General features: G+C 45.4%; 51 protein-coding genes and 10 tRNA genes (1 of these 61 running past the window's edge). 12 read left to right on the top strand and 49 right to left on the bottom strand.

Features of this window, described 5'->3' with window-relative positions:
• Positions 1-318 precede the first annotated feature (318 nt).
• Positions 319-870: a 1,6-anhydro-N-acetylmuramyl-L-alanine amidase AmpD gene (ampD, locus tag LIX84_RS08895; protein ID WP_046875077.1), complete on the bottom strand. Its 552-nt coding sequence runs from the start codon at positions 868-870 to the stop codon at positions 319-321.
• 92 nt (positions 871-962) lie between these two features.
• Between ampD and nadC the strand changes: the two genes are divergently transcribed.
• From nadC to yacG, 8 genes are all read left to right on the top strand, one after another.
• Complete coding sequence (nadC, locus tag LIX84_RS08900) at positions 963-1,850, top strand: carboxylating nicotinate-nucleotide diphosphorylase (RefSeq protein WP_226421115.1); 888 nt, start codon at positions 963-965, stop codon at positions 1,848-1,850.
• A gap of 262 nt (positions 1,851-2,112) precedes the next feature.
• Positions 2,113-2,547: a type IV pilin protein gene (locus tag LIX84_RS08910; RefSeq protein ID WP_329958991.1), complete on the top strand. Its 435-nt coding sequence runs from the start codon at positions 2,113-2,115 to the stop codon at positions 2,545-2,547.
• Positions 2,547-4,232 (top strand): type IV-A pilus assembly ATPase PilB, encoded by a 1,686-nt coding sequence (gene pilB, locus LIX84_RS08915; protein WP_226421116.1) that lies wholly within the window; start codon positions 2,547-2,549, stop codon positions 4,230-4,232. The genes LIX84_RS08910 and pilB overlap by 1 nt, the downstream gene beginning before the upstream one ends.
• A gap of 23 nt (positions 4,233-4,255) precedes the next feature.
• Entirely contained in the window at positions 4,256-5,479 is a 1,224-nt protein-coding gene (locus tag LIX84_RS08920; RefSeq protein WP_017635918.1) for a type II secretion system F family protein, read from the top strand.
• 64 nt (positions 5,480-5,543) lie between these two features.
• On the top strand, positions 5,544-6,413 hold the full coding sequence (locus LIX84_RS08925; RefSeq protein WP_226421117.1) for a prepilin peptidase: 870 nt from the start codon (positions 5,544-5,546) through the stop codon (positions 6,411-6,413).
• Complete coding sequence (gene coaE, locus LIX84_RS08930; RefSeq protein ID WP_047008979.1) at positions 6,414-7,028, top strand: dephospho-CoA kinase; 615 nt, start codon at positions 6,414-6,416, stop codon at positions 7,026-7,028.
• Positions 7,029-7,055: 27 nt separating this feature from the next.
• On the top strand, positions 7,056-7,796 hold the full coding sequence (zapD, locus tag LIX84_RS08935) for a cell division protein ZapD (protein ID WP_012841416.1): 741 nt from the start codon (positions 7,056-7,058) through the stop codon (positions 7,794-7,796).
• A 156-nt stretch (positions 7,797-7,952) separates the two neighbouring features.
• Positions 7,953-8,147, top strand: coding sequence for a DNA gyrase inhibitor YacG (yacG, locus tag LIX84_RS08940; RefSeq protein ID WP_005396692.1), 195 nt, complete (start codon positions 7,953-7,955; stop codon positions 8,145-8,147).
• A gap of 661 nt (positions 8,148-8,808) precedes the next feature.
• On the opposite strand, the gene rplS is transcribed toward yacG, so the two are convergent.
• The 5 genes from rplS to ffh form a co-directional block, all read right to left on the bottom strand.
• Positions 8,809-9,162: a 50S ribosomal protein L19 gene (rplS, locus tag LIX84_RS08945; protein ID WP_005379971.1), complete on the bottom strand. Its 354-nt coding sequence runs from the start codon at positions 9,160-9,162 to the stop codon at positions 8,809-8,811.
• 41 nt (positions 9,163-9,203) lie between these two features.
• Complete coding sequence (trmD, locus tag LIX84_RS08950; RefSeq protein ID WP_005425529.1) at positions 9,204-9,947, bottom strand: tRNA (guanosine(37)-N1)-methyltransferase TrmD; 744 nt, start codon at positions 9,945-9,947, stop codon at positions 9,204-9,206.
• 27 nt (positions 9,948-9,974) lie between these two features.
• Positions 9,975-10,523: a ribosome maturation factor RimM gene (gene rimM, locus LIX84_RS08955; RefSeq protein ID WP_005379964.1), complete on the bottom strand. Its 549-nt coding sequence runs from the start codon at positions 10,521-10,523 to the stop codon at positions 9,975-9,977.
• 29 nt (positions 10,524-10,552) lie between these two features.
• On the bottom strand, positions 10,553-10,801 hold the full coding sequence (gene rpsP, locus LIX84_RS08960; RefSeq protein WP_005379962.1) for a 30S ribosomal protein S16: 249 nt from the start codon (positions 10,799-10,801) through the stop codon (positions 10,553-10,555).
• Between the two features lie 209 nt (positions 10,802-11,010).
• Entirely contained in the window at positions 11,011-12,393 is a 1,383-nt protein-coding gene (gene ffh, locus LIX84_RS08965; RefSeq protein WP_005385423.1) for a signal recognition particle protein, read from the bottom strand.
• A 224-nt stretch (positions 12,394-12,617) separates the two neighbouring features.
• Between ffh and LIX84_RS08970 the strand changes: the two genes are divergently transcribed.
• On the top strand, positions 12,618-13,412 hold the full coding sequence (locus LIX84_RS08970; protein ID WP_167426247.1) for a cytochrome C assembly family protein: 795 nt from the start codon (positions 12,618-12,620) through the stop codon (positions 13,410-13,412).
• Positions 13,413-13,536: 124 nt separating this feature from the next.
• Positions 13,537-14,805, top strand: coding sequence for an HlyC/CorC family transporter (locus LIX84_RS08975; RefSeq protein ID WP_005396696.1), 1,269 nt, complete (start codon positions 13,537-13,539; stop codon positions 14,803-14,805).
• A gap of 114 nt (positions 14,806-14,919) precedes the next feature.
• Here LIX84_RS08975 and luxS read toward each other — a convergent pair whose 3' ends face one another.
• From luxS to pncC, 25 genes are all read right to left on the bottom strand, one after another.
• Positions 14,920-15,438: an S-ribosylhomocysteine lyase gene (luxS, locus tag LIX84_RS08980; protein WP_005396698.1), complete on the bottom strand. Its 519-nt coding sequence runs from the start codon at positions 15,436-15,438 to the stop codon at positions 14,920-14,922.
• Positions 15,439-15,522: 84 nt separating this feature from the next.
• Positions 15,523-16,128, bottom strand: a complete 606-nt coding sequence (locus LIX84_RS08985; RefSeq protein WP_198528463.1) for a transglycosylase SLT domain-containing protein — start codon at positions 16,126-16,128, stop codon at positions 15,523-15,525.
• 24 nt (positions 16,129-16,152) lie between these two features.
• Complete coding sequence (gene gshA / locus LIX84_RS08990) at positions 16,153-17,721, bottom strand: glutamate--cysteine ligase (protein WP_046875082.1); 1,569 nt, start codon at positions 17,719-17,721, stop codon at positions 16,153-16,155.
• A gap of 156 nt (positions 17,722-17,877) precedes the next feature.
• On the bottom strand, positions 17,878-20,721 hold the full coding sequence (locus LIX84_RS08995) for a M16 family metallopeptidase (protein WP_226421118.1): 2,844 nt from the start codon (positions 20,719-20,721) through the stop codon (positions 17,878-17,880).
• A gap of 9 nt (positions 20,722-20,730) precedes the next feature.
• Positions 20,731-21,192, bottom strand: coding sequence for a YqaA family protein (locus LIX84_RS09000; protein ID WP_005396704.1), 462 nt, complete (start codon positions 21,190-21,192; stop codon positions 20,731-20,733).
• Entirely contained in the window at positions 21,186-22,136 is a 951-nt protein-coding gene (locus LIX84_RS09005) for an NADP-dependent oxidoreductase (RefSeq protein WP_005396705.1), read from the bottom strand. Before LIX84_RS09005 ends, LIX84_RS09000 begins: the two co-directional genes overlap by 7 nt.
• Positions 22,137-22,259: 123 nt before the next feature.
• Positions 22,260-23,390, bottom strand: a complete 1,131-nt coding sequence (locus tag LIX84_RS09010; protein WP_005396706.1) for a sodium ion-translocating decarboxylase subunit beta — start codon at positions 23,388-23,390, stop codon at positions 22,260-22,262.
• A gap of 9 nt (positions 23,391-23,399) precedes the next feature.
• Positions 23,400-25,184: a sodium-extruding oxaloacetate decarboxylase subunit alpha gene (gene oadA / locus LIX84_RS09015; RefSeq protein WP_226421119.1), complete on the bottom strand. Its 1,785-nt coding sequence runs from the start codon at positions 25,182-25,184 to the stop codon at positions 23,400-23,402.
• Positions 25,185-25,215: 31 nt separating this feature from the next.
• Complete coding sequence (locus LIX84_RS09020; RefSeq protein WP_005379932.1) at positions 25,216-25,473, bottom strand: oxaloacetate decarboxylase subunit gamma; 258 nt, start codon at positions 25,471-25,473, stop codon at positions 25,216-25,218.
• Positions 25,474-26,030: 557 nt separating this feature from the next.
• Positions 26,031-26,107 (bottom strand) — tRNA-Arg (locus LIX84_RS09025).
• A 52-nt stretch (positions 26,108-26,159) separates the two neighbouring features.
• A tRNA-Arg gene (locus LIX84_RS09030) sits at positions 26,160-26,236 on the bottom strand.
• Positions 26,237-26,288: 52 nt separating this feature from the next.
• Positions 26,289-26,365, bottom strand: a tRNA-Arg gene (locus LIX84_RS09035).
• A 52-nt stretch (positions 26,366-26,417) separates the two neighbouring features.
• Positions 26,418-26,494 (bottom strand) — tRNA-Arg (locus LIX84_RS09040).
• A 52-nt stretch (positions 26,495-26,546) separates the two neighbouring features.
• A tRNA-Arg gene (locus LIX84_RS09045) sits at positions 26,547-26,623 on the bottom strand.
• 52 nt (positions 26,624-26,675) lie between these two features.
• A tRNA-Arg gene (locus tag LIX84_RS09050) sits at positions 26,676-26,752 on the bottom strand.
• 55 nt (positions 26,753-26,807) lie between these two features.
• A tRNA-Arg gene (locus tag LIX84_RS09055) sits at positions 26,808-26,884 on the bottom strand.
• Between the two features lie 85 nt (positions 26,885-26,969).
• Positions 26,970-27,061: transfer RNA gene (locus LIX84_RS09060), tRNA-Ser, on the bottom strand.
• A gap of 29 nt (positions 27,062-27,090) precedes the next feature.
• Positions 27,091-27,167: transfer RNA gene (locus LIX84_RS09065), tRNA-Arg, on the bottom strand.
• Between the two features lie 32 nt (positions 27,168-27,199).
• Positions 27,200-27,291: transfer RNA gene (locus LIX84_RS09070), tRNA-Ser, on the bottom strand.
• 334 nt (positions 27,292-27,625) lie between these two features.
• Complete coding sequence (csrA, locus tag LIX84_RS09075) at positions 27,626-27,823, bottom strand: carbon storage regulator CsrA (RefSeq protein WP_004415691.1); 198 nt, start codon at positions 27,821-27,823, stop codon at positions 27,626-27,628.
• A gap of 92 nt (positions 27,824-27,915) precedes the next feature.
• Positions 27,916-29,103, bottom strand: coding sequence for an aspartate kinase (locus tag LIX84_RS09080; protein ID WP_005393869.1), 1,188 nt, complete (start codon positions 29,101-29,103; stop codon positions 27,916-27,918).
• A gap of 212 nt (positions 29,104-29,315) precedes the next feature.
• Complete coding sequence (gene alaS / locus LIX84_RS09085; RefSeq protein WP_226421120.1) at positions 29,316-31,898, bottom strand: alanine--tRNA ligase; 2,583 nt, start codon at positions 31,896-31,898, stop codon at positions 29,316-29,318.
• 142 nt (positions 31,899-32,040) lie between these two features.
• Positions 32,041-32,508 carry a recombination regulator RecX gene (recX, locus tag LIX84_RS09090; protein ID WP_226421121.1) on the bottom strand — a complete coding sequence of 156 codons (468 nt, stop codon included), beginning with the start codon at positions 32,506-32,508 and terminating at the stop codon, positions 32,041-32,043.
• A 128-nt stretch (positions 32,509-32,636) separates the two neighbouring features.
• The gene (gene recA / locus LIX84_RS09095; protein WP_005393872.1) at positions 32,637-33,680 is read right to left on the bottom strand and encodes a recombinase RecA; all 1,044 of its coding nucleotides are present in this window, start codon (positions 33,678-33,680) and stop codon (positions 32,637-32,639) included.
• Between the two features lie 200 nt (positions 33,681-33,880).
• Positions 33,881-34,363, bottom strand: a complete 483-nt coding sequence (pncC, locus tag LIX84_RS09100) for a nicotinamide-nucleotide amidase (RefSeq protein WP_104970950.1) — start codon at positions 34,361-34,363, stop codon at positions 33,881-33,883.
• An 84-nt stretch (positions 34,364-34,447) separates the two neighbouring features.
• On the opposite strand from pncC, the gene mutS reads away from it, so the two are divergent.
• Positions 34,448-37,009: a DNA mismatch repair protein MutS gene (mutS, locus tag LIX84_RS09105; RefSeq protein ID WP_226421122.1), complete on the top strand. Its 2,562-nt coding sequence runs from the start codon at positions 34,448-34,450 to the stop codon at positions 37,007-37,009.
• Positions 37,010-37,091: 82 nt separating this feature from the next.
• Here mutS and rpoS read toward each other — a convergent pair whose 3' ends face one another.
• The 13 genes from rpoS to rlmD all read right to left on the bottom strand — a co-directional run bounded on the left by rpoS (position 37,092) and on the right by rlmD (position 51,437).
• Positions 37,092-38,078 (bottom strand): RNA polymerase sigma factor RpoS, encoded by a 987-nt coding sequence (rpoS, locus tag LIX84_RS09110; protein WP_226421123.1) that lies wholly within the window; start codon positions 38,076-38,078, stop codon positions 37,092-37,094.
• A gap of 80 nt (positions 38,079-38,158) precedes the next feature.
• Positions 38,159-39,082 (bottom strand): peptidoglycan DD-metalloendopeptidase family protein, encoded by a 924-nt coding sequence (locus LIX84_RS09115; protein WP_114323632.1) that lies wholly within the window; start codon positions 39,080-39,082, stop codon positions 38,159-38,161.
• 13 nt (positions 39,083-39,095) lie between these two features.
• A complete protein-coding gene (locus LIX84_RS09120; protein ID WP_046875091.1) occupies positions 39,096-39,722 on the bottom strand; it encodes a protein-L-isoaspartate(D-aspartate) O-methyltransferase in 627 nt (208 codons plus the stop codon).
• A complete protein-coding gene (gene surE / locus LIX84_RS09125; protein WP_046875092.1) occupies positions 39,722-40,498 on the bottom strand; it encodes a 5'/3'-nucleotidase SurE in 777 nt (258 codons plus the stop codon). Before surE ends, LIX84_RS09120 begins: the two co-directional genes overlap by 1 nt.
• Positions 40,498-41,541, bottom strand: coding sequence for a tRNA pseudouridine(13) synthase TruD (truD, locus tag LIX84_RS09130; RefSeq protein ID WP_226421124.1), 1,044 nt, complete (start codon positions 41,539-41,541; stop codon positions 40,498-40,500). The genes surE and truD overlap by 1 nt, the downstream gene beginning before the upstream one ends.
• A gap of 46 nt (positions 41,542-41,587) precedes the next feature.
• Entirely contained in the window at positions 41,588-42,064 is a 477-nt protein-coding gene (ispF, locus tag LIX84_RS09135) for a 2-C-methyl-D-erythritol 2,4-cyclodiphosphate synthase (protein WP_226421125.1), read from the bottom strand.
• A gap of 17 nt (positions 42,065-42,081) precedes the next feature.
• Positions 42,082-42,786: a 2-C-methyl-D-erythritol 4-phosphate cytidylyltransferase gene (gene ispD / locus LIX84_RS09140; protein WP_226421126.1), complete on the bottom strand. Its 705-nt coding sequence runs from the start codon at positions 42,784-42,786 to the stop codon at positions 42,082-42,084.
• 1 nt (position 42,787) lies between these two features.
• Positions 42,788-43,069, bottom strand: a complete 282-nt coding sequence (ftsB, locus tag LIX84_RS09145; protein ID WP_005380907.1) for a cell division protein FtsB — start codon at positions 43,067-43,069, stop codon at positions 42,788-42,790.
• Positions 43,070-43,535: 466 nt separating this feature from the next.
• On the bottom strand, positions 43,536-44,837 hold the full coding sequence (gene eno, locus LIX84_RS09150; protein ID WP_005383785.1) for a phosphopyruvate hydratase: 1,302 nt from the start codon (positions 44,835-44,837) through the stop codon (positions 43,536-43,538).
• Positions 44,838-44,915: 78 nt separating this feature from the next.
• Positions 44,916-46,556: a CTP synthase gene (locus tag LIX84_RS09155; RefSeq protein WP_005393892.1), complete on the bottom strand. Its 1,641-nt coding sequence runs from the start codon at positions 46,554-46,556 to the stop codon at positions 44,916-44,918.
• 211 nt (positions 46,557-46,767) lie between these two features.
• Positions 46,768-47,565: a nucleoside triphosphate pyrophosphohydrolase gene (gene mazG, locus LIX84_RS09160; RefSeq protein WP_226421127.1), complete on the bottom strand. Its 798-nt coding sequence runs from the start codon at positions 47,563-47,565 to the stop codon at positions 46,768-46,770.
• Positions 47,566-47,774: 209 nt separating this feature from the next.
• Positions 47,775-49,994 carry a GTP diphosphokinase gene (relA, locus tag LIX84_RS09165; protein ID WP_005393896.1) on the bottom strand — a complete coding sequence of 740 codons (2,220 nt, stop codon included), beginning with the start codon at positions 49,992-49,994 and terminating at the stop codon, positions 47,775-47,777.
• A gap of 123 nt (positions 49,995-50,117) precedes the next feature.
• Entirely contained in the window at positions 50,118-51,437 is a 1,320-nt protein-coding gene (gene rlmD / locus LIX84_RS09170; protein WP_226421128.1) for a 23S rRNA (uracil(1939)-C(5))-methyltransferase RlmD, read from the bottom strand.
• Positions 51,438-51,629: 192 nt separating this feature from the next.
• On the opposite strand from rlmD, the gene barA reads away from it, so the two are divergent.
• Positions 51,630-54,428 (top strand): two-component sensor histidine kinase BarA, encoded by a 2,799-nt coding sequence (barA, locus tag LIX84_RS09175; RefSeq protein WP_048625987.1) that lies wholly within the window; start codon positions 51,630-51,632, stop codon positions 54,426-54,428.
• 69 nt (positions 54,429-54,497) lie between these two features.
• Here the strand turns inward: barA and acpS are convergent, their stop codons facing one another.
• The 5 genes from acpS to rnc all read right to left on the bottom strand — a co-directional run.
• Entirely contained in the window at positions 54,498-54,878 is a 381-nt protein-coding gene (gene acpS, locus LIX84_RS09180; RefSeq protein ID WP_012841407.1) for a holo-ACP synthase, read from the bottom strand.
• Between the two features lie 13 nt (positions 54,879-54,891).
• Positions 54,892-55,623: a pyridoxine 5'-phosphate synthase gene (gene pdxJ, locus LIX84_RS09185; protein WP_226421129.1), complete on the bottom strand. Its 732-nt coding sequence runs from the start codon at positions 55,621-55,623 to the stop codon at positions 54,892-54,894.
• A complete protein-coding gene (recO, locus tag LIX84_RS09190; RefSeq protein ID WP_005384578.1) occupies positions 55,620-56,351 on the bottom strand; it encodes a DNA repair protein RecO in 732 nt (243 codons plus the stop codon). Before recO ends, pdxJ begins: the two co-directional genes overlap by 4 nt.
• A 115-nt stretch (positions 56,352-56,466) precedes the next feature.
• On the bottom strand, positions 56,467-57,429 hold the full coding sequence (gene era, locus LIX84_RS09195; protein ID WP_006743309.1) for a GTPase Era: 963 nt from the start codon (positions 57,427-57,429) through the stop codon (positions 56,467-56,469).
• Positions 57,422-57,671: the 3' portion of a ribonuclease III gene (gene rnc / locus LIX84_RS09200; RefSeq protein WP_005393907.1), read on the bottom strand. Its footprint extends 428 nt past the window's final position; 250 of the gene's 678 nt are visible here — the last part of the coding sequence; the start codon falls outside the window, past its right edge; the stop codon is at positions 57,422-57,424. Before rnc ends, era begins: the two co-directional genes overlap by 8 nt.

Raw genomic sequence — 57,671 nt, forward strand, 5'->3', positions numbered from 1 at the left:
CAGCCGAAAATTGACCTAAATCATAGAACGAGCTTACTTCCAACACTCTGATAACAATCGACTGTTAAAACAGCAATAGAATTGGTATGACCAATTACATAAAGCATACAAATGGGAAGTCGACGTGCTAGCAATTTTGGAAAAGAAATACAGAAAATGACAAAATTATCAGTCTATTTCTTCACCAAAATGGCGTATACGAGCGTAAAAATGTAGTTAACTTTTAACAATCATTAATATTTCTGGTATCAAAAAAAGGCATACCTGATCGTATGCCTTATTTATTTCGCTTTTTTGAATTTACACTTTCGCTACAAATCAACGCTGTATAAGCTGTCTATATTTCACCCAATCAAAGCTTAGACCAGGATCGCTTTTTCTCAAGGGCGCAATATATTGATGACCGGTAATTCGTGGCAGGGTGATGTGGGGATAAGACTGCATAATTACCTCAGTGATCTCTGCAAGTGATTGATATTGCGCTTCTGTGTAGGCAGTAAATTCTGTCCCTTCAAGCTCGATACCAATGGAATAGTCATTACAACGCTCCCTGCCCGCGAAACTGGATTGACCGGCATGCCATGCTCTATCGAGAAAAGAAACAAATTGAACAACCTCGCCGTTTCTCTTAATCAAGCAATGTGCAGAAACGCCCATTTTGTGAATAACTTCAAAAAATGGATGTGCGTTTGGGTCTAGCTTGCCAGTGAAGAAGTCCTCTATATATGGTCCACCAAACTGCCCAGGAGGCAAACTGATGTTGTGTACCACCAGCAGAGAGATGTCGTTTATATCAGAGCGGGCATCAAAAAATGGTGACGGAACATGCTTTGCCTGTGTCAGCCAGCCATTCTCGATAATTGGGCGCATATCAACCTCTCTTCTTTGCAAATTAACTGCTGAAATTATTGACACCGGAGAGTATCATCCGTTGCCATCTCCCTTTCAAGACAAGATTTGCGATGAAGAACACACACAACATTCAAGAACGCCTAGAATACCTTAAACAACAACTCCCTTTAGAGATCACTCGCTCTGTCGCTGATACCTTAAAAGAAGATCTAGGTGGCAGTGTCGACGCAGATAACGACATTACTGCATCTTTGATCCCTGCCGAGGTGGTTAATACCGCAACGATTATTACTCGTGAGCATGGTGTGTTCTGTGGTCAAGCATGGGCTGATGAAGTTTTTAAACAGCTCGGTGGTAAGGTCAGCATTGAATGGCACGTAAAGGACGGCGATAAAGTCGAACCTAACCAAACCCTTTGTACGCTGACAGGCCCTGCTCGTGACTTGTTAACTGGTGAGCGTAACGCAATGAACTTCATCCAAACGCTGTCTGGCTGCGCAACAGTTACCGCAGAGTACGCTGAAAAAATCGCGCATACTGAGTGTCGTCTACTAGACACACGCAAAACCATTCCTGGTCTGCGTAGCGCACTAAAATACGCCGTGACATGCGGTGGTGGCTTTAACCATCGCATCGGCGTGTTCGATGCTTACCTCATTAAAGAAAACCACATTATTGCTTGTGGTGGCATCACTCAAGCCATCCAAAAAGCGAAAGAGCTCAACCCAGGCAAACCGGTAGAAGTAGAAACGGAAAGCTTAGAAGAGTTGAAACAAGCGATAAACGCTGGTGCCGACATCATCATGCTAGATAACTTCACAAAAGAAATGATGCGTGAAGCCGTAGCGATTAACGCAGGTCGTGCCGCTTTAGAAAACTCCGGCAACATTACGCTAGAGACCATCGCAGAATACGCAGAAACCGGTGTCGATTACATTTCGGTAGGCGCGTTGACTAAGCATCTAAAAGCGATGGATCTTTCGATGCGCTTCAAATAATAAAAGCGACACAATCTAAATTACTTCAACTAACTCAGTGAGTTGTGAGTGATTCATCATTAAAAAGGGCCAATAGGCCCTTTCTTTTTATCCACTAAAAAAATAGTGCTACTCGCAAAACTCTGCATACGATATGCAACTTTTCACCAAAGAGTTTTATCTCACTCGAGAGCCCATCTCTTCCCCATTTTCAACCCACCTTAACTCTCCATAATCTTTCGCTAATGCAAGAGCATTATTAATTTTTAGGAAAGGGTTAAAAATGAAAAACAGTAAACAGAAAAAACAGCAAGGTTTTACGTTAATTGAATTGATGATTGTGGTAGCAATTATTGGGGTGTTATCAGCAGTCGCAATCCCTGCATATAAAGACTATGTCGCAAAGTCAGCTGTAACCTCTGCTGTGGGTACTTTAAAGTCATTACTTACTAATGCTGATTTATATACTCAGAACAACACCACAGTTACTTCCGACTTAGGAGACATCGGTGGGAACGCTACTATGAACGCCCTTGGCAATATTACCGCATCAATTGAAGGTGCTGGAGCAGCCTCAAACGCAAAATCTACACTCAAATTTGTATTTAATACTGGCAATGCTGCAGCAGGTGACATCGAATATGCTAGGACACCAAACACACCCTGGGGCTGTACAAATAATACTAACCCAAAAGTATCTATTGATAGCTGCCCATAATGCAAACCAACCTCTCCACGATTCTTCGTCAAAAAGGACTATTGGCTTTTTCCCAAGAAGAATCGTTGCTTGAGCAAGTCAAAGCTTCTGGCATTTCGATGCCGGAAGCTTTGCTCAGTTCAGGGTTATTTACATCACGCGAACTCACTGAACATTTAAATTCTATTTTTGGATTAAATCAGCCCGAGTTATCTCAGTACGAGTACGCCTCGCTTTGTCAGCAACTTGGCCTTAGGGAATTAATCACACGGCATAACGCACTCCCACTCCACCGTACGACTTCAATGTTATTACTCGCCGTTGCCGACCCCACGAACCAACAAGCAGAAGACGATTTCCGCTTTGCCACTGGTTTACAGATTGAATTGGTGTTGGCGGATTTTCATCAACTCAGCGCGGCAATTCGACGCTTATATGGTCGTTCATTGAGTCATGAGAAGTCCGGGTTAAAAGAGATCAACCAAGAAGAGTTAGCCAATCTGGTTGACGTGGGCGCAGATGAAATCGACAATATTGAAGACTTGAGCCAAGATGAGTCCCCTGTTAGCCGTTACATAAACCAAATTCTGTTGGACGCTGTGCGCAAAGGCGCATCCGATATCCACTTTGAGCCTTATGAAAAGATGTACCGCGTTCGCTTACGCTGTGATGGCATCTTAATTGAAACACAGCAGCCACCAAGCCACTTAAGTCGCCGCTTATCCGCTCGTATCAAAATCCTCTCTAAGCTTGATATTGCAGAGCGACGTTTACCACAAGATGGGCGTATTAAGCTCAAGTTGAATCAAGACACCGCGATTGATATGCGTGTATCCACGCTACCGACTCTATTCGGAGAGAAAATTGTACTACGACTGCTCGACAGCAGCTCTGCGTCATTGGATATCGACAAGCTTGGTTATAGCGAACAACAAAAACAATTGTACTTGGATGCGCTGCGTCGCCCACAAGGCATGATTCTGATGACAGGCCCAACCGGGAGCGGAAAAACCGTTTCTCTGTACACTGGGCTGAGTATTCTCAATAAGCCAGAGATCAACATTTCCACGGCAGAAGACCCAGTAGAGATTAACTTATCGGGCATTAACCAAGTACAAGTACAGCCCAAGATCGGCTTTGGCTTCGCAGAGGCGTTACGCTCTTTTCTTCGTCAAGACCCCGATGTAGTAATGGTCGGTGAGATTCGTGACTTAGACACTGCGGAAATCGCTATAAAAGCATCGCAAACTGGTCACTTAGTACTTTCAACCTTGCATACCAACTCTGCGGCTGAAACGGTTATTCGTTTATCAAACATGGGTGTAGAAAGCTTTAACTTGGCCTCATCTCTTAGTTTGATTATTGCCCAGCGCTTGGCCCGTAAACTGTGCTCGCACTGTAAACAATCACAAGAGCTTACCGTTCAGCTACAACATCTCGGAATTCAAGCAAGCGACAACATTTTTAAAGCCAATCCCGATGGATGCAATGAGTGTACCCATGGTTATTCCGGCCGAATGGGGATTTATGAAGTGATGCGCTTTGATGAACTTCTCTCCGAAGCGCTTATTAAAGGCGCATCGGTACATGAACTAGAAAAACTCGCCATCGCAAACGGGATGAGCACGTTACAAATGTCGGGCATAGAAAAACTCAAACAAGGAATCACAAGTTTTAGTGAACTACAGCGCGTACTTTATTTTTAATCCTTTAATCAGCAGTCACATCCATGAAAAGCACTACACCACAACTTAAAAACTTCCGTTGGAAAGGCATCAACAGTTCAGGCAAAAAGACATCTGGGCAAACCCTCGCGATGACAGAAATTGAAGTACGCGAGCGTCTAGACGCACAGCACATCAAGATCAAGAAGTTAAAGAAAAGCAGTATCTCGTTTCTCACTAAACTCAGCCATCGCGTGAAAGGCAGAGACATCACGGTGTTTACCCGTCAGATTTCGACGATGTTGATAACTGGTGTGCCCTTAGTTCAGGCTTTAAAATTGGTCTCAGAAAACCATAAAAAAGCAGAGATGAAATCCATTTTGATGAGCGTGACACGCGCCGTTGAGGCCGGTACACCCATGTCAAAAGCCATGCGCACTGCAAGTGAACACTTTGACCCACTCTATACCGACCTTATCGCAACAGGTGAGCAATCCGGTAACTTAGCGGAAGTGTTCGAGCGCTTAGCCACCTACCGAGAAAAAAATGAGCAGCTTCGTGCGAAAGTGATCAAAGCACTGATTTACCCAGCTATGGTAGTGCTAGTAGCGTTAGGCGTGTCGTTTATCATGCTCACCAAAGTCATTCCCGAGTTCGAAAAAATGTTTGTTGGTTTTGGTGCTGACTTACCTTGGTTTACCAGGCAAGTATTAGATCTTTCCGCCTGGACACAAAACTGGAGTCCGTTTATCGCACTAGGCTCTATCAGTCTATTCATCTCGGCGAGAATCCTCTCTAAGCGTTCAGATTCTTTTCGCTTAATGCTCAACCGCTCTGTGCTTAAATTTCCTGTTCTGGGCCCTGTATTATCAAAAGCCGCTATCGCCAAATTTAGTCGAACACTCGCCACAAGCTTTACAGCGGGTATTCCAATTCTAACCAGTTTAAAAACCACATCAAAAACCTCAGGAAACTTACACTATCAACTCGCCATAGAAGAAGTTTACCGTGATACCGCCGCAGGTATGCCAATGTATGTTGCCATGCGTAACTGTAATGTGTTCCCTGAATTAGTGTTACAAATGGTCATGATCGGTGAAGAGTCTGGTCGACTTGACGATATGCTCAATAAAGTTGCAACGATCTACGAGTTTGAAGTCGATAACACCGTCGACAACCTTAGTAAAATTCTAGAGCCGCTAATTATCGTTTTTTTAGGCATCGTTGTTGGCGGATTAGTGACAGCAATGTACTTGCCAATCTTTAACTTAATGAGTGTATTGGGCTAGAATGAGCTGTTAACTCCTTTAAAACAGCATCTTGCTGATTTCACTCATCGCTCAAGAGACAAATATGGAAGTATTCCAGTACTACCCTTGGCTATTCGTTGTGTTTGCCACCATCTTCGGTCTGATCGTGGGTAGCTTCCTCAATGTGGTTATTTATCGACTACCTAAAATCATGGAACTAGAATGGCGAAGCGAATGTGCCGAGTCATTTCCTGAATACAAAATAGAACCTCCTAAAGAAGTGCTGACCTTGAGCGTCCCACGCTCCTCCTGTCAGAAGTGCGCAACGCCGATACGAATTCGAGACAACATCCCTGTGATTAGCTGGCTGCTTTTAAAAGGCAAATGCCACAACTGTCAGACAGCCATTAGCGCACGCTATCCACTGATTGAACTGCTCACTGCGTTCTGCTCAGGCTTTGTCGCTTACCACTTTGGTTTTAGTTACTTTACCGTTGCCCTACTCTTTTTCACTTTTATCTTAATCGCCGCAACATTTATCGATCTCGATACTATGTTGTTACCTGACCAATTAACATTACCATTAACTTGGGCTGGCATTGCCTTAGCATTAGTCGAAATAAGTCCTGTTACTCTACAAGATTCTGTCATTGGTGCTATTGCTGGTTACCTATGTCTCTGGTCCGTTTACTGGGGCTTTAAGCTACTTACTGGTAAAGAAGGAATGGGATATGGTGATTTTAAACTACTAGCAGCACTAGGGGCTTGGCTGGGCTGGCAGTCACTGCCGATGATCATTCTACTTTCTTCTGTGGTTGGCATCGTATTTGGCATCATTCAACTACGCTTGCAAAAACAGGGAATTGAAAAAGCTTTCCCTTTCGGTCCTTACTTAGCAATTGCTGGTTGGATAAGCTTAATTTGGGGCGACCAGATTTTAAACTGGTACTTTACTTCAGTTCTAGGAGTGTAAATGGCTTTGGTTATTGGTTTAACAGGTGGTATCGCTAGCGGTAAAACAACCGTCGCGAATCTGTTCAAACAACAATTTAAAATCGATATCGTCGATGCAGACATTGTAGCAAGAGAAGTTGTCGAGCCAGGCACTCCCGGCCTAAACGCGATTATTGAACATTTTGGTCACGATATAGTTCGTGAAGACCAAACTTTAGATCGCGCAAAGCTGAGAGAGAAAATCTTTTCAAACTCAGATGAAAAAGCATGGCTCAACGCACTGTTGCACCCGATAATTCGTGAAAAGATGATCGAAGATTTGCAGCAAGTCACCTCAGAGTATGCGTTACTTGTGGTGCCGTTGCTCGTAGAAAACAAGCTAGACAGTTTGTGTGATCGAGTTCTTGTCGTCGATGTAGAACCGAATACACAGATATCTCGCACGATGAAACGAGACAATGTGAGTGAAGAACAAGCTCGCGCTATCCTTGCCTCTCAAGCATCAAGAGAGCAAAGACTCGCGCTTGCAGACGATGTGGTTAAGAATAATCCAAGTGACCCAGATCTTTTGCTTCAAATCACAGATTTGCACGAAAAGTACCTAGCCATGTGTAAGAAAAATCTGCGAAAATAGGAACGAAACTCACAAAGGCTTATGTCGATGACCACGCACAAATTTGAACATCCGTTAAATGAGAAAACTCGTATTTATCTAAGAGTGGAGTCTCTGCTGCGTCAGGCTCACTTGGCCTCTGGGTTTAGCGAAAATCACCAGTACCAACTGTTTTTCCGTGCGTTATTCGATATGGTTGAAATCTTCGAACAGATCCAGTTGAAAAGTGAACTGGCCAAAGATCTAGAGAAACAACGACTGTCGTACCGCCATTGGCTAAATGTTGATGGCGTCGATCAAGACGCATTAAATACCCTACTACAAGAGATAGATGTCGTTCATAGCCAACTGATGGGTGCAGAGCGTTTTGGTCAAGCACTAAAAGAAGATCGCTTCTTAAGCTCTATCCGCCAACGCTTTAATCTGCCGGGTGGTTCATGTTGTTTTGATTTGCCAGCGTTACATTACTGGCTTCACCTACCCATTGAACGTAAAAAGCATGATGCACAGCAGTGGCAAGTAAGCTTAAAGCCCTTATCTGATGCGCTTTCGCTATGGTTGAAACTCACCAGAGAGACCGGACATTTCAAAGCTCAAATCGGTCGTGCGGGTTTCTTCCAAAGTGACGCTGATGAAGCCAATATTCTAAGGCTCCACATCCCAATGGAATATGGCGTTTATCCTATGATTTCTGGCCATAAAAACCGCTTTGCGATCAAGTTTATGTCGTTTGAAAACGGTCAAGCGTGCACACAAGATATTGAGTTTGAACTTGCTGTGTGCAGCTAAGACGACACTAAGCCTCCCCCACAATCTAAAATTCAACGCTTTATTACGCTTATATTGGATAAAATTTCGTAGCAGCAATAGCGCGTTGAATAAGCCATCTTGAATTCATTTAGGTATACTACCCTTTAACACCAATTAGTAATGGGACGCTCAACTATGTCTAAAATTACCATCGTTCAATGCCCACAATGTGGCGCCGACGTAGAATGGGGAGAACAAAGTCCTCATCGCCCTTTCTGCAGTAAACAATGCCAAATGATTGATTTTGGTGAATGGGCAGATGAAGAAAACACCATCCCAGGCGCCCCCGATATGTCCGACAGTGATGGCTGGTCTGAAGACCAGTATTAATTGAGGCACTAGGGTAAAGGAATATCCTAGGCTCCTTCTTGGGGAGTCTAAATCACGCTCTTTCGTCGCTGTCCAGAGTGACGAATTTTAACCGTGGTGTCCTGTAACCTTTGACCATCATTTGCCGTCATTCCGAGGAGCCATAGCGACATCAGGAATCTACTCACAGCAAGGATGAAGCTAACAACTTAAACACTTGCATTTTCGACTAGTAGATTCTGAACCACACTCCTTCGTCGCTGTTCAGAATGATGAATTTTAACCGCGGTGCCCTGTAATCTTTGGCCATCATTTCCCGTCATTCCGAGGAGCCATAGCGACATCAGGAATCTACTCACAGCAAGGATGAAGCTAACAACTTAAACACTAGTGCTCTCGACTAGTAGATTCTGAATCCCGCTACTTCGTCGCTATCCAGAATGATGAATTTTAACCATTGCGGTCTGCAATCGGTATTCATTCCCCTCTTTTCAACTCTGACTATTTTGATGATCTAGCAAAGCTATTTTTATTCGAGCAAGGCAGAGGCGCGGAGTATATGCCAGTGCATGAGCATCGGCAGTACAGGTCGGATGAAAAGAAAACGAGCAAGCTAATTACACAAATAAAAAAACGGAGCCCTAAAAGGACTCCGTTTAAGATGAGAACGCTAGTTATAGCATTACTTCTTAGCAAGTTTCTCTTTGATACGAGCAGACTTACCAGAACGCTCACGTAGGTAGTACAACTTGGCACGACGTACTGCACCACGGCGTTTAACTTCGATGCTATCAACGATTGGAGAGTGTGTTTGGAACGTACGCTCAACACCTTCACCGTTAGAGATCTTACGTACAGTGAAAGCAGAGTGTAGACCACGGTTACGGATTGCGATTACAACGCCTTCGAAAGCCTGTAGACGCTCACGGTCACCTTCTTTTACCTTAACTTGAACTACAACAGTGTCACCTGGTGCAAATTTAGGTAGGTCTGATTTCATTTGCTCTTCTTCAAGAGCTTTGATGATGTTACTCATTTTTTAAATTCCTAGAATAAACTGATACTAAATAAATTAGGTTACTTTGCGTTATGTTCACTAATGAACTCAGCAAGTAATTGTTCCTGTTCGTCAGTCAGAGCTAGGTTTTCCAGGAGCTCTGGTCTTCTTAGCCAAGTTCGGCCCAGCGACTGTTTTAGTCGCCATTGACGAATGTCCTTGTGATTGCCTGACATCAGTACCGCTGGTACCTCTTTGTCATCCAATACTTCTGGACGCGTATAGTGAGGGCAATCTAACAAGCCATTTGCAAAAGAGTCTTCTTCTGCTGACGCGAAATCCCCTAGTACACCCGGAACAAACCGAGAGACAGAGTCGATTAACGTCATGGCTGGTATCTCACCACCCGTCATCACAAAATCACCAATCGACCATTCTTCGTCGACTTCAGATTGAATGATGCGCTCATCTACCCCTTCATAACGACCACAAATCAGAAGCAAGTTCTCATTCGTTGCCAGTTCTTCCACTCCTTTCTGGTCTAGCTTGCGACCTTGAGGAGAAAGGTAGATGACTTTCGTCTTGCCCGGTGAGGCTGCTTTCGCGGTATGAATGGCATCGCGCAAAGGCTGAACCATCATTAACATACCAGGGCCACCACCGTAAGGTCGGTCATCGACAGTGCGATGTTTGTCGTGAGTAAAATCTCTAGGATTCCAAGTCTCAATCGACAAAAGACCTTTTTTAACCGCTTGACCTGTTACTCCAAAATCAGTAACAGAACGGAACATTTCTGGAAAAAGGCTAATAACGCCAACCCACATGTTTATCTCGCTCTGTAATTTTGGAGATTAGAATCCAGGATCCCAGTCAACTTCGATCCGTTGAGCTTCGCGATCAACATTAATGATCACTTGCTCTTCAAGGAACGGGATTAATCGTTCCTTCTGCCCGAAAGCATCTTTAAGATTTGCTTTAACAACCAGAACATCGTTTGAGCCAGTTTCTAGCATGTCAGTAACAACACCTAGATCGTAACCTTTAGTGGTTACAACTTGCATCCCAAACAATTCGCGCCAGTAGAACTCATCTTCTGACAATTCAGGAAGTACCGCAGGGTCAATAGCAATTTCAAAGTTCGTCATTAGATGCGCGTCTTCACGAACATCCATGCCTTCCAGCTTAGCCACCATACCTTTGTTATGGCGCTTCCAGCTTTCTACTTTGTACTCAACCCACTTACCCTTTTGGTTAATGTACCAAGGGCTGTAATCGAAAATGCTTTCAGCATTGTCTGTGTAGGAAAAAACCTTAAGCCAACCTCGAATGCCGTAAGTAGCACCAAACTTGCCTACAACAATCTTTTCGTTGCTCATTGTTTCTTTACCTTTCATCGACATAAACTAGTTTCTACTTTTCAAGTAAAAAATTAAGCCGCTTTTTGAGCGTCTTTAACTAGCTTAGCAACGCGGTCAGATACAGACGCGCCTTGACCAACCCAGTGGTTAACGCGGTCTAGGTCTAGACGTAGACCTTCTTCTTGACCTTTAGCAGTTGGGTTAAAGAAACCAACTTTCTCGATGAAACGGCCAGTTGCAGCGTTGCGGCTGTCCGCTACTACGATTTGATAAAATGGACGCTTTTTAGCGCCGTGACGTGCCAAACGAATGGTTACCATGTCGTCCTCTTTGCTTTCTCAAAAATAAAATTAACCCCAAAAACCATTCAAGAAATTAAATAGTTTGGGGTCTCGTGCCAAAATAAAGCTCCGGAATTTTACTCTTCTCCCGGAGCAATGCAAGGAGTTTAGTTACTTTTTCACCAACATAAATTGAATTTAAAGTTTGTGACGTACCTAACACCCTGAATCTATGCGTGATCGATTAATTAACGACCAAATGGGTTGAAGCCACCGCCTCCACCCATGCCGCCCATCATGCCTTGCATGTTGCGCATCATGCCTTTCATGCCACCTTTTTGCATCTTTTTCATCATCTTCTGCATTTGGGTGAACTGTTTTAGTAAGCGGTTTACGTCTTGAACCTGCACACCAGAACCAGCCGCAATACGTTTCTTGCGTGAGCCTTTGATAATCTCTGGGCGTTGACGTTCTTTCATTGTCATGGAGCTGATGATCGCCTCCATCTGCTTGAACATCTTGTCATCGACTTTGTCTTTCACATTGTCTGGTAGCTGAGACATGCCAGGAAGCTTATCCATCATGCCCATCATGCCGCCCATGTTTTGCATCTGGCCTAGCTGTTCACGGAAATCTTCAAGGTCGAAACCTTTCTTCTCTTTGAACTTCTTCGCCAGCTTTTCTGCTTTTTCTTGGTCAACGTTGCGTTGTAGGTCTTCAATTAAAGACAGAACGTCACCCATACCAAGAATACGTGAAGCAACACGATCTGGATGGAACGGTTCTAGCGCGTCAGTTTTTTCACCGACACCCAAGAATTTGATTGGTTTGCCCGTTACATGGCGTACTGACAGTGCCGCACCACCACGAGCATCACCATCAACTTTAGTTAGAACTACACCGGTAAGAGGTAGCGCATCGCCAAAGGCTTTTGCTGTATTTGCTGCGTCTTGACCCGTCATAGCGTCAACAACAAATAGCGTTTCTACTGGGTTGATAGCTGCGTGAAGATCTTTGATCTCCCCCATCATCTCTTCATCAATCGCCAAGCGACCTGCGGTATCGACAATCAATACGTCGTAGAATTTTTTCTTCGCATGGTCAATCGCTGCATTGGCGATATCAATAGGCTTCTGGTCTGGTGATGATGGGAAGAAGTCAACACCGATGTCTGATGCCAGCGTTTCAAGCTGCTTGATTGCCGCAGGGCGGTAAACGTCGGCAGACACAACCAAGACTTTCTTCTTGTCACGCTCTTTTAAAAGCTTAGATAGCTTACCTACCGATGTGGTTTTACCCGCACCTTGTAGACCCGCCATAAGAAGCACAGCAGGTGGTTGAGCGGCAAGGTTTAGCGCCTCATTCGACTCACCCATTACGGCTTCAAGTTCTGTTTGAACGATCTTGATAAATTCCTGACCTGGAGTCAGAGATTTAGAAACTTCTACACCTACCGCTTTTTCTTTAACGCGGTTAACAAATTCACGAACAACCGGAAGCGCAACGTCAGCTTCTAGTAAGGCCATTCGTACTTCACGTAGGGTCTCTTTAATGTTGTCTTCGGTCAGACGACCTTTGCCACTGATATTTTTCAGCGTTTTGGATAATCGATCCGTTAAATTCTCAAACATCTTTGTCTCTTCGCTAAAATGGCGATTAATTAGTGTGAGTATACATTAGCCAAGGTCTGAGTCATACCCGTACCGCTGCTCTATTCTTGTCTCTATTTCTATATGGTGCGGTAACTTATTAATTTCAATATCTCATCTCTCACGATTGATGTCGGATATAACGTAGCCCCAAAGTGTAATGCAAGGTATAATTTCCTCATTGTGCACAATAATATTTAGGATTCATGGATAGCTTAATAGCCATCGCGGCCGCCATACTTTATGTTTTGGCGATTGCGACCATCATACCCGGACTCTCACAGCAGTCAGGAATCAAAGCAAAAACAGTGTTTGCTAGTGCTGCCTGTGCGCTTGTTTTTCATGCGTGGATTTTGAGTGATCTGATTTTTGATGGTGCAGGTCAAAACCTTAGTATTCTAAACGTAGCCTCTTTGATCAGTTTTATTATTTCTCTGGTCATGAGCCTTGCTATGTTGAAAAATCGGTTGTGGTTTTTATTGCCTGTCGTTTATAGCTTTGCTGCCATCAATTTATCTGCTGCCACATTTTTGCCAAGCACGTTTATCAAGCACCTAGAGAATGACCCTAAGCTACTCATTCACATTTCTTTTGCGCTGTTCTCATACGCAACTTTAACTATCGGTGCACTCTACGCACTTCAGCTGGCTTGGTTGGATCACAAACTGAAAACAAAAAAATCTTTGGCGATTAACCCAAACCTGCCGCCTTTATTAATGGTAGAGCGTCAGCTATTCAAAATCATTTTGATCGGTAACTTATTGTTAACTGGCACGCTCATTACTGGCTTTGTCTTTGTGCAGGATATGTTTGCTCAAGGTAAAGCGCATAAAGGAATTCTTTCTTTCATCGCTTGGGTTGTGTACTCAATACTGCTTTGGGGTCATTATCAAAAAGGTTGGCGTGGTAGAAAAGTTACTTGGTTCGCTGTCGCAGGGGCAACGCTGTTAACTCTGGCGTATTTTGGCAGTCGCTTTGTGAAAGAAATCATCTTGAATTAAGGAGCTCTAGGGCTCCTATCCTTTATATTTTAGGCTAGATAAAATACAGTACGCCTTAACCCTTTGACTTAACGGACTTACTCAACCGTTATATAACCCAATACTTACAAGGAACAGCAACGTTTTGGACGACATCTCTACGGGTATCTTGTTTGCGCTACTCGCGTGTCTTATCGTCATATCAGGTTACTTTTCCGGCTCAGAAACAGGGATGATGTCTCTGAACCGTTATCGCTTAAAGCACTTAGCCAAAAATGGGCATAAAGGCGCTAAGCGAGTCGAAAGGCTATTAGACCGTCCAGATCGTTTGATTGGTCTTATTCTTATCGGCAACAACCTCGTTAATATTCTCGCGTCCGCCATCGCGACCATTATTGGTATGCGTTTGTATGGTGATTTAGGTGTCGCTATCGCAACCGGTGCACTGACTATGGTTGTATTGGTTTTTGCTGAAGTTACCCCAAAAACAATTGCAGCGCTGTACCCTGAACGCGTGTCTTACGCGAGCAGTATCCTACTGACCATATTGATGAAGTTACTATCGCCTTTGGTGATGCTCGTTAACTTTATTACGAATGGCTTTATTCGTTTACTTGGCGTAAAAGCCGATCACTCAGTAGAAGACCATCTTAGTTCCGATGAGCTGCGTACCGTAGTAAACGAAGCTGGCGGATTGATCCCTCGCCGACACCAAGACATGTTGGTATCTATTTTGGATCTTGAGCACGTCACTGTGAACGACATCATGGTGCCACGCAATGAGATTACCGGTATCGATATTAATGATGACTGGAAATCCATCGTTCGTCAGCTTACCCACTCACCACATGGACGCATTGTTTTTTATCGTGACCAAATTGATGAAGTGGTTGGCATGCTGCGCCTGCGTGAAGCTTACCGCCTGATGCTGGAAAAAAACGAGTTCAATAAAGAGACGCTATTACGTGCTGCGGATGAAGTCTATTACATCCCGGAAGGTACGCCACTGAACGTGCAAATGTTAAAGTTCCAACGCAACAAACAGCGTATTGGTCTGATTGTTGATGAGTATGGCGACATTATTGGCTTGGTGACATTGGAAGATATTCTGGAAGAGATCATTGGCGAATTCACGACCTCGATTTCTCCAAGCCTTTCTGATGAAATCAGTCCTCAAGGTGACGGAAGCTTCCTCATTGAAGGCAGCACCAATATCCGAGATATTAACAAAGGCCTGAAATGGGATTTACCAACGGATGGCCCAAGAACGTTAAACGGTCTTATTTTGGAACACCTGGAAGATATTCCAGAGAGCCATTTAAGCGTGAGAGTGGCTGGTCATCCAATGGAGCTTGTTGAGATTGAAGAAAACCGCATCAAGCTCGTTCGTGTTTATCCTAAAAAGAAAAAATAGCCTCTATCTACAACTCACGATGAGAAAAACTCAACGATAAAAAATAAAAGAGCCTGATCATGTCAGGCTCTTTTTAGTTCTGGATAAATATGCTTCTTGATAAGTTTTTAGCAACTAGTCGATGCGCAGCTCTTTTAGCATCGATTCAGGCAAAGCAAGTTCATCATTTTTGTTCACCGATACACCAGCATCCAAAATGCTCTTTGCGATCTGTTGTGCTTCTTCTAAAGAGTGCATCGCTGCCGTGCCACATTGGTATTCGTTGAGTTCAGGGATCTTGTTCTGGCTTTCTACCTTTAGTACGTCTTCCATGGCCGCAATCCAAGCATCCGCTACTTGCTGCTCTGATGGAGTGCCAATCAGGCTCATGTAAAAGCCCGTGCGGCAACCCATAGGCGAAATATCGATGATCTCAACAGAATCGCTGTTTAGGTGATTGCGCATAAAGCCTGCATAAAGGTGCTCTAGTGTATGAATACCTTTTTCAGAAAGGATGTCTTTGTTTGGCGCGGTAAAGCGTAAATCGAAGACAGTAATCGTGTCCCCTTTTGGGGTCTGCATGGTCTTCGCCACTCGCACTGCCGGTGCATTCATGCGAGTGTGGTCCACGGTAAAACTATCGAGTAAAGGCATTACATCTCTCCTGATTGTAACTCCAATACCTCTCGGTACTGGATAAATGTCATTCATCCCTACAGCACATAAACAGGCTGTAGGTTAAAAGAACCAGCTGCTGTTGTCTTCCAATTCCTGACGACATTGCTTCAGCTGCCAGCCATAAGTTTTTGCAGTTTGTTCAACACGTCGAGCGACTTTGAGCAAACTGGGCTTTCGCTTATAAGTACCTCGCTTGTACCCACCTCGACCTTCATGATAAGCCAGATATTGACTGTATGGGTCCCATAACGAAATCCCTAGTTGGCGCCTCGTTTCGTGAGTATACCAACCGACAAACATCATTGAATCATCAAAGTTGGTACGAGAACCGCCCTGACCCGTCGCATCTTGGAAATCTTCCCAAGCAGGATCTTGAGCTTGAGCGTAACCATACGCACTGCTGACTCGTCCCCAAGGGATAAATCCCAATACATAGTCTTTGGGTGGTTTCGCATCGTGCCGAAAGCTGCTTTCTTGTTTAATAATAGCCATAGCGACATGAATGGGAGTTCCCCACTTTTCTTCCATATCTTTGGCATCATCATACCAGCCGGATTTCTCTCGAAATATCTCACATAAATTATTCTGCTGCTTTGGCGGTGCCGTGGCGCAACCTGCAAGTAACATGCTTCCGAGTACCGATACTACTAACGGTTTAATGTTCAATCCCACCCAACCTTTACCTATTCACTACTGCTTCAGATAAGCAAAGTAATCTTCCAAAAAATCATCAAAAGATAGCGTGTCACTTTGTTCCGCTTGCTTTTGCTTTTCTACTGACGACGCCACTTCCGTTTCCATCGTATCTTGCGAGTAGTACTGATAACCGTGAGCTAGATTTTCCTCGCGGTACTTCATGCCAAGCGCACAGCCGACTTTACCTAACCCACCAAGCTCTTTCGTCAGCTCTAATAGTTGACCTGAAATCGTTAGTTCTGGGTTATCAATCCATGTCTCGAGTTTATTACACACATCTTGGTATGCACTGCCACCAGCAGCCATATCCATTTGCTGCGCTATCTGACGCAGCTCGACAAACACTCGATGCGCCCAATCTTGCAGAGATAGACGTTCACCTTGGCAACCAATTTGAAGCATTAGCCCTTTTTCACGACCAGAAACAATGACTTTGTTCCAGTTGTCGCGCCAACACTCTAATTCACAGTTGTCCATTGGATCCGAGTCTGACAAGGCCGCCCAAGTCAGGAAGAGATCAAGGAATCGTACTTGCTCTTCATCCAACCCCACTGCGCTGAATGGGTTAACGTCTAGAGAGCGAACTTCAATGTACTCAACCCCACCGCGTCGTAACGCATCTGAAGGCTTCTCACCACTTTTCGACACGCGTTTCGGGCGAATTGGAGCGTATAGCTCGTTCTCAATTTGTAAAATATTGGAATTAAGCTGGCGGTATTCACCGTCCACTTTGACGCCTATTTTCGCAAACTCTTCTGATGGGTGACGAATCGCATCGCTCAAACCATCCAGATACTGATCAATGCTGTTAAAGCCAATTTTCAGTACACTTTGCGCACTATTGGTGTAGCCCAGATCGCTCAAACGCAAAGACGTCGATTTCGGCAAATACAAAGTGCCGCCAATTTTTTCGAATGGCAGATCGGTTTCACGACCTTGAATAAAAGAGCCGCATAACGCTGGTGATGCACCGAAGAAATACGGAATCATCCAACCAAAACGGTAATAGTTACGGATCAGCGCAAAGTAGGCATCAGACTTAGCATCTTGGCGGGCTTGTTCATCTTGCTCGCCGTATAGCGCATCCCAAAATGTCTCAGGGAACGAGAAGTTAAAATGCACACCTGAGATGATTTGCATCAGGCTGCCATAGCGGCGTTTTAGGCCTTCTCGGTACAGGGTTTTCATTTTTGCTGCATTCGAAGAGCCGTACTGAGCAAGCTGAATATCCTCTTCCGAGCCAACATAACATGGCATAGAAAGAGGCCACATCTTTTCTTCACCCATTTTTGTCTGGGTGAAGTGATGGATATCTTTCAGTTGTGCCATCAGTTCTGGAATTTCATGTGACACAGGAGTAATGAATTCTAACAATGATTCAGAAAAATCTGTCGTGATCCATTGGTTTGTGAACGCAGAGCCTAACCCCTCTGGATGAGGTGTTGTTGCTAGATGTCCATCCTGACGATAGCGCAAAGTTTCTCGCTCAACACCGCGTCCAAACTGCTTAAATACTTCGGGGTTTGATGCAACTTTTTTTAGTCGCGCAGCAAAATCAGTCAAAATGAGGTTCGCTTATATTGGGAGCAGGACACTTGTCACAAAGGACAAATGTAAGCTAAGTTATTGATATTTAATGCATCTAGATAAATAACCCACGAAAAGTCGCTTATCTAGATGAATAGCGGAGAAACGTTTCTCCGCTATTAAATGTGTACTCTATCGAATGATTTCAAGCTCTTCTACGTCTTTCCCCAACTTTTCTAATTGAGGACGCAGTGATTTAGCATCACCAACGACGATAATTTGATAGTCATTTGGATCAAACCACTTTTGAGCCAGTGCATTCAAAGTCTGCTTATCGACTTTTTCTACGATAGCGTTTCTTTGCTGCAAGTAATCTTGATCGAGGTTGTACTTAAGAATATCACTGATGAGTTCCGCTTTTTGTGTTGGCGTTTCATATTTCAGTGCATCTTTTTGACCGACCGCTTGACGCATAAATTTCATCTCTTCATCAGTAATTCCTGACTGCGAGTATTCATTTAGCTCATTTTCCATCTCAATGATCGAAGCAACCGTTGCATCCGCTCGTACTTGCGCGGTGAAAACAACCGAGCCAGTTTCTGGATTTCCAGAGAAGTAGCCGTAAGCGCCGTATGTGTAACCCTTATCTTCACGTAGGTTTTGGTTAATGCGGCTATTGAAGTTTCCAGCTAAGTTGAAGTTTGCCAGTTGGCTTAGGTAAAAATCGCCCGTTGCATCGTAAGGCATACCTTGACGAACCATCATGACCACACTTTGTGGTGCACCTGGTTTATCAACAAGATGGATCTTTTGCTCACCTAATGCAGCGATGCTTTGCGGTGCATACAATGGCGCAGCTTCATCCTGCCAGTTTTTCCAGAACGTCAGTTGCTGTTCAATTTCCTGTTGATCAATGTCACCAACAACGACGATTTGCGCACTTTGTGGCGTGTAATGCTTCGAGTAGAATTCACGGACATCATCCAACGTTAGTGCACTGACACCTGCTTGCGTGCCGTCTTTTGGTCGAGCAAAAACAGAGTCTCCATAGAGCACTTGGCGACTCGCTTGTGATGCCATCCAGCTTGGGTTTTGGTGCTCATACACAAGACCTTCTAGCGCTTGCATCTTTACACGCTCAAAGTCTGCTTGCTTGAATGCAGGAGACAGCAACATCTCTTCGACAATTCTCAACGTCGGCTCTAAGTTCTTTTCTAAAGCAGAAACGCTGATGTTTGTTGTGTAGCCCGTTGCATTCACGGAGATGACACTACCTAGTTTATCGAGCTCAGCTTGAATCTCTTCGACACTACGTTTCGTTGTGCCTTCTTGCAACATTGCTGCGGTCAACTGGGCAAGACCTTCTTTGCCCTTTTCAACAAAACGTGTTCCCGCAGGTAAACTAAACTGCATCATGACCGTTGGTGTTTCATCGCTAACCGCACCAAGCAACTCCGAGCCATTATTAAAATGAAGCTCGTACAACTCAGGCATCGTCGCTTTCACTGGCTCCCCTACAGGCGGTTGCACAGAGCGATCGAAGTTATCGGTCGCACGACGATACGCCAATTGATCATCAGTGATCTTCTCGTATTCTGGTAGCGTACGCTTTGGCGTCACAAAGGTCGCTGGTTTTACGACAAGGTCAGTTTTTCCTTTTGGTACCACGCTTAGGGTCACTTTGTTCTTACCTTGGATAAAATCCGTATACGCTTTTTCTACCGATGCTGGCGTCACTGCGCGGATCTGCTCAAGCTGTTGCTCAAGACGATCAGGATCGCCGAAGAATGTCTCGTTGGATGCCAACTGCGTTACTTTACCTTTAACGCTTTCTAGCGCAAAAATAGCATCCGCTTCCGCCTTACCCTTTAACTGCTCAAGGCGATCTTCTGTCACGCCTTTTTCAGCAAACTGATTGAGTGACTGTAAAAGCTCGTCGTACAGTTTTGATAGGTCGCCTTTGTCCCCAGAGTCACCCATTGCATAAACGTAAAAGTTACACGCCAGTTCTGCACAGTCATGGAATGAGCCCGCATCGACGGCTTTTTGAGTCTTGACTAAGTCTTGGTAGAGCACGCTGTTTGTACCGCCACCTAGCACTTCAGATAGCGTATCGAGAGACGCTTGGCTTTCTTCGCCGTTGTAAGTTGTTGGCCACGCGATCATCACCATCGGTTGTTGAATGCGATCTTCTAGCGTGATGTATTTGTCTTCTTGCAGTTTTGCAGGTTGTTTCGGCGCATTTTCAACCTCTGGCCCACGAGGAATCGAACCGAAGTACTTATTTACCCACTCAAGAGTTTGTTCAACGTCTAAGTCCCCACCGATAGTGATAGTCGCATTGTTTGGGCCATACCAACGTAAGAAAAACGCTTTGAGATCGTTCACATCAACACGATCAAGATCTTCAACATAACCAATAGTTTGCCACGAATACGGATGACCTTCAGGATATAGCGCTTCAGACATGCGCTCCCAAATTAAGCCATAAGGACGATTATCGTAACGCTGAGCTCGCTCATTTTTTACAGTAGAACGCTGAATTTCAAATTTGCGTTGAGAAACCGCATCCAGCAAAAAGCCCATACGGTCAGACTCTAACCACAGCATTTTCTCTAGCTGGTTAGCCGGGACAGTTTCAAAGTAGTTAGTACGATCACGGTTTGTCGTACCATTTAACGTACCTCCAGCCTCTGTGATGATTCTGAAGTGCTCTTGGTCACCAACGTTCTCTGAACCTTGGAACATCATGTGCTCAAAGAAATGCGCAAAACCAGACTTACCCACCTCTTCACGAGCCGAGCCAACATGGTAAGTCACATCCACATGGACCAATGGGTCGGAATCTTCAGGAGCTAAGATCACCGTTAAGCCATTATCGAGTTTATACTTTTGGTATGGAATCTTAACTTTGCCTTCTTCCGCTTTCGATGACTCAACGAAAGTTACCCCTTCCGGCAGTGATGAAACTGGCGTATTTGATACACAGCCCGTGATCACCAAAAGTGAACACGCGCTAACCCAAAACATCTTCATGTACTTTCCTTAAAATAATCCGAGATAGATGGCCGCAAGTAAGCTATACCTAGCAGCCTTTCCTAAAAATATTAAAATCACGCAAGGCAGAAACTTCATTCTCAGCCACCCTGCGGCTAAACACAGCGGGTCTCCAATCACGGGTAACCAGCTAAAAAATAATCCCCAATAGCCATACTTTGACAGCCACTTTAATGCGGTATGACCGTGCTTTTCTTCTTGCGCTTTGTTGGGAATCCACAAGCCAAGCCAATAATTTGTTAAGCCACCAAGCGTATTGCCGATAGTCGCGACCATAATAATTGACGAAACGGAATATTGATTTAATGAGAGAGTGGCAACTAAGCCCGCCTCAGAGCCACCAGGTAACAAAGTGGCACTGAGAAAACCGGTCATGAAAAGCACCCATAATGCTGAATCTGAAAACCAAAGCGCTAAACTTTCAAAGCTCGTATTAAATGCTTCTAGCATGTCATATCAAGCAACACCTTGCCTCTGGTTCTTCCTGATTCAACTTGCTGGTGAGCAGCAATCACATCACTCATCGGATAAACCTGTTGAATTTCAGTCTTCAGTAAACCAACGCCAACCATGTACAACAAGGTATCTAATTGCGCTGGATCTGGCTCAACCAACATGCCGTTAGCCTCAAAGCCTAGGAGTTTGGCTTTTTCACAAATCAGCTCAGCTGTGATGGTTGGAACGGTTATGACTCTCGCACCGTCTTTCAGGCATTTAAGCGCATCTAACGCGGCATCTCCACCTACTAAATCAATCAAAACATCAACGTCTTCAACACGTTCTGACACTGGTGCAAATTGATAGTTCACTGCGTGAGCGCCAAGGGTAGCCAGGTAGTCTAAATTTCGTTCACTGCAGGTTGTAAAGACTTCCGCTTTAGTCGCGACCGCGATTTGTACCGCTAGGTGTCCAACGCCACCGGCTCCTGCGAGGATAAGTACGCGATCGTTTTCTGTCACATTGGCTTTGCTGAGTGCTTGTGCCGCAGTTTGGCCAGCCAACGGTAATGCTGCGGCAGCCTCTAAAGTAACTGAACTGGGAACATGACTTAACTCAGCTTCTGGAACACATACGTACTGACTGTACCCACCTCCTCGGACTGGGAAACCGATAAATCCAGCCACCTCATCACCATCATTAAAACGCGACGCCCCCTCTCCACAAGACACCACTTTTCCTGAGATGTCGTAACCTGGCACCCAAGGTAAATTATCCTTGTTCTGCGCAGCTGCCCAACCGAGTCCGGCTCGAGTTTTAACGTCAATAGGATTTACGCCTGAAAAAGCGACTTTTACTAAGACTTCACCAGGCTGTGGTGATGGTGTAGAAGCATGTTGAATCGCGAGTACGTTGGCATCACCAAATTCAGTGATAACGATCTGTTTGTGTTCCATAAGCCATTCCCTGCAAGAAAACAAAAAGGGATGCGAAAGCATCCCTTTGACTATAAACCATTTTGTTAACCGAAGTTAATCGTGATTTTGTAAATTGGTTGATCATTCCATTTTCGGTAATGACTAGCCGACAAGTGCTAGCAAGATACCAGCGGCCACTGCTGAGCCCAATACACCTGCAACGTTTGGTCCCATCGCATGCATCAACAAGAAGTTTTGCGGGTTAGCTTGTAAGCCGACCTTGTTCACCACACGCGCGGCCATTGGTACCGCAGAAACGCCAGCCGCACCGATAAGTGGGTTGATGTCTTCTTTTGAGAACTTGTTCAGCAACTTAGCCATTAGCACACCAGCACCCGTGCCAATACTAAACGCAACCGCACCAAGCCCTAGAATGCCTAATGTTTCTAAGTTCAGGAATTGATCCGCTTGCAGCTTCGAGCCAACCCCTAAGCCCAAGAAGATCGTCACGATGTTGATCAGCTCATTTTGTGCGGTTTTCGATAGACGATCGACCACACCCGCTTCACGCATTAAGTTACCAAGACAGAACATACCGACAAGAGGCGTTGCTGAAGGTAGGAAAAGAATCGTCATGAGTAATACTGCCATCGGGAACAATACCTTTTCCCACTTACCCACGTGACGCAGTTGCGCCATTTGAATCTCACGTTCTTCCTTAGTGGTTAGCGCCTTCATGATTGGCGGCTGAATGATTGGCACTAAAGCCATGTAGCTGTACGCGGCTACAGCAATCGCACCAAGCAGGTCTGGTGATAACTTACTTGCTAAGAAAATCGCCGTTGGGCCATCCGCACCACCGATGATGGCGATAGACGATGCATCCGCCATGGAGAACTCCATACCAGGCACATAGTTGAGCAAAATAGCGCCAAACAGTGTCGCAAAAATACCAAACTGAGCTGCCGCACCTAGCCACAACGTTTTTGGGTTTGCGATCAAAGCACCAAAGTCGGTCATCGCACCCACACCCATGAAGATCAACAACGGGAACACACCCGATTCAATCCCAATGTAGTAAACGTAGTAGAGCAAGCCGCCAGGCTCAGTAAAGCCAGCATTTGGAATATTCGCCAAGATAGCACCAAAACCAATCGGCAATAACAGTAAAGGTTCAAAGCCTTTTTTGATTGCCAAAAACAGCAAGGTACAACCAACCAGCATCATACAGATTTGGCCGAACTCGAAGTTAGCGATCCCTGTTTCTGCCCAAAGGGTTAACAATCCGTCCATGATACTCCCTTACGCCAGGCTCAATAGAGGCGCACCTACTGTGACAGCATCGCCTTCTTTAACGTTCAACTCTTGAACCACACCACCACGCGCCGCACGCACTTCTGTTTCCATCTTCATTGCTTCAAGAATCAGTAGTACATCGCCTTCAGCCACTTCAGCGCCAGGCTGAACATTCACTTTAAAGATGTTACCGGCAAGAGGAGCAGGCACCGCTTCAGCAGAAGCGCTAGAAGGTGCGCTAGGTGCCGTCGATTTTGCTGGCGCCGCAGAAGGAGCGACAGAGGTTAGCTCGCCTTGAGGACCAACTTCCACCTCATACACCTGTCCGTCAACACGTACGCTATAAGTTTCTACGCCGCCAGTTGCTGGTTGCGCCGCAGGTACGGCAGGCTTCGCGGCTTCTAGCGTTGGTGCAGGTTCAAATGCTTCTGGGTTTTCACGATTCTTAAGGAACTTAAGACCAACTTGAGGGAAAAGCGCATAAGTAAGTACATCATCAACACGTTCACTTGCTAGCTTAATACCTTCTGATTTCGCTTTCTCCATTAGATCAACAGTAAGCGTCTCCATTTCAGGCTCAAGCAAATCGGCAGGACGACACGTAATAGGCTCTTTGCCATCAAGTACTTTAGCTTGCAGCTCTGCATTTAACTCGGCTGGCGCTTGACCGTATTCGCCTTTCAATAGACCAGCGGTTTCCTTAGTAAGGCTCTTATAGCGCTCGCCAGTAAGCACGTTAATCACCGCTTGCGTTCCGACGATCTGCGAAGTTGGAGTCACCAATGGAATGAAACCAAGATCTTCGCGTACACGAGGGATCTCTTCTAAGACTTCATCAATGCGATCCGCCGCGCCCTGTTCTTTCAACTGGCCTTCCATGTTAGTCAGCATGCCGCCAGGCACTTGAGCAATCAGGATGCGAGAGTCTACACCTTTCAACTGACCTTCCCACTTCGCGTACTTCTTACGTACTTCACGGAAATACGCGGCGATAGGTTCTAGTTGCTCGAGCTTCAAATTCGTATCTCGCTCGGTTCCTTCTAGCATCGCGACTACCGTTTCAGTCGGTGTGTGACCATAGGTACAACTCATTGAAGAAATCGCTGTATCGAGAATATCAATACCAGCTTCAACTGCTTTTACCGCTGTCGCAGTAGACAAGCCTGTCGTCGCGTGACAATGAAGTGCTAATGGCACATCACAAGACGCTTTGATACGCGTGATAAGCTCTTCCGCTTCATAAGGCTTGAGTAAGCCAGACATATCTTTAATACACAGTGAATGACAACCTAAATCCTCTAGGCGTTTTGCCAAGTCAACCCAAGTGTCTGCGTTATGTACAGGGCTTGTTGTGTAAGACAGCGTACCTTGAGCATGTGCGCCAACATCGACCGTTGCTTTTACGGCCTTCTGGAAGTTTCGCACGTCATTCATTGCATCAAAGATACGGAACACGTCCATACCATTAGCATGCGCGCGTTCAACGAACTTCTCTACTACGTCATCGGCATAATGGCGGTATCCTAAAAGGTTTTGACCACGCAGTAGCATTTGCATTGGCGTATTGGGCATCGCTTTTTTCAGCTCACGCAAACGCTCCCAAGGGTCTTCCCCTAAGAATCGAATACAAGAATCAAACGTTGCTCCACCCCAAGTCTCTAGAGACCAGTAACCAACCTTATCCAACTCAGCTGCGATAGGCAGCATATCCTCAATACGCATACGCGTAGCAAATAGTGATTGATGGGCATCACGAAGGACCACATCTGTAATAGCTAGTGGTTTAGACATGCTCTTAAACTCCTTTTTAATCCTGGTTCGGCTACTTCGCGAATGAGGCGCGATGTTTATGAATCGCAGCCGAGATCGCCGCCACTACTTGTGGACTAACAGCTGAAGAGGTTGATTGAATATTAGTATTTGTTTTTGGTGCTGCGATCGGCTCTGGTACTTCTTCTGGTACCAATTTCGACATTAGCCGAACGAGATAAACAAGAATAGTGAGGAAAATAAATACGACCGCCATCCCCGTTAGCATCAGGGTGGCCGCATCTACTAGCAGGCTTCCTATATTAGTCATGTTGCTTCCTTTCTTTGTCATCCTGACAACGTGCAGGACTTTAATAGCGTCAAATCCCGACCAATGGATTATCTCGATTGGTTAAATTTTGTCAATTTTGTTTAAGGAAGGTTTGTAATAATCCTGATAAATGATTATTTATTCACTACCCAGATCACAGTTCATGACAAAATAATTACTGCGAATCTGCTATCTCCTTACGAACAGAGTAAAGGAGGACATAAATAAAAACTGCGATTTGGATTTCAAAACCAAATCGAGATTTACACATAAAAGCTAATAGAAACAAAAGGATGCCATTAAATAACGATTAATAAACAAATAAAAAACAAAGAAGTTACATTTAAACAATTGAAGTGAAAGAAACGGAAATCAATATACAGGAGAGATAGTAAGGATAGATTCACAAACTACAGCAGAAACTTTATTCCAAATTGCTTAGATAAGCACATATTCGCTTTTGGAAAAGAAGGACCTCGCCTCTAACAACTCTAGGCCATAGTTCCTGATGTCCAGATACAAAAAAAGCCTCGCAATTGCGAGGCTTTTTTTGTAAGTGGCGCGTCCTGGAGGATTCGAACCTCCGACCGCCTGGTTCGTAGCCAGGTACTCTATCCAGCTGAGCTAAGGACGCGCAGTTTTCGATATCAACTTTTGTCAACATCAGGGCATTACCCTTCAATAAGTGGCGCGTCCTGGAGGATTCGAACCTCCGACCGCCTGGTTCGTAGCCAGGTACTCTATCCAGCTGAGCTAAGGACGCGCAATTTTCGATATCAACTTTCGTCAACATCAGGGCATTACCCTTTAATAAGTGGCGCGTCCTGGAGGATTCGAACCTCCGACCGCCTGGTTCGTAGCCAGGTACTCTATCCAGCTGAGCTAAGGACGCGCAGTTTTCGATATCAACTTTCGTCAATATCAGGGCAATACCCTTTAATAAGTGGCGCGTCCTGGAGGATTCGAACCTCCGACCGCCTGGTTCGTAGCCAGGTACTCTATCCAGCTGAGCTAAGGACGCGCAATTTTCGATATCAACTTTCGTCAACATCAGGGCATTACCCTTTAATAAGTGGCGCGTCCTGGAGGATTCGAACCTCCGACCGCCTGGTTCGTAGCCAGGTACTCTATCCAGCTGAGCTAAGGACGCGCAGTTTTCGACATCAACTTTCGTCAATATCAGGGCAATACCCTTCAATAAGTGGCGCGTCCTGGAGGATTCGAACCTCCGACCGCCTGGTTCGTAGCCAGGTACTCTATCCAGCTGAGCTAAGGACGCGCAATAATCTTATTTTACTTTGTATAACCCGTTTATCAAACGAATTATTAAATAGTGGCGCGTCCTGGAGGATTCGAACCTCCGACCGCCTGGTTCGTAGCCAGGTACTCTATCCAGCTGAGCTAAGGACGCGCAGATCTTCTTGCTAGGAAGTTGTGAAGCAAATCACATTCATTTCTTACGAAACAAAAAAAAGGCCATCGGGCCAGTCAATGAATGGCGGTGAAGGAGGGATTCGAACCCTCGATACGGGATAAACCGTATACTCCCTTAGCAGGGGAGCGCCTTCAGCCTCTCGGCCACCTCACCGTTTTCATTGTTATATCTCAGAAGAGATATGGCGCGTCCTGGAGGATTCGAACCTCCGACCGCCTGGTTCGTAGCCAGGTACTCTATCCAGCTGAGCTAAGGACGCACTTTTTTGTTGATTTCTCAACATTGCAAGAATGGCGGTGAGGGAGGGATTCGAACCCTCGATACGGGATAAACCGTATACTCCCTTAGCAGGGGAGCGCCTTCAGCCTCTCGGCCACCTCACCGTCTTGCGGAGGCACATATTACGTTTTACCGAAAATATGTCAAACACTTTCTTTGAAAAAATCCACGAAACTGACTTAACCGTTGCTGATTTAATCAAAGTGACTATTAAACGAACTTTACCACTCTATTATGATGAAAAAAAGAGAGTCTTCTCTGAAAAAAAGACATTTATTTTCAAACAACTTCCTGGTGTTCGATTCAACAATATTGACGGATTCACGGCCACACTCAACACAATGGTTTCCGCAAATCTTCAAAAACATTAAAGACTAAAAAGGCCAACCCTTCGGTTAGCCTTTTTCATTCAAACTAAGCTCTGTAAACAGGAGCGACTTAGTAGTTACCTGAAGCAACGTTGCCATTGCCTTTTTCAGCTTGAATGCGCATGTAGATTTCTTCACGGTGAACTGAAACCTCTTTCGGAGCGTTAACGCCGATACGTACTTGGTTACCTTTCACACCTAGTACAGTTACAGTCACTTCATCACCAATCATCAGTGTTTCGCCTACGCGGCGAGTCAAAATTAGCATTCTTTGCTCCTTGAGTAATCTCTAAATTTTCTTGCTACAAAGCTATTATCCAACAAAAGTTATATTTTCGTAAACTACCTTGTTAGCGAAAATCAGCCTAAAAAGGCATGTTTTTGTTGAATGTTTAATGCTTCACTAGACGTAATGTAAGCATCATGCAGAATGTTTGCTGCTGTATCCACACATTCGGGTGCTAAAACTAGCATCATAGTGAGTGCATTCGTTGCGCTGAAATTGATCTCAATATCTCGCTTTGCCAACAAATCGCATGCGTGCTCTACCATTCCATTGGCCTCAAGCCCCACTGCGGTCAACAGGCTTACCACTTCACTATTACGGATTTTGTCGCTGAACACCAGATCGAACTTGGCACATGCATCTTGTTTTATCATGATACCTGCCCGTTCTGCTTCCTCGATCACATTCCAAATGTCTATACCCAACATCTGACATTGTTTTGTAGCACTAGATAAATGTTCTTTATCGACTTCGATAATGGCAAGGTCACGTTGAATGGCTATACCAGAGACGGCTTGATTGCCTGACTCCCCCTTTACCAAACTGCCTTCATTAACATCAAATGTCGAAAGCACGCGTAGTGGCACATTATTCTTCCATGCAAACTGCACTGAAGGTAAATGTAATACTTTTGCGCCTCGGCTTGCCATCGCTTCCATTGAAGGAAAATCGATAACCGCCAATTTTCGCGCATTTTTCACTACACGTGGGTCACAAGTATAAATACCATCAACGTCGGTAAAGATTTGACACTCGTCAGCGCGCAATGCGCCCGCCAGTGCCACAGCACTCGTATCTGAGCCACCTCGACCTAATGTGGTGATATCCCCGTTCTCATTCACACCTTGAAAGCCCGCAACAATCACGATTTGGTCTTGCTCAAGCAATCCCATAATTGTCGTGGTATCAATGTGTTTAATCGTTGCGTCATTGTGTTGATTATCCGTCACAATATTCGCCTGTGCTCCGGTAAGCGAGCGCGCAGCATGACCCATTTTATTCAAAGTCATGGCTAACAGTGCCATTGACACTTGCTCACCAGCAGAGAGCAAAACATCAAGTTCTCGAGCTGTAGGTACGCTATCTATCTGTTTAGCGAGATCCATCAGTCTGTTTGTTTCGCCTGACATTGCAGACACGACAACAACAACTTGATTGCCATCATTTTTCGCCTTAATGATGTGTTCAGCGACTTGGTGGATTCTTTCAATTGAACCCACAGAGGTTCCGCCAAACTTTTGCACGATAAGGGGCTTTTTCACCAGTCTTCACCTTCCCAAGACCGAAGTCTCTTTAGAACTGCTTACATCTTAAATATTTCCTTTGAGAAAAATTATATAAGCAGTAGTTACAACAAAAACCAAGCAGCTTAAATGACTCGGTTAACTTTTGGTCAATTAAACCACTTGGTTGCTAAAAAAAATTACGCTCAATCAAAAAAACTTGATTGAGCGTAATTTTATTAGTTAAGAGCTTATAAACGCTCTTCTAGCCAAGGCTGAACTGTTTTGATTGCCTCTGGTAGTGCTGAAACATCAGTACCACCGGCTTGAGCCATGTCTGGACGACCACCGCCCTTACCACCGACTTGCTCTGCAACCATTTTAACCAGATCACCTGCTTTTACTTTACCAGTGAGATCTTTAGTCACACCAGCAATCAAGCCAACCTTGTCACCCGTTACGTTTGCAAGCAGTACAACACCAGAACCCATTTGATTCTTGATGTCATCAACCATGGTACGTAGGTTCTTGCTATCAGCACCTTCAAGGGCCGCAACTAGAACTTTTGTGCCATTTACTTCAACCGCTTTGCCCATGATGTTAGCGCTTTCTGCGGCTGCCATCTTATCTTTTAGCTTCTGCACTTCTTTTTCTAGTGCTTTTGCTTTCTGTGCAGACTCTGCCAGTTTCTCTTCGTACTTCGCGTTTTGAGCTTCAATAGCGTCTAATGCCGCCTCGCCTGTTACCGCTTCAATACGACGAATACCGGCTGCAATACCGCTTTCTGATGTGACTTTGAATAGACCAATATCACCCGTGCTTGATGCGTGAATACCACCACAAAGCTCAGTAGAGAAATCGCCCATAGATAGCACGCGAACTTCGTCATCGTACTTCTCACCAAACAATGCCATTGCGCCTTTCTTCTTAGCAGACTCAATATCCATCACGTTGGTTTCAATCGTGTGGTTACGACGGATTTGCGCGTTAACTAGGCGCTCAACTTCTTTCAACTCTGCTGCGGTTACGGCTTCTAGATGCGAGAAGTCGAAACGTAGGTTGTCTGCCTTCACCAATGAGCCTTTCTGCGTTACGTGCTCACCAAGAACTTGGCGTAGTGCTGCGTGTAGCAAGTGCGTCGCTGAGTGGTTAAGAGAGATAGCTGCGCGACGCTCTGCGTCAACGATGGTTGCCACTTCGTCACCTTTCGCTAGCACGCCTTCTGCCATTACACCGTGGTGTGCGATTGCGTTACCGAGTTTTTGAGTGTCTTCAACGCGGAATACACCAGACTCAGTACGGATTTCACCCGCGTCACCACACTGACCGCCTGACTCTGCGTAGAATGGCGTTTCACCAAGCACGATGATGGCTTTATCGCCTGCAGATAGTGAATCTACTTCGTTGCCTTCAACAAACATCGCTGCGACTGAGCTAGAACCTTTAGTACCTGTGTAACCACAGAACTCTGTTTGCGTATCAACTTTGATTGCTGCGTTATAATCTGTACCGAATTGACCAGCTTCACGCGCACGTTGACGCTGCTCTTCCATCGCTTTTTCGAAACCCTCTTCGTCGATCGCGAACTCACGCTCACGTGCAACGTCGTTAGTGAGGTCTGCTGGGAAGCCGTAAGTATCGTAAAGCTTGAATACCGTTTCGCCGTCTAGCACTTTGCCATCTAGGTTATCTAATGCTTCGTTAAGAATTACCATACCGCGCTCAAGTGTACGACCGAAGTTTTCTTCTTCGATACGCAGCACTTTTTCAACCACTGCTTGTTGACGCTTCAGCTCTTCGCCAGCTGTACCCATCACTTCTGCTAATACGCCAACAAGCTTATAGAAGAATGCACCTTGTGCACCTAGCTTGTTACCATGACGTACGGCACGACGAATGATACGACGTAGTACGTAACCACGACCTTCGTTTGAAGGCATCACACCATCAACAATCAAGAATGAACATGAACGGATGTGGTCAGCAATAACGCGTAGCGATTGGTTCGATAGATCTTCATAACCAATGACTTCAGCCGCTGCTTTGATAAGAGTTTGGAATACATCGATTTCGTAGTTTGAGTGAACGCCTTGCATAATTGCAGAGATACGCTCGATACCCATACCAGTATCTACCGATGGTTTTGGTAGCGGTTCCATAGTGCCGTCTGCGTGACGGTTGAACTGCATGAATACGTTGTTCCAGATCTCGATGAAACGGTCACCATCTTCTTCAGGCGTGCCAGGACGACCACCCCAGATGTGTTCACCGTGATCGTAGAAGATTTCAGTACATGGACCACAAGGACCAGTGTCGCCCATTTGCCAGAAGTTATCAGACTCGTAAGGCTTGCCACCTTCTTTGTCACCAATGCGCACGATACGATCAGCAGGCACGCCAACTTTTTTGTTCCAGATGTCGAATGCTTCGTCATCGGTTTCGTAAACGGTTACCAATAGACGATCCGCAGGCAGTTTAAGTACTTCGGTTAGGAATTCCCAAGCAAATGAAATCGCATCTTCTTTGAAATAGTCACCAAAGCTGAAGTTGCCTAGCATTTCAAAGAATGTGTGGTGACGAGCGGTAAAGCCAACATTTTCCAGGTCGTTGTGTTTACCACCAGCACGTACACAACGTTGAGCCGTAGTCGCTCGAGTATAGGCTCGTTTTTCTAAGCCTAAGAAACAATCTTTAAATTGGTTCATACCTGCGTTTGTGAACAGCAGGGTTGGGTCGTTATGTGGAACTAACGATGAACTTTCTACGATTTGGTGTCCTTTGCTTTCAAAGAACTTGAGGAACGCGTTACGAACCTCGTCAGTGCTCATGTACATGCAGCTCTTCCTGAAAATAGTCGAGTTAGAATTTTGCCGTATTGTAGATCATGCAAACAGCTGAGACTAGTTTTCTTGAGGAAAAGAGGGAGCAGAAGAAAAAATTTGAAGCAAAACAAAAATCAGCGCAATTGGATCAACGCTAATCTTGGTCTTCAAAGGCAAGCGCATAGCTAATTTGGTCGAAACTGTAGCCTCGGTATTGTAGAAAACGGACTTGTTTCGCGTATTCTTTTTGGTCCTTGGCTTTGACACCTTTGAATTTCTTTTCTGCCGCCTGCTTAGCAAGTTCAAACCAGTCTTGCGGTTCTTCAGCCATAGCTTGCTCAATCACCAATTCCGCAACACGTTTCTGGTTTAATTCTTGGCGAATTCGACGCTCTCCATGTCCTTTGTATACATGCTGCCGAATTTGGCTCTTCGCATAACGTAAATCATCTAAATAGTTATGGTCTAAGCAAAAATTAATCGCGATTTCGATGTCTGATGCTTCATAGCCTTTCATCGACAGTTTTTGGTACAGCTCATACTGACCATGATCGCGACGGCTAAGCAGTTGGATAGCCGCCTCTTTGCTCGATAATGTTGGTGTCTGGCGCTTTTGGTACATGGTGATCCTAAAGGTATTTTTGCTGTACAGACTCTCAATGGCCTTTGTGATGATTCGATTTTTGATGTCAATAGATACAACAAAGCCCCGCATTGCAGGGCTTTATCACTTTTTAATCTGTGAAGGGATTAAAACTCTTCAGCTTGCTCAGGCGCCTCGCCTGCTTCAGGAGCTTCCGCAAGGGCTGGCGCTAACAACATTTCACGCAATTTAGTATCGATGGTTTTAGCCACTTCAGGATGCTCACGTAGGTAGTTGCACGCGTTCGCTTTACCTTGACCAATCTTATCGCCTTGGTAGCTGTACCAAGCACCAGCCTTTTCAACCAGCTTGTGCTTCACGCCTAGATCTACCAGCTCACCTTCGCGGTTAAAGCCTTGGCCGTACATGATTTGCGTATTGGCTTCTTTAAACGGTGCAGCAATCTTGTTCTTAACTACTTTGATGCGAGTTTCGTTACCAACGACTTCGTCACCTTCTTTGATTGCGCCAGTACGACGAATATCAAGACGAACAGAAGCGTAGAATTTAAGTGCGTTACCACCCGTGGTCGTTTCTGGGTTACCGAACATCACACCAATCTTCATACGGATTTGGTTGATGAAGATACACATACAGTTAGACTGTTTTAGGTTACCTGTTAGCTTACGCATCGCTTGAGAAAGCATACGTGCTTGTAGACCCATGTGGCTGTCGCCCATTTCGCCTTCAATTTCTGCTTTTGGTGTTAGCGCCGCAACTGAGTCAACAACCATAACGTCGATAGCGCCAGAGCGAGCTAGTGCATCACAAATCTCTAGTGCTTGCTCACCAGTGTCTGGCTGAGAAACCAAGAGCGCATCGATATCTACACCAAGTTTCTTCGCGTAGACAGGATCCAAAGCGTGCTCTGCATCGATAAACGCACAAGTTTTACCTTCACGTTGCGCAGCAGCGATAAGCTCAAGCGTTAGTGTTGTTTTACCTGAAGATTCTGGACCGTAGACTTCTACGATACGACCCATTGGCAGACCACCTGCACCCAAAGCGATATCAAGAGAAAGAGAGCCTGTTGAGATGGTTTCTACGTCCATTGCTCGGTTATCACCAAGGCGCATGATAGAGCCTTTACCGAATTGCTTTTCAATTTGACCTAGCGCAGCGGCGAGCGCTTTCTGTTTGTTCTCGTCCATTACTTTCTCCGATTTATTCATCTTCTTTGGGCGACGAATAGTAATTCATTTTTCTTAAGCAGCTAACCTGCTCAGCAATGAAAGTTATTATACTGTTGATTCATACAGTGTCTATACCTGTATAGAAAAAATTTAGTTCACTGCTTCTAAGGATTTGCTCTAGCCCTTATCAATTCTGGGCTAAGACGGTGTAAGAAATTCTAAATTAAATGTTGATGCAATCGAGTCAATGCATGCATCACCGCTTGTTGACGAACTTCCGCCCTGTCACCAGAAAAATGCATGGTCTCAACAAAGAGCCAGTCGTGCTTATCCGCAAAAGCAAAGCAGACGGTTCCAACCGGCTTTTCATCACTGCCTCCCCCCGGTCCAGCAACACCACTGATGGAAACCCCAATAGTGGCATTCGAGTGTTGAAGCGCACCTTGCACCATTTCAATCACAACAGGCTCACTCACGGCACCATGTTCCTCTAAGGTTTCCACTCTCACACCCAGCATTTCCATTTTGGCTTCGTTGCTGTAAGTGACAAAAGCTCTATCTAACCAACCTGAGCTGCCTGCAATATCAGTAATAGCGGTCGCAACACCGCCACCCGTGCACGATTCTGCCGTCGTTAAAACATGACCATACTTTGCCAATAATGCGCCTAAATCTGCGCTCAATTTTGTTGTTTTTTCCATAGCCAAAATGCCCTTTGTCTCTTTTTACTTGATAGGGATTCACGTATCCTAAGCCGCTACGGAAATAAACAAAAGAATTTACCTGTGAAAGCTGAACAAAAACACACTCCGATGATGCAGCAATACCTCAAGCTAAAAGCTGAGAACCCTGAGATTTTGCTGTTCTACCGCATGGGCGATTTCTACGAACTCTTTTACGATGATGCAAAGCGAGCGTCCCAACTGCTTGATATTTCGCTAACTAAGCGCGGTTCGTCAGCTGGAGAGCCTATTCCTATGGCGGGAGTGCCATTTCACGCAGTAGAAGGCTATCTAGCAAAACTTGTTCAGCTTGGTGAATCAGTCGCAATCTGCGAACAAATTGGCGATCCAGCCACCAGCAAGGGTCCGGTAGAACGTAAAGTTGTGCGTATCGTGACACCAGGTACTGTGACGGATGAAGCACTGCTTTCTGAGCGTGTCGATAACTTAATCGCAGCCATTTACCATCACAACGGTAAGTTCGGTTATGCGACGCTGGATGTCACTTCTGGTCGCTTCCAACTGACAGAACCAGAAACCGAAGAAGCGATGACAGCCGAGCTTCAGCGTACCGCACCACGTGAGCTACTATTCCCAGAAGATTTTGAACCTGTACATTTAATGGCGAGCCGCAACGGTAACCGTCGTCGCCCAGTATGGGAATTTGAGCTTGATACGGCTAAGCAACAACTCAATCAACAGTTTGGCACTAAAGATCTGGTTGGTTTTGGCGTAGAACATGCGTCCTCAGGGTTATGTGCTGCTGGTTGTTTGATCCAGTATGTGAAAGATACGCAACGCACTGCTTTGCCTCATATTCGCTCTTTAACGTTTGATCATCAGGACCAATCCGTCATCCTTGATGCCGCTACCCGACGCAACCTGGAAATTACTCAAAATCTAGCAGGTGGAACCGATAACACACTCGCTGCGGTACTCGACCATTGTGCGACGCCGATGGGCAGCCGAATGCTGAAGCGTTGGCTACATCAGCCTATGCGTTGCATTGAAACGTTAAACAATCGTCTTGATGCGATTGGTGAGATTAAAGAACAAGCGCTGTTTGCCGATCTTCAACCAACGTTAAAACAAATTGGTGATATTGAACGTATCTTAGCACGCCTTGCACTACGCTCTGCTCGCCCTCGCGATATGGCTAGACTTCGCAATGCCATGCAGCAGCTACCAGAGCTAGAATCTGTAACCGCTTCTTTGACCCATCCATATCTAGCAAAACTGGCGCAATACGCAGCTCCGATTGACGAAGTATGTGATCTGTTAGAGCGTGCAATTAAAGAAAATCCGCCAGTTGTTATTCGTGATGGTGGTGTGATCGCTGAAGGCTATAATGCCGAGCTCGATGAATGGCGCAAATTAGCAGACGGTGCAACAGAATACCTTGAGCAGCTTGAGCGAGATGAGCGTGAACGACACGGCATCGATACGCTTAAAGTCGGCTACAACAACGTACATGGCTTCTTTATTCAAGTGAGCCGTGGCCAGAGCCACTTGGTTCCACCGCACTATGTACGTCGCCAAACACTCAAAAATGCCGAACGCTATATCATCCCAGAGCTCAAAGAGCACGAAGACAAAGTACTTAATTCGAAATCTAAAGCGTTAGCACTTGAGAAACAGCTGTGGGAAGAACTGTTTGATCTATTGATGCCAAATCTGGAGAAGCTGCAGAATTTAGCTTCTGCTCTGTCTCAACTGGATGTACTACAAAACCTAGCAGAGCGTGCAGATTCGTTGGATTACTGCCGACCAACGCTTGTGAAAGACGCTGGCATTCACATTCAAGCGGGTCGTCACCCAGTCGTAGAGCAAGTAACAACAGAACCGTTCATTGCTAACCCAATAGAGCTTAACCCAGCTCGTAAGATGTTGATCATCACCGGTCCAAACATGGGTGGTAAATCCACCTACATGCGTCAAACTGCGCTGATTGCATTGATGGCACATATCGGCTCTTATGTACCTGCAGAATCTGCACAAATTGGTTCTTTAGATCGTATATTTACTCGTATTGGCGCGTCAGATGATCTTGCATCTGGTCGTTCAACCTTCATGGTAGAAATGACGGAAACCGCTAATATTCTGCATAATGCGACTAAAAACAGTTTAGTGCTAATGGATGAAATCGGTCGTGGTACCAGTACTTACGATGGCCTCTCTTTAGCTTGGGCAAGTGCGGAATGGCTCGCAACACAAATTGGTGCGATGACACTATTTGCAACTCACTACTTCGAGTTGACAGAGTTGCCAAACCAACTGCCAAACTTAGCGAACGTTCACTTGGATGCCGTAGAACATGGTGACAGCATTGCCTTTATGCACGCAGTTCAAGAAGGTGCGGCAAGTAAGTCTTACGGCCTAGCTGTTGCGGGCTTAGCCGGCGTACCAAAAACGGTCATCAAAAATGCGCGTAACAAACTATCTCAGCTAGAGCAACTAGGGCAAAACAGTGACGCACCACGTCCAAGTGCAGTAGATGTGGCTAACCAATTGAGTCTAATTCCAGAACCTAGCGAGATCGAACAAGCCTTATCTGGTATTGATCCTGATGATTTGACTCCACGCCAAGCACTTGAAGAGTTGTATCGTTTGAAGAAGATGCTTTAAATCGATTCACTTAAGCGAGCACAAAAGAAAAAAGGCTATGGATAACCATAGCCTTTTGCATATCTACTGAAGTACGGATTATTTAATCATCTTCGACGTTAAATAAGTTTTCCATATTCAAACCTTGCTTGATTAAAACCTCACGAAGACGACGTAAACCTTCTACTTGGATTTGACGTACACGCTCACGTGTCAAACCAATCTCTCGACCAACTTCTTCAAGCGTCGAAGGCTCATAGCCTAGAAGACCAAAACGTCGTGCAAGTACTTCTTTCTGTTTTGGATTCAACTCTTCTAACCAATGAATCAGCGATGATTTGATATCGTCATCTTGAGTCGAGACTTCTGGATCGGAGTTGTTTGCGTCGGGAATAATATCCAACAGCGCTTTTTCACCGTCACCACCGATTGGCGTGTCGACAGAACTGATACGCTCATTGAGACGTAGCATTTTGCTTACATCTTCGACTGGAATATCTAACTGAGCAGCAATTTCTTCTGCGGTAGGTTCGTGATCGAGCTTCTGAGAAAGTTCACGCGCAGTACGCAGATAAATGTTCAGCTCTTTCACGACATGAATAGGTAGACGGATCGTACGAGTTTGGTTCATCAACGCACGTTCGATCGTTTGTCGGATCCACCAGGTCGCATAAGTAGAGAAGCGGAAACCACGCTCTGGATCGAACTTCTCGACCGCACGGATCAAACCAAGGTTACCTTCTTCAATCAGATCGAGTAGTGCTAGGCCGCGATTACTATATCGACGAGAGATCTTGACCACCAAACGTAGGTTACTTTCGATCATACGTTTACGTGCCGCTTCGTCGCCACGCAGAGCTCGTCGAGCATAAAGCACTTCTTCTTCGGCAGTAAGTAGAGGTGAGAAGCCAATTTCACCTAGATACAACTGAGTTGCGTCTAAGCTTTTACTGCTCGCGTTAAATTCTTCACGCGCAGCCGTTTTGCTTTCTGTGGATGATGATTTTTCGAGTTCGTTATCAATGGTCTTCACTGACGCATTGTCAAATGCAAACTCTTCAACTTTGGTTACTGTGTTGCTGATACTCATAACGCCTCCCCCTGGCGAGTTAGCAAGACATGACAACTCAATATGTCGCTAAATGATGTCGCAAGTTGTTTTTCAAAGTTTTAAGGCAAATAGCGTTTTGGATTCACCGATTTACCTTGATAGCGAATTTCAAAGTGTAGCTTGACTGATTTTGCACCTGAACTACCCATGGTGGCGATTTTCTGTCCGCTTTTTACACTTTGTCCTTCTGATACCAGCAGTTTGTCATTATGTGCATAGGCGCTTAAATAATTGTCGTTATGCTTTACTATAATTAAGTTGCCATAACCTCGTAGCGCATTGCCTGAATAAACAACGGTGCCGGCTGCGGTTGAAACGATAGGTTGACCACGCTGTCCTGCGATGTCGATACCTTTATTTCCCTGTTCTCCCGCCGAAAAGTTCTTGATTACTCTCCCTTTTGTTGGCCACAACCACTTAGAAACTTTATCACTCTTCGCCGTGGTAACTGGCGCTTTTTGCTTCACTTTTTGGTTATCTTTTGAACCAACATACTCCTTTGTTTTCGATTGTTCAACCTTCTTTGGAGGCTGTTTTTGTACGACTTTAGGCTTAGTCTCTGTAGGTTTTTGACTAGAGTTTTTACTTGAATTTTTCGGTTTAGAGGCTGTTGATGTTTTCGTCACTGGGGCTGGTGGCGTCGTAACAACAGGAACCACAACGGGTTCAACTTTTTGGCCATATTTAGGGGCGACATATTTCGGAGCCCAAAGTTTTAGCCTCTGTCCAGGGTAGATGGTGTAAGGCTGAGTTAACTCATTGTAACGGACAAGATCATTTACATCTTTATCTGTGACATAAGCTATGAAGTAAAGTGTATCGCCTTTTTTTACCTCATAATAACTCCCTCTGTAACTTCCTCTTTCAAGGCTTGAATAGTCTTTCTTTAAGCTAGAGACAGGTGCAGGAGAATGCGCTGCACAACCAACTAGTCCTGCAGCAAACACAAAGCTAATACCAATATGACGTAATAACTTACTCACCTATCCCTAACCCTTAAGCTAAATCACCCGCAACCAGAGGTACAAATCGAACCATTTCCACAACAGTAGAGAGATATTCATCTCCCTTACGTTCAATTTTTAGTAACTGTTGCTCCTTATCTCCAACAGGAATCACCATCTTACCGCCATCTTTTAATTGTGCGAGAAGTGCTTGGGGGATCACTTCTGCAGCTGCAGTAACAATGATGGCATCGAAAGGACCACGAGCTTCCCAGCCTTGCCACCCATCAGCATGCTTGGTTGAAACATTGTAGATATCCAATTGTTTCAGACGGCGTTTTGCTTCCCATTGCAACGATTTAATTCGCTCAACGGAGTATACATGGTCAACAATTTGCGCCAGTACTGCGGTTTGATAACCGGAACCCGTTCCGATTTCCAGTACGTGACTCGTCGGCTCTAGTTCGAGTAACTCGGTCATACGAGCAACAATATAAGGTTGAGAAATAGTTTGTCCCTGACCAATCGGTAACGCATTGTTATCGTAGGCTTGGTGCATCATCGCTTGAGAGACAAAGCTTTCTCGTGGTAAGCGTTGGATAGCATCCAGAACTCTTTGGTCTTTGATGCCACTGGAGATAAGAAACGCTATCAACCTGTCAGCATGTGGGTTACTCATTACTTCTCTTCCTTTAACCAACTATCCATTGCACGCAGCGATTCATGAGCAGTGAGATCAACTTGCAGAGGCGTCATTGAAACTCGACCATGTTCAATCGCATAAAAGTCGGTGCCCTCACCCGCATCTTGCTCTTTTCCTGGAGGCCCTAACCAATAAATATCATGACCTCTCGGATCTTTCTGCTTAATCATATTCTCTGCGTGATGACGCGCACCTAAACGCGTGACTTCGATTTCATCCAGGTTTTCTGCTGGTAAGTCAGGCACGTTTACGTTCAATAACCGATTCGTTGGAATCGGAGACGCTAAATGCTGTTGCACAATTTGACGTGCAATTTTTGCGGCAGATTCGAAATGACGCTTACCCACCAGCGAAAAAGCAACCGACTGAACACCAAGGAAATGCCCTTCCATTGCTGCAGCTACCGTTCCTGAGTAAAGAACATCATCACCCAAATTTGCACCGTGGTTGATGCCTGATAAAACAAGATCGGGCAAATCATCTTTCATCAACTCATTCAGCGCGAAATGTACACAATCTGTAGGCGTTCCTTGCACTGAATAGATATTTGGGGCAATTTCAGTTACGCGTAATGGTTGCTCTAGTGTCAGTGAGTTCGAAGCACCTGAACGGTTTCGATCGGGTGCAACAATGGTCACTTCAGCGATATCTCGCAACTCATCAGCAAGTGCATGAATCCCTTGCGCATGTACGCCATCGTCGTTGCTGATTAAGACTCTTAGGGGCTTCGCGTTTAGTGAATCCTGTTCCATTAGTATTCTCTTTCTACTTCAACCTCATTAACTAACTCACGAACGATAGAGGTTGCAAAAGATCCCGCATCCAGTGAGAAAGTCAGCGTAATGTTGTTACCTTTAACCGTCCAAGCTAAATCTTTTGGCTTCAGCGCAATATCGCGACGGTCGTGGCGCATGCGATTACCACGAATCAGCGCCATGAGATCAGGCTCTTCATCTAAGAACGGTTGTTCTAAAGTAAGCGCATCCGCTTGAGTTGGAAGCGCATTATCACCTGCTAGAGCCGCGGTAATTGCCACTTCGCCTGCAGCAAATTGTGCTTGTAGATCTGCGATATTGCTTGCATCAACCAACTGAGTGCCAGAACTTGTCTGTGCAATATCACCATCGATGAATTTATCAAACACACCATTTTCTAGACGAGCAGAAACGATACGGTTGAAGATCCACGAACGCGCCGCTGATAAATACATGCTGCGCTTATTTTGATTACGGGTACGAACGTTTTCGCGTCCCCATCGACGTGCTTCTTCAAGGTTGTTGCCATCATTGCCAAAACGCTGACTACCAAAGTAGTTTGGCACACCAACTTGTTTCACTTTTTCAAGGCGTTGCTCTACATCTTCAACGTCAGTCACTTCAGACAAAGTGACAACAAACTCGTTCCCTATTAAGTCTCCAGGACGCAGTTTTTTGTTGTGTCGATCAGTCGCTAAGATCTCAATACTCGGATATTGAGCTAGGAATGCCGAGAAGTCCGGCGTTTCCCCTTTCGGTAAATGGACACTCAGCCACTGTTCCGTCACCGCATGGCGGTCTTTAAGGCCTGCCCAGCTAACGTCTTTCGACTTTACGCCACAAGCTTTCGCCAACTCATTCGCAACAAAACTGGTATTTTCTCCAGTTTTTCGAATACGCACCATTAGGTGCTCGCCTTCGCCCGTAAAGGCAAAACCTAAATCCTCACGAACCTGAAAATGTTCTGGTTGCGCTTTGATTTTTGCCGATGCAACAGGCTTACCCGTTAGATAAGCCAATGAAGATAAAATATCTGACATGATGTTTTTCCGCTGTTTACACAGCATTAAGGAGCAAGTTGGTTAATTATTGCTTGAACAGAAGCACCACGGCTTCCGTTGCAATGCCTTCTTTGCGTCCAGTAAAACCGAGACGCTCTGTCGTCGTCGCTTTTACGTTAATGTTACTAATATCGGTTTCTAGGTCTTCCGCAATCGCCGCACACATCGCGTCAATATGAGGTGCCATCTTAGGTGCTTGTGCCATGATGGTGACATCGGCATTACCAAGGCGGTAGCCTTGCTCTTTGACACGACGATAAACGTCCTTCAACAATTCGCGGCTATTTGCCCCTTTCCATTTATTGTCGGTATCCGGGAAGTGACGACCAATATCACCCGCAGCAATCGCCCCGAGTAGCGCATCAGTCAAAGCATGAAGAGCAACATCACCATCTGAGTGGGCTACTAAGCCCTGCTCGTAAGGGATAACAACACCACCGATAATGACCGGGCCTTCACCACCAAATTTATGCACGTCAAAACCGTGACCAATTCGAATCATTTTTTATCCTTTCTTTTTTAGCCGCGCTCACGGCTCAGATAAAACTCGGCTAACGCGAGATCTTCTGGCTGAGTAATTTTTATGTTATTCGCATTACCCTGGACTAAAGCAGGCGTTTCGCCCAACCACTCTAAAGCCGATGCTTCATCCGTGATGGCTACGCCTTGTTCTAATGCGTCAGCCAGTGCTCGAGTCAGTTGTTGAGTTTTAAACATTTGTGGAGTTAATGCATGCCACAATGCTTCTCTCTCTATCGTATGACCGATATCTTGTGCTGCATTTGCTCGCTTCATTGTGTCTCTCACTGGAGATGCGAGGATGCCACCCGTTGGGTGAGCGCAGCAAACATCAATCAAACGGTCAATGTCGGATGTTAATACACATGGCCTTGCAGCGTCGTGGACCAATACCCACTCGCTTTCCAGATGTTCATTGACATAGTTTAGCCCTGAAAGTACGGAATCAGCGCGCTCTTTGCCACCCGCGACTTGAATTACATCGGGATGGTTCGCGATGGTTAACTCAGGGAAATAAGGGTCACCTCCGGTAATGGCGACAACCACTTTCGAAATTCGTGGGTGCGACAGCAACTTTTCTACAGTGTGTTCCAGCACCGATTTTCCGTCGATCAATAAATATTGCTTAGGGCGGTCAGCCTTCATTCGACTACCGACACCGGCAGCAGGAACAATTGCGACATGCGATGAGTTCACATCCAACATTTTAATGATTTTCCTCACCTATAATGCGGTAGAAAGTCTCGCCATCTTTAACTAAACCAAGCTCATGACGCGCACGTTCTTCAATCGCATCAAGACCTTGCCTTAAGTCATCAATCTCAGCAAACATTTCATTATTGCGAGCTTGTAGCTTGCTGTTCACTTGTTGCTGAACTTCAATTTCATCTTTTACTGTGTAGTAGTCAGACACTCCGTTTTTACCAAACCATAGAGTGTATTGAAGCAAGCCAAACAGTAGCGTAAGGGCTATAACAAAGATTCGCATATCGCTGCTAACATTCTGTACCGGAAGGAATTAGATAAGGTGACATATATAGCATAAATGCGAGGTTGCCTCTAGGGGAGAAAGGGAGACTCACACGCTCCTTACAAGAAATAAGCAGCAAAATGAAACAAAGACATATGAAGCTATTCTTAGCACTCACCAAAGTAAGACCAAGAAATACAAGCCTATAGATACAAAAACACCCCCGCAAAATCAGGGTATTTTCAAAGCTTCAACCTAAGCGGTTAATCCAATGAAGAACTAAGCTTGAGCTTCTTTAAGACCGCTTCTTTGAAACATGGAGGAGCGTGCTCACCTAGAGCTTCCTCGATGCAGATAAATGGGTTGCTTTCTTTAGGTATGGCAGCAACACGGCCAGAACGGCTCATCGCTCTTAAATAAAAAACGCCCCACCGAAGTGGAGCGTTTCTAGAAAGCTATTTAGCTAAACTTATTCAACTAAGAATTAAGCTTGACCTTTAACTTCTTTAAGACCGTTGAAAGGAGCGCGCTCACCTAGAGCTTCCTCGATACGGATTAGTTGGTTGTACTTAGCAACACGGTCAGAACGGCTCATAGAACCAGTTTTGATTTGACCTGCAGCAGTACCTACCGCTAGATCAGCAATAGTTGCATCTTCAGTTTCGCCAGAACGGTGAGAGATTACAGCTGTGTAACCTGCGTCTTTAGCCATCTTGATTGCAGCTAGAGTCTCAGTTAGAGAACCGATTTGGTTGAACTTGATAAGGATAGAGTTAGCTACGCCTTTCTCGATACCTTCAGCAAGGATCTTAGTGTTAGTAACGAATAGGTCGTCACCTACTAGTTGAAGTTTGTCACCTAGTAGTTCAGTTTGGTGCTTGAAGCCATCCCAGTCAGACTCGTCTAGACCGTCTTCGATAGAAACGATTGGGAATTGGTTAGCTAGCTCAGCTAGGTAGTGGTTGAACTCTTCAGAAGTGAAAGTTTTACCTTCGCCTTTCATGTTGTAGATGCCAGCTTCTTTGTCGAAGAACTCAGATGCTGCACAGTCCATAGCTAGAGTAACGTCTTTACCTAGTTCGTAACCAGCAGCTGCAACAGCTTCTGCGATAACTTCTAGAGCTTCAGCGTTAGATTTAAGGTTAGGAGCGAAACCACCTTCGTCACCAACTGCAGTGCTGTAGCCTTTAGACTTAAGAACTTTAGCTAGGTTGTGGAAGACTTCTGCACCGATACGTAGACCTTCTTTAAGAGTCTTAGCACCAACTGGTTGGATCATGAACTCTTGGATGTCAACGTTGTTGTCTGCGTGCTCACCACCGTTGATGATGTTCATCATTGGTAGAGGCATAGAGAACTGACCAGCTGTACCGTTTAGTTCAGCGATGTGCTCGTATAGAGGCATGCCTTTAGCTGCAGCAGCAGCTTTAGCGTTTGCTAGAGAAACAGCTAGGATAGCGTTAGCACCGAATTTAGATTTGTTTTCAGTGCCGTCTAGTTCGATCATTACTGCGTCGATTGCAGCTTGGTCTTTAGCGTCTTTGCCAACTAGAGCTTCAGCGATTGGGCCGTTTACAGCTTCAACTGCTTTAAGAACACCTTTACCTAGGAAACGTGCTTTGTCACCGTCACGTAGCTCAAGAGCTTCGCGAGAACCAGTAGATGCGCCAGATGGAGCTGCCGCCATACCTACGAAACCGCCTTCTAGGTGTACTTCAGCTTCTACAGTTGGGTTACCACGTGAGTCGATGATTTCACGACCTAGAACTTTAACGATCTTAGACATTAATGTTTCCTCTCGTTTCAAATATAAATGTCAATTTTAAAGGGCAGCAGCACAACCTTCGCCGCCGCCCGTATCCTTTTACTTCTCGAATTCGCCGCGTGCGTTTTGGCCCGCAGCTTTAACGAAACCTGCAAACAATGGGTGGCCATCGCGAGGAGTCGATGTGAATTCTGGGTGGAACTGAGCCGCTACAAACCATGGGTGAGCTGGGTTCTCAATCATTTCCACTAGCTTCTTGTCCGCTGATAGGCCAGAAACTTTCAGACCTGCTTTTTCGATTTGCGGACGAAGCACATTATTCACTTCGTAACGGTGACGGTGACGTTCATGGATCGTCGCGCTACCGTAAAGTTCACGAGCTTTCGTCCCTTTCTCTAGGTGACATAGCTGTGAACCAAGACGCATCGTACCACCTAGGTCAGACTTTTCAGTACGCTCTTCTACGTTACCTGACTCGTCTACCCACTCTGTGATCAAACCTACCACAGGGTACTTAGTCTCTTTGTTAAATTCTGTTGAATGTGCACCTTCCATACCCGCAACGTTACGCGCGTATTCAATTAGTGCAACTTGCATACCCAAACAAATACCTAGGTAAGGCACATTGTTTTCACGTGCATATTGAGCCGCACGGATCTTGCCTTCAATACCACGATCGCCGAAGCCACCTGGAACTAGGATCGCGTCTAAGCCTTCTAGCAGCTCAACGCCTTTTGTTTCGATATCTTGTGAGTCTACATACTTAATTGTGACACTTAGACGGTTTTTCAAGCCAGCGTGTTTAAGCGCTTCGTTCACAGACTTGTATGCATCTGGCAATTCAGTGTATTTACCAACCATACCGATGGTTACTTCACCAGTAGGATTTGCTTCTTCGTAAATAACCTGTTCCCACTCAGAAAGATCAGCTTCAGGAGCTGTGATGCCAAAGCGAGCACACACAAGATCATCTAGACCTTGAGACTTGATCAATTGAGGAATCTTGTAGATAGAATCTACGTCCTTCATTGAAATTACTGCTTTTTCTGGAACATTACAGAATAGTGCGATTTTCTTACGTTCATTCGCTGGAATAACGCGGTCGCTACGGCAAACTAGGATATCTGGCTGAATACCGATAGATAGAAGTTCTTTTACAGAGTGTTGAGTCGGCTTAGTTTTCACTTCGCCCGCTGCCGCTAGGTAAGGAACAAGTGTTAGGTGCATGAACATTGCGCGCTCACGGCCTAGTTCAACGGCTAGCTGACGAATCGCTTCCATAAATGGTAGTGATTCGATATCACCAACGGTACCGCCAACTTCAACGATAGCCACATCATGGCCTTCAGAGCCAGCAATTACACGGTCTTTGATCGCGTTAGTGATGTGAGGGATAACTTGAATAGTTGCGCCTAGGTAGTCACCACGACGTTCTTTACGAAGTACGTCGGCATAAACACGACCTGCAGTAAAGTTGTTACGCTTGGTCATCTTGGTACGGATGAAACGCTCGTAGTGACCAAGGTCAAGGTCAGTCTCTGCGCCATCTTCTGTAACGAACACTTCACCGTGCTGAGTAGGGCTCATTGTGCCCGGGTCAACGTTGATGTAAGGGTCAAGCTTCATCATAGTCACTTTAAGACCACGAGCTTCTAGAATAGCCGCAAGAGATGCTGCTGCAATACCTTTACCTAGAGAGGATACAACCCCGCCAGTAACAAAAATGTAATTTGTCGTCATGTTTAACCTGAAATTGGTTGAATGAGGGAAATGGAGTGCTTCTGGACGGGAGATAAATATACCAGAAGCTCCTTACCGCCACAACGTGAAATCTATCACACCGTAATTTTTTATTTTTTGCTTCAAATCAAAGTGAGCAAAGACAAACCAAAGTCCGTTTTCGTGTTAAGAGGTAAACTGGCCTCATATTGTATATTCCGCTTATTTCCCCCTATCTAGACTCTTCTCGCTTTACTTCATCCCAGAAATCGTCGAGCTCTGATAAAGAACAATCTGTAAGCGCTTTGCCTGACAGCTGGACCTTTCCTTCAACTTGCTTAAAACGTCTCGCAAACTTTAAGTTTGCTTTACCTAGTGCGACTTCTGGATTTTTATCAAGATGGCGTGCCAAATTGACGGTCGCAAATAGCAAATCGCCGAGTTCCAACTCCACTTTTTCTTCATCAGGCTGAACTTGTAGTGCTTCTTCCATGACTTCATCAATTTCTTCTCGCACCTTATCGACGACCGGGCCAAGAGAGTCCCAGTCAAATCCATATTTCGCACATTTTTTCTGTATCTTTGTAGCACGAGAAAGTGCCGGCAAAGAGTTTGGTATTGAGTCTAGGATACTTTCTTCCGCTTTGCCTACCTGCGCTTTTTCTTTTGCTTTTTCCGCTTCCCAGTTGGCGTTGATTTCCTCGTCCGATTCAAACTCAACATCTGAAAAAACATGAGGATGACGGCGAGTCAGTTTTTCATTCACGGTTTCGACGACATCCGAAAAGTCGAACAGCTCTTGCTCTTTCGCTAGCTGACTGTAAAAAATCACCTGAAACAACAAATCCCCTAGCTCTTCTTTCAGATTTAGCCAATCACGATTCTGAATCGCATCCACCACTTCGTAGGTTTCTTCGATGGTGTGCGGAACGATGGTGTCAAAGGTTTGTTTTAAGTCCCAAGGGCAACCGCTTTCTGGGTCACGCAACTTCGCCATGATTTGTTCTAATTGTTCAATTGGATGACTCATTTTTTGTTCCTTTAAACCTTTCTACTAAAGAAAAAGGTGAGCAGCCAAAACCACTCACCTTCTACATTATATTTTCTCAGCAGCTTTCACTAAGTAATTGTTACTTTGACAAGGCAACAAGTTTTCGCGACTACTGAGCATAGCTCGCCTATGTGATGGAGCAAGAAAACGCAGTTAACGCAGTAAAAGTGACAAGTACGACGTGAAAGTTAGCCGAGGCGTTTCACCGTCATGACATCCTTTATTTGTTCTACCCGTTTCGAAACACGAGAAAGCACCTCAATATTGGTGACTTCTAGATCAAAATCCATGATGGCAAGTTGACGTCTGTAATCGACTCGGTTCTTCATACTGGTCACTTTGATCTTTTCGTTGGCGAACAGTGTCGTAATGTCTTTGAGTAGACCACCTCGCTCCATCGCTTCAACACGGACGGTGAGGATGTATGACCCGACGAAGCCGCTGCCCCAGACAGTATCGATGATACGCTCTGGCGCGTGATGGCGCAGTTCTTCTAGCTGTTCACAGTCACTACGGTGTACTGAAATCCCGCGACCTTGCGTGATGTAACCACAGATATCATCACCTGGAATCGGCTGACAGCAACGCGCTAGGTGCGTCATTAGGTTATCAACGCCTTCTACAACGACGGCGTCTTTTTTCGGTCGGCTTTGCGCTGGTGATTTGTGCTCTGCTTCTTGCAGTTTTTCCAGTGCTTGCTGGTCTTCTTCTTCTGCCGTTGGCTTGTTAACGAGCGCATTAATATGGTTAATGATTTGGTTGATACGCAAATCACCGCTACCAACACCAACGTAAAGTTCATCTGGTGTTTTGACGTTAAACCGTTTGAGAGCGTAATGCTCAGCATCTTTTAACGTTGCGCCAATTTTTGCTAACTCATGTTCAAGAATTTCACGACCCGCTTCGAGGTTCTTCTCACGGCTTTGCTTTCGGAACCAGGCGTTAATTTTGGCACGCGCGCGGCCAGAATGAACGAAGCCTAATGATGGGTTTAACCAGTCTCGCGATGGGTTAGGCTCTTTCTGAGTGATAATCTCAACCTGATCACCCATATGTAGTTTATGAGTAAACGGTACTATGCGGCCTCCGACTTTGGCGCCAATACAACGGTGTCCCACTTCGGAGTGAATATGGTAGGCAAAATCTAGCGGCGTTGCCCCCATAGGTAAATCGACAACATCGCCACGAGGCGTAAACGCATAGACGCGGTCATCAAAGACTTGGCTACGTAGCTCATCAAGCATTTCGCCAGAATCTGACATTTCTTCTTGCCAATCCAGTAGCTTACGCAGCCACGTGATCTTCTCATCATAACCGCTTCGGCTGCTTGCCCCTTCTTTATATTTCCAGTGCGCGGCAACACCCAGCTCCGACTCTTCATGCATTTGCTTGGTACGAATCTGGATCTCGATGGTTTTGCCTTCTGGCCCTAGAATTACGGTGTGGATCGATTGATAACCGTTTGGTTTAGGGTTAGCAACGTAGTCATCAAACTCGCTCGGTAGGTGCTTGTATTTGGTGTGAACTACACCCAAAGCCGCGTAACAGTCTTGCAGTTTGTCTGCGATGATACGTACTGCTCGAACATCAAACAGCTCATCGAATGCCAAACTCTTCTTCTGCATTTTTCGCCAAATGCTGTAGATGTGCTTAGGTCGACCACTCACTTCGGCGTTAATACCTGACACTTCCATTTCGTGCGTGAGGTCTTCAACAAAGTCTTTGATGTACTGTTCACGAACGATGCGTCGCTCAGAAAGCTGCTTGGCAATTTGTTTGTAAGTTTCCGGCTGTTGGTAGCGGAAAGCGTAATCTTCAATTTCCCATTTCAGCTGACCGATGCCTAATCGGTTTGCTAGCGGCGCATAGATGTTGGCACACTCTTTTGCCGCCGCACGTCGAACTTCATCAGGCGCTTTTTTAACTTCAATAAGGTTACAAATTCGTTCCGCGAGCTTGATAACTACGCAGCGGAAGTCATCCACCATGGCAAGCAGCATGCGGCGTACGTTATCTACCTGAGATGACGCTGCACTGCCTTCCATGTTGACGTTGAGTTGGCCAATAGCAGCCATTTCTTCAACGCCGTCGATTAATTTTATGATTTCTTTGCTGTATTTCTCTTCCAGAATTTCTCTGTTAAAAGCACCACTTGAAACCAAAGGAAACAGTTGAGCAGCCACTAAGGTGGCTTGATCCATAGACAAGGTGATCAAAATTTCGATCATTTCTCGTCCACGCCACAACAACAGTTCCGCTTGCTCGTTATCGGCTAATACCGTCTGGCAATCTCGATATACTTCGATTAAGCGTGAGGCTGTGTTTTTCTCTTGTCCTAGGCTAGCCACCCAGTTTTCGAGTTCAAACTGTTCATCTTGGTTTAAATGCGCGCTTCTTACCGCAACCATCTCATCATCCTAATTATTATATTCGTGTGGTTTGACTAACACCGTCCAGGTTAGTTCTTTTACCTGCGCGTAAACGCTGGCTTTATGACCACCCACCACAAATAAGGGGCCAAAGTCCTAAAGTTAGGACTTTTCAAACAATGCCATCGATTCTAGATGACTGGTATGAGGGAACATGTCCAGCATACCTAATTTAGTTAATTTATAGCCTTGCTCCATCAAGCTTTGGCTGTCCCTAGCAAGGGTAGCAGGATTACAAGAAACATAAACTACACGCTGTGCGCCAAGCTCAGAAACTTGATCGATGATCCCACTTGCCCCCGCGCGTGCTGGGTCTAACAGCACTTTATCAAACTGTTCTGCCGCCCAGACCTGCCCTTCAAAATCTTGCTCAAGGTTAGCGTGATAAAATTGCGCATTATTGATTTGGTTCAAGGATGCATTATTTGTAGCTTTTTCGACCATCTCTGCAACACCCTCGACCCCAACTACGTGCTTAGCTAACTTCGCAATCGGTAAACTGAAGTTGCCTACGCCGCAGAACAAATCTAACACTCGGTCACTCTTTTGCGGGTCTAACCACTCAACCGCTTGCTTGACCATTTTTTTGTTTACGGCTTGGTTCACTTGAATAAAATTATTTGGCGCAAAAGGAATTTTCACGCCAACTTCTTGATAGAAAGGCATATCGCCTTCAACAAGGTTTAGCTGATCTGTTGCTGGCATTAGGTACAGCGATGCATTACGACGTTTTGCTAGCTCCGTTAGAGATTGAGTTTCACTCGCTGTCAGAGCACTCAAGTGACGCAACGTAATACACGGCCCATTATCACCAAGTACCAGCTCTACATGGCCCAATTGTTCCGGCTTTTTAAGCGCTTTTAGTACTGAATAAATCTCTGGAAGCAGAACGTTCAGTTCCGGCGCCAGCACTGGGCAGTCGGTCACTTGCACGATTTGCTTACTCTGCTTTTTACGGAAACCAAAGTGCAATTGACGTGTTTTTTTATCGACAAATAAGCTCACTCGCGCACGACGACGATAGGCCAGTGAACCCCCTAATAATGGCGCATCAAGCTCAATATCATTGCCTGAAAACTTTCGCATCAGCTGACGCAGTGTTTGCTGTTTGTGCGTCAATTGTTGGTTATAATCTAGGTGTTGCAAGTCACAGCCACCACACTCGTGGTAATGCGGACAAAATGGCTCCACGCGAGTGTCACTCGGCTTAAGAATCTTAATCAGTTTACCGCGAGCAAATTTACTTTTTTCTTCCACTAACTGCGTGACGACTTCTTCTCCCGGCAATGCGCCATCAATAAACAGTGGTTTTTTCTTTAGGTAAGCAATACCTGCGCCGTGGTGATCTAAACGCTCCACTTGCACCGATTGATGACGAGTATTGAGTTGGGTTTTCTTTTTCGGTTGAAAGATGCGTGCCATGCTCTATGCCTGATTTATGTCTAATTGCTCTTCGGCTTCACTATTCTTGATTGCAGCCGTTGTGTGATTCGAGTGACTTGATTATGCTTACCGTTTATTAGGTGACGTCACTTCTTTGCTCAACGCCTTATCGTGCGCTTGAGAAATAATGCGTTATTTTCCCATATCCAGACTCCGATGTAATTAGATAACATGACCAGATATGGCTTACGAGCACGTGTAATTACACTGACTCTCGCTCCCACTCTCATCATTGGTTTATTACTGAGCGGTTTTTTCTCTTTCAACCGCTACCAAGATCTTGAGAAACAAGTTATCACCACTGGTAACAGCATCATTGAGCCGTTAGCAATTGCCAGTGAAACTCATCTACTATCAGAAAGCCGAGAGGCGGTACGTCGCTTGATAAGCTACGCCCATCGCAAAAACTCTAAACTGGTTCGTAGTATCGCGGTGTTTGATGAACATCATGAGCTCTTCGTGACATCTAACTTTCACCCTAATTTCGAAGCCTTGATGTTCCCCAAAGATAAACCGATCCCGCAACTGGGCAATTCGGAAATCTACGAAAACTCACTGATATTGCGCGTACCTATTTTGTCCGAGGGTCACTATTTAGCTGAGCTGTCGAACGAAAGCCAAGGAACCAAAGCAATTGGTTATATTGCCGTTGAGTTAGATCTCTCCTCTTTAAGGCTGCAACAGTATCAAGAAGTTTTCTCTGCTTTTTTAGTTCTTATACTCGGTCTTGGCTTGGCAAGTGTGTTTGCTTCACGTCTGATGCACGATGTTACCCAGCCTATCACCCACATGAAGAATGTCGTTGACCGCATCCGCCGTGGTCACCTAGACGTGCGTATCGAAGGTAAAATGCATGGTGAGTTAGACCAACTGAAAAACGGTATTAACGCCATGGCGGTATCGCTATCGGAATATCACGTGGAGATGCAGCACAGTATAGACCAAGCCACATCAGACTTGCGTGAGACGCTTGAGCAACTAGAGATTCAGAACGTTGAGTTAGATATCGCGAAGAAACGCGCGCAAGAAGCGGCCAGGGTTAAATCTGAGTTCTTGGCGAACATGTCGCACGAACTGCGTACTCCGCTCAATGGGGTTATTGGTTTTACTCGTCAAATGCTTAAAACACAGCTTTCTAACAGCCAAACTGATTACCTACAGACGATTGAGAAGTCGGCGAACAATCTACTGAACATCATCAATGACATTCTCGACTTCTCGAAACTTGAGGCGGGTAAGCTGGCGCTGGAAAACATTCCGTTTGATTTCCGAGAAAGTTTAGAAGAAGTGATTAACCTACAAGCCACGAGTGCACATGAGAAAGGGTTAGAAATCACCCTAAAAGTGGACCCTAAAATTCCACCAGGTTTAGTTGGGGACCCACTACGTATCCAGCAAATTTTGACGAACTTGGTCGGTAACTCAATCAAGTTTACCGAGCGAGGCAACATTGATGTTAGTGTTGAAATGCGCTCTCAATCTGGGGACTCCGTCGAACTGCAATTCATGGTGCGCGATACTGGTATTGGTATTTCTGAACGTCAGCAAGCGCAATTATTCCAAGCGTTCAGCCAAGCGGATGCCAGCATTTCACGTCGCTACGGCGGCACTGGGTTAGGTTTGGTTATCACGCAGAAATTGGTAAGCCAGATGGGTGGCGAGATCAGCTTAACCAGTCGCTTACACCAAGGTTCGACGTTCTGGTTTACGGTGCGCTTGCACTCAACCGAAATGCCGATGAGCGAACTGATTGAAGTGGAACTTCTGACAGGCAAACAGTTGCTGTTGATTGAACCAAACATGCAAGCCGCATCCGTAACCCAACAGATTCTAAGTCAAGAAGGTATCTTAGTAACCTACCGTTCTTCGCTACCGAAAAACGAAGAACAATATGACTATGTATTACTGAATTTAGCGGCGAATCAAACGCATGATGCAGACGTCATTACACCTTGGATAGAACAAGCGAAACGCATGGCTCCGAGTGTGATCCTAGGGACTCCGAGTACCGAACTGGCACTTGCCGACCAAATTATGACAGAGCATCACGTCCAATGCCTGACGAAGCCGTTGTCTCGCCGTAAACTGCTACAAAGCCTGATTAGCGAACATGTCGAATCACCACCAACATTGAGTGCTCCAATTACGCCAAGCGAAGGGGAGCGTTTACCTCTGACGGTGTTAGCGGTGGATGATAACCCAGCGAACTTGAAGCTGATTTCCGCTCTGCTTCGCGAACGAGTAGAAACCGTCACCGCCTGTAGCAATGGCCAGCAAGCGGTGAACCTTGCGACGGAGAAAAAGTACGACTTAATCTTCATGGATATCCAAATGCCACAAATGGATGGTGTGACCGCTTGTCAGCACATTAAAGAGTTGGAGTTAAATAAAGACACGCCAGTGATTGCGGTAACTGCGCATGCCATGGCGGGTGAAAGAGATCGCTTGCTCTCGGCAGGAATGGATGACTACTTGACCAAACCTATTGAAGAGCATGTGCTACAACAGGTTTTGGTTCACTGGAACCCAAATGCTTGTACAGAGAGCATTGGCAAAGTCGCCCCTTCATACGTTGATGAGCCTGAAGGGAGCGCGCCACAATCCGTTTCTTCGCCTCAGCAGGATGTGATTATTGATTGGCAAGCTGCCTTAAAACAGAGCGCGAATAAAGAAGATCTAGCCAAAGACATGCTGCGCATGTTGGTTGAGTTTATCCCTGAAGTAGAAGCAGTCGTTGACCAAGCTCTGGAGCAAGAAGATATCTCCCGTGATGACCTAATTCATGTCATCCATAAGCTGCACGGCAGTAGCTCATATTGCGGAGTGCCTAGGCTGAAATCACTCTGTGCGACGCTTGAGCAAGCACTGCGCTCAGGGATCAGTCTTGAGGAGGTTGAGCCTGAAATGTTCGAGCTGCAAGATGAAATGATTAAAGTCACAACGACTGCAAAATTATACCTTGAACAGTAATCTGCTCGAGAGACAAGAAAGCCAGAGCATCTGCTCTGGCTTTTTAGTATTTTGTTTAAGACTTACAAGCTAGGATTCAAAAATGACCGTCGCCACAGCGTAATGACGCTCATCGGAAATGGACAGGTGAATGTGGTTAACGCCCATCGCATCCGCTATTTGCTTTGCTGTGCCCGTCAATGCGAGCACTGGTTTTCCAAGCGCATCGTTCGAGATGGAAAAATCGTGAAACGTGACCCCTTTCGCGATCCCTGTCCCCAATGCTTTTGAGGCCGCTTCTTTGACCGCAAAGCGCTTAGCAAGATAACGGCCTTGCAGCTTAAGCTGTGAAAATTTAGCCATTTCTTCTTCTGAAAGAATACGCTGAGCAAAAGGCTCACCACTACGAGCTAACGCTTTTTCAATACGCTCAATTTCTGCAATGTCGGTCCCTAACCCTATAATCGCCATCTAGATAGCCCTATTACTGGCGTGCCTCAATCATCAGTGCTTTCATGTCCGCAACCGCTTTATTCAAACCATCAAATACCGCGCGACCAATGATTGAGTGACCAATGTTGAGTTCGTAAATTTCTGGTAATGCAGCAATTGGCGCGACATTGTGATAAGTCAGGCCATGCCCGGCATTAACAATAATACCTAGGTCATGAGCATAACTCGCACCAGCGGCAATCTTCTTCAGTTCTGCTTGCTGTTCGTCTTCTGTCATCGCATCAGCATAATGACCCGTGTGCAGCTCAATAAACGGAGCACCACACTTTTTCGCCGCTTCAATCTGTTGACGATCAGCATCAATAAAGAGTGAAACTTTAATGCCAGCATCTGTCAGCTTTTTCGTCGCAGCTTTAATTTTTTCAAGCTGCCCCACAACGTCCAAGCCACCTTCCGTCGTCAGTTCTTCACGTTTTTCAGGCACTAAGCACACAAACTCTGGTTTAGTTTGCAGCGCAATCTCAACCATTTCGTCCGTCACAGCCATCTCTAGATTCATGCGCGTTTGAATGGTTTCACGCAGAATACGTACATCACGGTCCAAAATATGGCGACGGTCTTCACGTAAGTGAATTGTGATACCGTCCGCGCCTGCACGCTCAGCAATTTCTGCAGCGTGAACAGGATCAGGGTATTTTGTACCACGTGCATTACGTAGAGTGGCAATATGGTCGATATTGACGCCTAAATAAATTGAGCTCATTTTCCGTTACTCCGTGCTCTGGGGGTCTGAATGAAAAATTCACGACTTTTTAAAGGTTTGCCGCCAAGATACGGCTTTAAGGCTATACGTGTAAAGCGTTTTGCCGCTTTTAGCTGCTCTTTAGTGACGAACCGCCGCTCACTGATAGCGATCAGCTCATTCCCTAAAAACGTAAGGTTATCGCGCCTAACCGAAGCTATGAAGCCTTTTTGTTCCCGGTAACGATACGTCATCTCTGGGTCGACGGGCTCGCCAGTACCTGCACAGTGCAAAAAGTCCACGCCATACCCCATCGCAGATAGCAATGCTAACTCAAAACGACGCAGTGCTGGCTCAGGGTTCTCGTTGTGTGCCAACTCTGTTAACGCATGCAAATAATCATGAAATAGCGCTGGCATCGGTACTTCAGCCATCAAGATACGACCAATCAGTTCATTGACGTACATAGCAGAGTAGAGATTAATGCCCGTTAGCGGTAAGCCTAGGCTTATCGGCTCGGCTTGACGCAAAGTCTTCATCGAACCTTTCCCCGACCATTTAAGTAACAGCGGAGTAAAAGGTTGCAATGCGCCTTTTAAGTTCGAACGCTTACTGCGCGCGCCTTTGGCCATTAAAGTCATTCGACCATATTCCTCACTGAATACATCAAGGATTAAGCTCGATTCACTGTAAGGGCGGCGATGTAATACAAAGCAGCGCTGTAAACCTTCAGAAGACAGATTACTCATCTAAGTCATTGTGCCTAAAAAGTGTGAAATAAAAAATAAGGAGCCAAGCGGCTCCTTATTTTAATCGATACTGAGTTCTCATCGATGTTGGAGCGAAGCATCTTCGCAGCCAAGATTATAAGTCGTCGATATAACCCAACGAGCGCAGTGCTCGTTCGTCGTCTGCCCAGCCAGATTTCACTTTTACCCAGGTTTCTAGGTAAACCTTACGACCGAACAACTCTTCCATATCTAAACGCGCTTCACGACCAATGGTCTTGATCTTCTCGCCACCTTTACCAATCACCATTTTCTTCTGGCCATTACGCTCCACAAGAATCAAGGCATTGATGTGAAAACCGTCGGTTTCTGGGTTGTAATCAAAACGTTCAATCTCAACCGTTACCGAGTATGGCAATTCTTCACCTGTGAAACGCATTAACTTTTCACGCACAATTTCAGATGCCATAAAGCGCTGAGAGCGATCAGTCACGTATTCTTCTGGGAAGTGATGCGTTGCTTTAGGTAAGTGATTACGCACGTGCTTACGCAGTACATCAATGTTCTTCCCTTGCTTCGCAGAGATTGGCACAACGTCAACGAAGTCCATCTTTTTAGACATCTCAGCCATGTGTAGCATCACTTCGTTACGATCTTGCACGTTGTCGACTTTATTGACACAAAGCACAACTGGGAAGTTCGATTTTTGAAGCTTAGTTAGCACCATCTCATCGTCTTTGGTCCAATGCGTACCATCGACTAAGAAGAACACTAGGTTTACATCACTTAGAGATGAGTTAGCCGCACGGTTCATCAGGCGGTTAATCGCACGCTTTTCTTCAATGTGAAGTCCTGGCGTGTCGACGTAAATCGCTTGGTAATCGCCATCCGTGTCCACGCCCATAATGCGGTGGCGTGTTGTTTGCGGCTTACGTGAGGTGATCGAAATCTTCTGACCCAAGATTTTGTTCAGAAGTGTCGACTTACCTACATTTGGGCGACCAACAATAGCAATGAAGCCACAGTGCTGGTTTTCTGGCGAGCTTGGCTCACCTTGTGATGCGAAAAACGCATCGATATCGAATTCGTTATCAGCCATTTGTTAATTGCTCAAGTGCTGTTTCAGCGGCCGCTTGTTCTGCCTTGCGGCGGCTGGTGCCTTTCCCGATTACAGGCTTGTCCACACCTGCTACTTCACACTCAACCGTAAACTCTTGGTTGTGCGCTTCACCTTTAATATTAGTCACTGTGTACACAGGCAGCGGTTTTCTTCTGCCTTGTAGGAACTCTTGTAGGCGAGTTTTCGGATCTTTTTGTGAGACGCCAGGTTTAATGGCTTCA

Source organism: Vibrio sp. E14, assembly GCF_020515785.1.
GTDB classification, from domain to species: Bacteria; Pseudomonadota; Gammaproteobacteria; order Enterobacterales; family Vibrionaceae; genus Vibrio; species Vibrio diabolicus.

Coding starts and splice junctions, on each gene's coding strand:
- ampD (WP_046875077.1), bottom strand. CDS start 870: ATGCGCCCAATTATCGAGAATGGCTGGCTGACACAGGCAAAGCATGTT.
- nadC (WP_226421115.1), top strand. CDS start 963: ATGAAGAACACACACAACATTCAAGAACGCCTAGAATACCTTAAACAA.
- LIX84_RS08910 (WP_329958991.1), top strand. CDS start 2,113: ATGAAAAACAGTAAACAGAAAAAACAGCAAGGTTTTACGTTAATTGAA.
- pilB (WP_226421116.1), top strand. CDS start 2,547: ATGCAAACCAACCTCTCCACGATTCTTCGTCAAAAAGGACTATTGGCT.
- LIX84_RS08920 (WP_017635918.1), top strand. CDS start 4,256: ATGAAAAGCACTACACCACAACTTAAAAACTTCCGTTGGAAAGGCATC.
- LIX84_RS08925 (WP_226421117.1), top strand. CDS start 5,544: ATGGAAGTATTCCAGTACTACCCTTGGCTATTCGTTGTGTTTGCCACC.
- coaE (WP_047008979.1), top strand. CDS start 6,414: ATGGCTTTGGTTATTGGTTTAACAGGTGGTATCGCTAGCGGTAAAACA.
- zapD (WP_012841416.1), top strand. CDS start 7,056: ATGACCACGCACAAATTTGAACATCCGTTAAATGAGAAAACTCGTATT.
- yacG (WP_005396692.1), top strand. CDS start 7,953: ATGTCTAAAATTACCATCGTTCAATGCCCACAATGTGGCGCCGACGTA.
- rplS (WP_005379971.1), bottom strand. CDS start 9,162: ATGAGTAACATCATCAAAGCTCTTGAAGAAGAGCAAATGAAATCAGAC.
- trmD (WP_005425529.1), bottom strand. CDS start 9,947: ATGTGGGTTGGCGTTATTAGCCTTTTTCCAGAAATGTTCCGTTCTGTT.
- rimM (WP_005379964.1), bottom strand. CDS start 10,523: ATGTCGATGAAAGGTAAAGAAACAATGAGCAACGAAAAGATTGTTGTA.
- rpsP (WP_005379962.1), bottom strand. CDS start 10,801: ATGGTAACCATTCGTTTGGCACGTCACGGCGCTAAAAAGCGTCCATTT.
- ffh (WP_005385423.1), bottom strand. CDS start 12,393: ATGTTTGAGAATTTAACGGATCGATTATCCAAAACGCTGAAAAATATC.
- LIX84_RS08970 (WP_167426247.1), top strand. CDS start 12,618: ATGGATAGCTTAATAGCCATCGCGGCCGCCATACTTTATGTTTTGGCG.
- luxS (WP_005396698.1), bottom strand. CDS start 15,438: ATGCCTTTACTCGATAGTTTTACCGTGGACCACACTCGCATGAATGCA.
- LIX84_RS08995 (WP_226421118.1), bottom strand. CDS start 20,721: ATGAAGATGTTTTGGGTTAGCGCGTGTTCACTTTTGGTGATCACGGGC.
- LIX84_RS09000 (WP_005396704.1), bottom strand. CDS start 21,192: ATGCTAGAAGCATTTAATACGAGCTTTGAAAGTTTAGCGCTTTGGTTT.
- LIX84_RS09005 (WP_005396705.1), bottom strand. CDS start 22,136: ATGGAACACAAACAGATCGTTATCACTGAATTTGGTGATGCCAACGTA.
- LIX84_RS09010 (WP_005396706.1), bottom strand. CDS start 23,390: ATGGACGGATTGTTAACCCTTTGGGCAGAAACAGGGATCGCTAACTTC.
- oadA (WP_226421119.1), bottom strand. CDS start 25,184: ATGTCTAAACCACTAGCTATTACAGATGTGGTCCTTCGTGATGCCCAT.
- LIX84_RS09020 (WP_005379932.1), bottom strand. CDS start 25,473: ATGACTAATATAGGAAGCCTGCTAGTAGATGCGGCCACCCTGATGCTA.
- csrA (WP_004415691.1), bottom strand. CDS start 27,823: ATGCTAATTTTGACTCGCCGCGTAGGCGAAACACTGATGATTGGTGAT.
- alaS (WP_226421120.1), bottom strand. CDS start 31,898: ATGTACATGAGCACTGACGAGGTTCGTAACGCGTTCCTCAAGTTCTTT.
- recX (WP_226421121.1), bottom strand. CDS start 32,508: ATGTACCAAAAGCGCCAGACACCAACATTATCGAGCAAAGAGGCGGCT.
- recA (WP_005393872.1), bottom strand. CDS start 33,680: ATGGACGAGAACAAACAGAAAGCGCTCGCCGCTGCGCTAGGTCAAATT.
- pncC (WP_104970950.1), bottom strand. CDS start 34,363: ATGGAAAAAACAACAAAATTGAGCGCAGATTTAGGCGCATTATTGGCA.
- rpoS (WP_226421123.1), bottom strand. CDS start 38,078: ATGAGTATCAGCAACACAGTAACCAAAGTTGAAGAGTTTGCATTTGAC.
- LIX84_RS09120 (WP_046875091.1), bottom strand. CDS start 39,722: ATGAGTAACCCACATGCTGACAGGTTGATAGCGTTTCTTATCTCCAGT.
- surE (WP_046875092.1), bottom strand. CDS start 40,498: ATGGAACAGGATTCACTAAACGCGAAGCCCCTAAGAGTCTTAATCAGC.
- truD (WP_226421124.1), bottom strand. CDS start 41,541: ATGTCAGATATTTTATCTTCATTGGCTTATCTAACGGGTAAGCCTGTT.
- ispF (WP_226421125.1), bottom strand. CDS start 42,064: ATGATTCGAATTGGTCACGGTTTTGACGTGCATAAATTTGGTGGTGAA.
- ispD (WP_226421126.1), bottom strand. CDS start 42,786: ATGTTGGATGTGAACTCATCGCATGTCGCAATTGTTCCTGCTGCCGGT.
- ftsB (WP_005380907.1), bottom strand. CDS start 43,069: ATGCGAATCTTTGTTATAGCCCTTACGCTACTGTTTGGCTTGCTTCAA.
- eno (WP_005383785.1), bottom strand. CDS start 44,837: ATGTCTAAGATCGTTAAAGTTCTAGGTCGTGAAATCATCGACTCACGT.
- LIX84_RS09155 (WP_005393892.1), bottom strand. CDS start 46,556: ATGACGACAAATTACATTTTTGTTACTGGCGGGGTTGTATCCTCTCTA.
- mazG (WP_226421127.1), bottom strand. CDS start 47,565: ATGAGTCATCCAATTGAACAATTAGAACAAATCATGGCGAAGTTGCGT.
- relA (WP_005393896.1), bottom strand. CDS start 49,994: ATGGTTGCGGTAAGAAGCGCGCATTTAAACCAAGATGAACAGTTTGAA.
- rlmD (WP_226421128.1), bottom strand. CDS start 51,437: ATGGCACGCATCTTTCAACCGAAAAAGAAAACCCAACTCAATACTCGT.
- barA (WP_048625987.1), top strand. CDS start 51,630: ATGACCAGATATGGCTTACGAGCACGTGTAATTACACTGACTCTCGCT.
- acpS (WP_012841407.1), bottom strand. CDS start 54,878: ATGGCGATTATAGGGTTAGGGACCGACATTGCAGAAATTGAGCGTATT.
- pdxJ (WP_226421129.1), bottom strand. CDS start 55,623: ATGAGCTCAATTTATTTAGGCGTCAATATCGACCATATTGCCACTCTA.
- recO (WP_005384578.1), bottom strand. CDS start 56,351: ATGAGTAATCTGTCTTCTGAAGGTTTACAGCGCTGCTTTGTATTACAT.
- era (WP_006743309.1), bottom strand. CDS start 57,429: ATGGCTGATAACGAATTCGATATCGATGCGTTTTTCGCATCACAAGGT.